The organism is Terribacillus sp. AE2B 122 (assembly GCF_902497585.1).
In the GTDB taxonomy this organism is placed as follows: Bacteria; Bacillota; Bacilli; order Bacillales; family Amphibacillaceae; genus Terribacillus; species Terribacillus saccharophilus_A.
In genome coordinates this window covers 494,228-551,898 of record NZ_LR700943.1, presented here as the reverse complement: position 1 = coordinate 551,898, position 57,671 = coordinate 494,228, and the positions used below count along the sequence as shown (strand labels likewise).

Genomic DNA, 57,671 nt, shown 5'->3' with positions numbered 1-57,671 from the left:
CACTTCACGAATCCGATCGATTTCATCCCCAAAGAACTCAAAGCGGATGCAATGTTCTTCCTTTGATGCCGGAATGACTTCAACTGAGTCCCCGCGAACACGGAAGGTTCCGCGCTGGAAATCAATATCATTCCGTGCGTATTGGATATCAACTAGGTTACGAAGAAGAGCATCTCGATCCTTCTCCATACCGACGCGCACAGACAGCACCTGGCTCTTATATTCCTCCGGGGAACCCAAGCCATAGATACAGGACACACTTGCCACAATCAATACATCATTGCGTTCAAATAGCGCAGATGTAGCGGAGTGGCGCAGCTTATCAATCTCATCATTGATGCTTGCGTCCTTCTCGATGAATGTATCTGTCTGTGGTACGTATGCTTCCGGCTGATAATAATCGTAATAGCTGACGAAATATTCCACTGCATTGTTCGGGAAAAATTCCTTAAACTCACTGTACAGCTGACCAGCCAATGTTTTATTGTGTGCAATGACAAGTGTCGGTTTGTTTATTTCCTTCACCATGTTCGAAATGGTGAACGTCTTACCGGTACCAGTCGCGCCGAGAAGTGTCTGATGACGCTTGTTTTGGTGGATGCCGTCGACTAGGGCGTCAATCGCTCTCGGCTGGTCACCCTGCGGCTCGTATTTGGATACTAACTCAAACGTTTCCTTTTCTTTCAATGCCAAATTCCTCCGTTCTGTATACTAATGTCATCATAGCATAAAATATATAAAAACACGAACAAACATTCGTTTAAAATTCCACATACCTGCTAGTATAGATGTTTACCTAATATACGAAACATAAACAAATAGATAGCAAAAAGCCGCCAAAATTTGACGGCTTTATTATTAGTTAGAAGCTTGGTCGTATTGGTTGACCTCAAATAGATCAATCAAATCGACTTTCGGATTTTTATCCGTGAACCAGCGGAGGGCGAAATCATTCTTGAACAATGCCAAGTACTCCCCTTCGCGATCCTGTGCGAGCAGACTGCGCTCATCAAATAAGCGTTCATCCACTTGCTCGGCCTTTAGCCAGCGAGGGATGCGTTCTCCCATCGATTCCAATACCACTTCTACATTATACTCGTTTTTCATTCGATATTCGAATACTTCGTACTGAAGCTCTCCGACTGCACCTAAGATATAGCTGTTGTCGCGTTTTCCGCGGAACAGCTGGATTGCTCCTTCTTGAACAAGCTGCTCGATACCTTTCTGAAACTGCTTGGCTTTCATAACGTTCTTGGCGGTAACTTTCTTGAACACTTCCGGCGGGAATTGCGGCAGTTCATCGAATTCAAAATTTGCTTTCCCTTCGATGAGTGTGTCCCCAATTCGGTAAATGTTTGGATCATAAATACCAATAATATCTCCAGCATACGCTTCTTCGACCGTATCACGGGAGGATGCGACGAATTGCTGTGACTGGGAAAGTTTGATCGGCTTCGCTGAGCGGGAGAGCTGGACGCTCATACCACGCTCGAATTTACCTGAGCAGACCCGCAGGAATGCAATCCGGTCACGGTGAGCCGGGTTCATGTTCGCCTGAATCTTGAAGATGAATCCGGAGAACTCTTCCTTCTCAGGCGATACGATACCTTCTGTCGTACGACGGCTGCCTGGCGCAGGTGCAAGATTAACAAACGTATCAAAGAATGTCTGTACTCCGAATGGCGCAAGTGCGCTGCCGAAGAAGACAGGCGTCTGCTTACCAGCAAGGACGCGATCCATTGAGAATTGATCGCCAGCCTCTTCTAATAGCTCCAGCTCACCTTTTGTATCTTCAAATGTAGAATCACCCGTTAAATCAGCATACGCTGGATCATCCAGCTGGTCATAAGGAATGAATGTTTCTTCCTCATTTCCGTTAAAGCGGACAAATTGCTTGTTGTATCTATCGAAAATACCTAGGAAACGCTTGCCCATTCCTGCTGGCCAGTTCATTGGATATGTCTCGATATCCAATACACTTTCGATTTCCTCCAAAAGCTCCAGCGGCTCTCGCCCTTCTCGGTCAAGCTTGTTAATGAAAGTAAAGATCGGAATACCGCGCATACGACACACTTTGAATAGTTTCAATGTCTGTGCTTCGATCCCTTTTGTCGCATCGATGATCATGACAACACTATCGACAGCCGTCAGTGTGCGATACGTATCTTCACTGAAATCTTCGTGTCCTGGTGTATCCAGGATATTTACTTGATAATCTTTATAAGGGAAATTCATTACAGACGATGTAACGGAAATTCCGCGCTGCTTTTCGATTTCCATCCAGTCAGATGTAGCGAATTTGCCTGATTTCTTTCCTTTTACCGTACCTGCAGTACGAATCAGATTCCCGAAAACGAGCAATTTCTCAGTCATTGTCGTCTTCCCGGCATCCGGGTGGGAGATGATAGCGAAAGTCTTACGTTTTTGTACTTCTTGTTTTATTTGCATCGGTTCATTACCTACCGTTCTATTATCATTCGTATAGCCTGATTGTCTTTGTGATTGATTTCTTATATCACACTGCGTCAAACCTCATTTCCGCTCTAAAAATCAGTCTTTCTCTACTATACCTAATGTTAGCGCTTTTAGGCAATATCCAACTGACTGGATGTTTTTCATTGACCCGCAGGGAGAAAACGCTTTAATATGATACTAATAAGATTTTCATCAAAACGATCTATTCCGAGGAGAGACATAATATGCTAAAGAAACTATTCGGTAAAAATATTACGGAAGAAAGTTTTGTAAGCCCTGTCAATGGAAGAGTAGTCCCGCTGGAGGAAGTGCCTGATCCAGTGTTTGCCGAGAAGATGATGGGTGATGGTATCGCTATCGAACCATCAGATGAGACAATCGTCAGCCCTATTGATGCAGAAGTTGTCCAGGTGTTCGAAACAAAGCATGCCATCGGCTTGAAAACGCAAATGGGATTGGAACTGCTTCTCCATATCGGTTTGGATACTGTCAATCTGAAGGGAGAAGGCTTCGAGACTTTTGTAAAAGCAGGCGATAAAGTCTCTGCTGGTGATAAACTCGTCACCTTCGAAAAAGCATTCATCGAAGCAAATGCGAAAAGCAGCATCACTCCAGTAATTATCACCAATTATGAAGCAAGCCAATATACATTGGAAGCACTCTATCCGGATCAAGCTATCGCTGGAGAAACGCAGATATTCCAAGTCAAAAAGAAATAAATTGAAATGGCAGCCATGTGCTGCCGTTTTTTATTTTGCCCTGTTAGGGAAGGCTATAGCTATATCTGTTATAATGATAGGATAATGATTTTTTTAGACTGGAGACTGGGCTTTCATGCAATCTTATTTTCTCGACAAACAAGATATCATCAAAGTGACAGGTGATCGATTCTACCGAAGAGGATTGGACTATGTCAATAAAGGGCGCGTACAAGGGCTAAGCTTCACGCCATCCATCAATCAATGGAAGGCTGTTGTTCGTGGCACAGAAAACTATCCTGTACGGATTTTCTTCTTTGAAGATGACGATCTCGATGGTGTCTGCAGCTGCCCTGCCTATCACACCCATTATACGTGCAAGCATATCGCTGCCGTCCTGATCGCAGTCAGCCGGAACCGTTTCGACAGTAACGGGTACACAGTTACGGAAGAAACAGCTGCACCGACAGCAGCTCGTCAAACCGATTTTACTGATCGTCTTGTGCAAGCTTTCGTATCTCCTTCCGAACGCCTGACATCCAAGCCTCCGGAAACATTAAGGCTGGAGTACAAGGTCGAACAGCGCTTTATGCAAACGAACGGCAATACAGTATTTGAGGTCGAACTGAAGGCTGGTACTGCCCGCACCTACATCGTGCGCCTGGCTGAGGACTTTCTTCGAAGTGTACTGCATCAAACCCGCTATCAGCTGACACCGAATTTCGCATTCGATCCTCGTGTACATATTGTTACACCCGAGGACAAAGCTATCCTGGAGCGGTTGCTGGAAGCTTGTGAAAACAGTATGATCCATGATTTCACAGCTTCTTCCCTCCAGTCGGAGAAACGTGCGATCAAGCTAACGCCTTCCTTAGCCAAGAATTTGCTGCCGCAGCTTGCAGATGCAGGAGCCTCGCTCCACTTACTGCATACTGACCCGATGGACACATTCGAAGTAAGCAGTCAGCCAGCACGGCTGGACTTTTATTTGTCTACCGATGAAGACGAAATGCTGCAGCTAGGAGTGCAGGATATCGCGGCTTACGAATATATCAAAAACTATCATTACTTAGTGAAGGATGACACGCTGTATCCTGTACCTCCCGATCAGCGGGAATTGGTAAAAGAACTGTTCACCATTCTTCCCTATCGGCATGATACACCGCAGACCGTATCAGATAAGAACGTCGACCGTTTTGTGTCTCAGGTTGTTGGCAAGCTGGAACAAATCGGCCATGTACATGTCGCTGAAACAGTTCGCAGCAAAATTGAAATGGCTCCTCTTGTCGCAAAAGTCTTCCTGGATGAAACGGACGATGTACTGCATGCCAGCGTATCTTTCCATTATGGGGATCATGTCATCCAGCCAGGACAGCAACAGACAGACATGCCAGTTATCAAGCGCCAACCAGCCAAAGAAGATAGAGTTCTTCAGCAATTGCATGCTGCTGGATTCCGCTTTTCAAAAGGCCGCTTCCATTTGCTTAATGTAGAGTATATGTATCTGTTCCTTCATGAGCATCTGCCAGCTTTACAGGAAACTGCTGAAGTATATATTTCCAATCGAGTGCAAGCCATGCAGGCAGATGATCAGCATGAGGTATCCTCTTCCGTCAGACTGCAGCAGGAAAAGGGAATGCTCGAGATCAGCTTTGACGTTTCTGGTTTATCAGAGGCGCATATTAGTAATGTGCTGCAGGCGATGGTAGAGAAGAAAAGATATTACCGTATCCCTGATGGTGCTTTGCTCGATTTGGAGCAGGAATCCATGGAGGACTTCCAAGACTTTCTGGAACAGATGCAAATTAAAAAGAACCAGCTGAATAATCAGCAAATTTTCGTACCTATTGCCCAAAGCATGCAGGTAGAGGAGTCTCTGCGCGGAGCTGAAATGGAAGCTGCATTCCGCACACTGATTGAGCGGCTTCGCCACCCAGAACAGATTGATTTTGACTTGCCATCCGGACTGCGGGCAACGTTGCGCGATTATCAGCTGACCGGCTTCAAGTGGATGAAGACACTCGCTTATTACGGACTAGGCGGTATTCTAGCCGATGATATGGGTCTCGGGAAAACATTGCAGACGATTTCTTATCTCACGTCCGAACGAGAAGCCAATCCAGCATCACGCCCAGCGTTGATTGTCGTGCCTTCTTCCCTGCTTTACAACTGGCAGAAGGAATTCGAAAAATTCGCTCCAAACATGCGTACACTTGTTATTTCCGGCTCGGCAGCGGAACGTCAGGATCAGCTTTCTCAGCTGGAAGAGCATGATATTATCATTACGTCCTATCCTTTATTGCGGATTGATCATCATGTGTACAGCGGGCAAGTATTCGATAGTCTGATATTGGATGAAGCGCAGGCAATCAAAAACCATGCAACTCAGACCGCCAAAGCAGTCGGACTGATTCAAGCAGGTAAACGATTTGCACTGAGTGGAACCCCAATTGAAAATAGGCTGGAAGAACTATGGTCGATTTTCCATACTATATCACCTGGTCTATTCCGGAGCCGAAAGTCATTCACCGATATGGAACCGGAAAAAATTGCACGAATGACACGTCCATTCATTTTAAGACGAGTAAAAACAGAAGTGCTGCACGAACTTCCAGAAAAGATCGAGACAACGAATTATTCAGATCTTACGCAGGAGCAAAAAGAAGTCTATGTGGCTTATTTAGATCGAATCCGCAGGAAGATTGATCAGACGATTGCTGAAAAAGGCTTCGATCGCGGCAAACTGGAAATACTGGCTGGGCTGACACGATTGCGCCAAATCTGCTGTCACCCATCACTATTCATCGAGAATTACAGTGGCCAATCAGGTAAATTGGAGCAGCTGCTCGAGGTTATCCGAGAGCTGAAACAAAGTAACAAACGATTCTTGATCTTCTCCCAGTTCGCGAGTATGCTCGGAATCATCCAGCAGGCACTGGATGATACGGACGTATTTTATCTAGATGGCAGTACACCTGCCAAAGAAAGAATGCGGATGGCAGAAGCATTCAATGAAGGAGAAAAAGACGGCTTCCTGATCAGCTTGAAGGCTGGAGGAACAGGACTGAATCTGACAGGCGCAGATACAGTCATCCTCTTCGATTTATGGTGGAATCCAGCCGTAGAAGAGCAAGCAGCCGGACGTGCACATCGCATCGGACAAAAAAATGTCGTTCAAGTTATCCGCCTGCTTTCGCGCGGAACAATCGAGGAACGCATCTTTGAATTACAGCAGCGTAAACGAGCGCTTGTTGATCAAATCATCCAGCCTGGTGAAACGATGCTTAACACACTTTCAGAAGAAGAAATACGCAGCCTGCTATCCATGCAGGATGAATAAGAAAGGATCAAGCCAGCTGGCTTGATCCTTTTTTTATAATACAGATTGGATTATTTCATCAAACTTATCACTCACGAGACTTCTATTATTCAAAATCTCTTCTTTCTTGAAAGTAACGCTTCCTCTATGTTCGTCTAAGTTCAAATTTTCCACCAATGAAGAAAACATACCTTTACTTCGCTTATCTATCTCAAAGTAAATTGTCGCCTCATGCTCGTCCTGCAGGATATAAACCTCCAGTTCATCGAGTTTCTTTAAGTATCTTCCATGTGTAGGAATAAATTCGTACTGCTGGATATACGGTCTAGCTATTTTGATTCCGTATGGCGGCTTCTGGTTTTCCATTTGTCTGAATCTGAATCCGATTACCTTTATCGCATCGATGATATTTTCATGTACATCTGTCGGCTCAATCGATATATGGTCTACGTCACTTAAATCAACTGCGTTCTTCACGTCTACATCCGTATCGATCCAGACCGGCGGCACATTTTTGAAGGTCTTAGGATCCTGCATCGTAATTGGTGTATCCAAAGGAATTCGAAAAGCGAACGGAATCTCTTTTCTCTCCCCTTTTGAGATAATAAATGGCTCATTCACTTTATGCGTATACACAACTGCCTGAGACAGACGGTCACTATCTTCATGTCCGTACACCGTCATAAGTTTCAGTTTGATGGAGTCAATCTCTTGATCGGTAACGCCGCCCTTAATCTCAACGACACCATCCAGAATCTCTCCCTGCACGAAATAATTATTCCTGATCTTTGTATCCACCTTAGCAGAACCAATTCCAACGCTAGCAATCAATTTATTAAAAATAGACATACAATCACCTCATATTATTGGTTAGACTGTATACGCATGGTGTGAAAAATAGTTTCACTTAACTTGTGATCCAGTCAGCATCAACGAAAACAGAGTGATCCAGATTTCTACTCTTCGTCGTTGCTTAAAAAAATAAGGAATATTTTACTTTTTATGGTACTATCAATACTAGTACTTCTCACTTAAGACCAGGATAGCTTAATAGAATACTGGACAATTTATAAAAAGAAGGTAACGCAATGGAACTTATAACCGAAAAATTACTGTTTATCGCTTTGTTTATTTTTATCATTCATTCTATAGAGACACTCGCTTATGCTGTAAGATTATCTGGTGCAAGAGTTAAAATGATCGCATCAGCTTTATCACTCTTTAACATAATGGTCATATTCTCAAGAATGGCGAATATGATGCAGCAGCCATTCACAGGCAGTCTGATTGATACGGTAGATTCGGTACCCAAAGAAACTGCATTAGAAATTGCAGAAACGCAATTTCGTATCCTTATAGGTGCATCAACGATCGGAACAGCGTTCGGTATCATTTTACTTCCTACCTTCATTGCACTATTCTCTAGAGCAATCATTCATTTATCGGAGGAAAAAGGCTCTGTTCCATCTTTAATGAAGAGGATTTTTTCATTACAGTACATAAAACGTGGCGTAACGCATTTTAGTCTTCCGAAGTTTTCCTATTTGCGGGAAACGAAAGTAAAGGATATTCCAATAAGACTCTTTTTCGTAAATATGATAATAACCGCAATCTACACTATCGGTGTGTTTGCTGCTTTATACGCATCCTTATTAGCTCCAGAACGAGGGACTACGGCAATCATGGCATCAGGATTGATAAATGGAGTAGCGACCATACTATTGGTTGTCTTTATTGATCCAAAGCTATCTGTCATAGCAGACGATGTCGTGAATGGAAGAGGAAGTTATAATAAATTAAAAAGCATGTCACTAATGATGGTAACGTCCAGGCTGTTGGGAACATTGCTTGCTCAAGTATTCTTTATATGGGGAGCAGAATACATAGCGTGGTTCACAAAATTCATTGCGTAAGTGTTATTCCTTTACCGAGCTTAAAAAAATAAAAGCCCACTTAACTGGAATCAGCTAAGTGGGCTTTTATTTTTAATTAACGGGATTAACTGCTAATAGGCACAGCTTTCTTATGCTGTTCCTGAACAAAAATGATACCAAGCTCATGCGGCTCGCCTTCATACATGGCGCGCTGTTTAATCCGTATTTCACCTTGTTCATCCCGGATTTCCATTTTGCAATATTGACTGTTAGATTGTACTGCTTCATAGAATGCTCGTTCCGTCGCTACACGGACGCCATTCACTTTTTCAATTTGTTCACCCGGCAGCAGACCAAGCCTGTCAGCTGGACTTTCAGGAATGACAGCAAGAACAAACATCCCACTGCTGCTCTCCGTGTAATACATCGCACGTTTGCGATCTTTGTTCCGGAAGGAGAGCGTGATGGCCTCTCTGCCAATAAGTGCGATAATGAAAGCTGCAATCGCGAAGTAATAGGAGTACATACTTGCCAAGCTTACTGCAAGAGTAAGCAGCGCTAGTAGTAAGACCATCTTCCCTTGTTTACGAGCCTCAATGAATGCAGGACGGCCTTTTGCAAAACCATCTACACCAGTCAGCAGCGGAACTAGCAGCAGTCCATAGCTTGATCCGTTCAGATGGAAGAAAGGCCACCATGGAGCGAATGGCTCAATTGCGCCCGCTGGCACTAACAAGAAGAATGGAATGAACAGCAGCTTACGGAAACGGTGTTGACCGATCCAACGACCGCGCGGACCTTTCACCAGCTCTGGTAGCGTATCCTCTTGTTTGGTTGTAAGCAGCAGCACAGCTTCTGCCAGCATAACGATGCTCATAATAATCGCAAAGCTGATCCAATTAAGACCTGACAAGTTATCTGCCCATCCATTCGGCAAATAATCAGCAGCGTATGGCGCTGCGCCCAAAGCTAGCAGAAAACTGAATCCAAATATATAAGCTGATGACAGCCATGTGAAACGGAGCAGCAGCGTCAGCAAAATCGTAACAGCGCTGACTAAGAATACAACAGCGGGCGCAATGACGATTCCCGCTCCTACACTCACAGCAGTAAGCAAAAGTCCGAAAATGAGCGACAGAACCCATGTGCCTGTCCACTCTTTGCCGAAACCAAATACCTTCGTACCAAAGTTGTTCCGCTCTTTTCTGATTCTGCGGTTGGAAACGAACAGAGTCAGCAGCACTGCCCAATAAAGCAGCGGATTTAAAAAGAAGTTTCCGATCCCATAAAGCAGTTCGGTCAACCAATCATTCACCATTATGTGTCTCTCCCTATAAACCAACTCTTATGTATATTGTCTATTCTAACATGATACTCCCTGTTTTCCTATGCCAATAGAAAAAGCCTCCCGTATGAAGGGAGGCTTCGTTTTAATTAGCAAAGAGCTCCTGCAGCGCTTTGTCCATTTGGTTATCATGCTTGCCGTCACGTACCTGCTCGATGATTTTCGTTTGAAGCAAATCTGCTGTTTCTTGATCAACTTCACCTGTGCCTTGCAAATCATTATCCTGCTGGAACTGCTTGACTGCTGTTTCCGTTTTCTCGTTGAAATAACCGTCTTTACGGCTCGGGTCATATCCGAGACCGTCCAGCATGATTTGCAAATTCTTGATCTTGTCATTGTTATCATTGAATGCCAGCTTCTCATTTTCATCCAATTGGATTGGAGAACTATAGAAGTACTCTGGCTGATTAACTTCAACAGTTGGCTTGATACCTTTTTCATGGATCCAATCTCCATTCGGTGTCAGCCATTTGTATAGAGTCAGTTTGAGCATGGACTCATTCTCCAATGGTACGGTTTGCTGTACAGTACCTTTTCCGAACGTCGTTTTCCCAATCAGCTCGTAATCGCCTGCCTGATTCATTGCACCTGCAAGAATTTCGGAAGCGGAAGCACTGCCTTCATCAATCAGGACATTGATTGGATAATCCTTCTTCTCTTTCAATTCGGTATGAAACTCCTGTTTCTCACCGTTCTTATCTTCAATCTGCAAATATGGTTTATCACTTGTCACAAAGTTCTTCAGAATATCTTCTACAGTTGTCAGAATTCCACCTGGATTACCACGGACATCAATGGTCAAACCCTCGATACCTTCTTGCTCAAGCTTATCTAGCGCCGTCTTGAATTCATCAGCTGTGCTCTCGGAGAATGATGTAATTTCTAGGACACCAGCTTTTTTGCCGTCCACTTCTTTTGTATCCGCATAGACAGTTTCAACTGGAATTTCATCCCGGGTTACATCGATCTTCAATTCTTCGGAAACACCTGGTCTCTTGACGGATAATGTAACAGTTGTCCCTTTTTCACCGCGGATTTTATTTACTGCTTCTTGCAGATCCAACCCCTGTAAGGAATCCCCATCCACTTCAAGCACTTGGTCGTTCGGCCGTAAACCGGCATCCTCTGCAGGTGAATCCTTAATTGGTGCAACAATTGTAACCTGTTTTTCCACCATACTCACCTCTGCACCGATACCCTCAAATGAAGATTCCAGCTGCTGATTCAGCTGCGTTGAAGACTCTTCATCTAGGAAGGAGCTGTACGGATCATCCAGTGTTTCCAGCATTCCCTGAATTGCGCCGTCCTGAAGCTGCTGTGCATCTGGTTTGGCCAATGCATTATCCTTAATAAGCTGGTAAGCGTTCTCCACCTCAGTTAGACCACTCGTATCTTCTGAAGCAGATTGGATACCAGTCCCCTTCTTATCTACATATGATGTAAAGGCATAACTTCCCCCTGCCCCAACTACCAATGCCACAATGATTGCTATTATCAACGTCGCTTTTCTAATCTGCACGTTCGCCTCTCATCCTTTCTCCACTTGTCCAATCCGTTAATTCTACTATTATGCTAAACTTCCTCTATCTTATCACTAAAAGAAACAATTGATGTAAAAAAGGCACCTCCATTATTGGAGAATGCCTTTTTTCATTCTGTTATTAGAAATATTTCATCGGGTCTACTGCGTTACTTTTCGCACCGTTCCATTTGCCTTCATGAATTTCGAAATGAAGGTGGGAACCAGTTGATCCACCAGTGTTACCCATTTTCGCAATTTCCTGACCTCTGGAGACTTTCTCTCCTTGAGAAACACCACGGCTGCTCATGTGACCATAAAGTGTTTCATACGTACGGCCATTTATAGAATGCGTAATGATGATAACATTGCCGTAACCATTCATCGTACCGCTGTAAGAAACAACGCCGCTAGCCGCTGCATGTATTGGCGTTCCTGTAGCATTAGCTATATCTTGCCCATAGTGGTTGCCAGTTGATCCGCTTCCGAATGGATCTTGACGGACACCAAAGCCAGAGCTTAAGCGACCCGCTGCCGGCCATGAGAAGATACCAGCTTGTGCTGATTTAGCACTGGATGAGCTGCTGGAGCTCGATGAACTGCTAGAACTGTTGCTGGATTTAGAGCTGGATGAAGAAGATTCTTTTTTGCTTGAGGATGAATCTTCCTGCGCTGCAGCTTTCGCTGCGGCAGCTGCTGCTTTCGCTTCTGCTGCTGCTTTTTCTTGTGCTGCCAAATCAGCTTGTTCAGATTCTGCATCTTCCTGTGCTAAACGAAGTGCTTCCGCTTGGTTAGCTGCTAAATCTTTCTGTTCTTCAGCAGAAAGAATTTGCTCACCCAATCTTTCATATTCATCTTCAAGCTGCTGTTTCAAGTCTTCTTGCTCGCTTGCTTGAGATTTCAAGTCAGATTTGATATCTACCAGTTTATCTTTTTGATCCTGCAGGTTCTGCTTTTCATCTTCGCGCTGCTGCTTTTGATCTTCAAGCTTTTGTTTTGCTTGGATGTAGCCGTTCAGCAGTTCCTTATCAGAATCCATGATTGTAGTTACCGCGTTCAGACGGTTTACCATATCACCAAAGTTTTTGGAGCCCATCAATACTTGCAAGTACTGAACATCTCCGCCGTTTTGCTGAATGCTGACTAGACGGTCAGACAATTTATCTTCACGCTTGTCGATATCATCTTCTGTTTCTACGATTTCACCAGAGATCTTTTGGATCTTCTCGTTTGTTTCGGTGATTTCATCTTCTTTATCATTCAATGCATTTTCATTCTTGTCGATCTGGTTGTTCAAATCATCCAGCTTCGCCAAAAGATTATCCTGTTCAGCCAGGTTATCAGACTGTTCGGACTCTGCATTATTAATTTGACCCTCGAGTTCGCTTTGCTTATTGTTGTTTTCCTCTTGCTTCTTTTGCAGATCATCTATCTCGCTCTGTATATCAGATGAGGATTTCGCGAACGTGTGAATCGGAGTATGTAGGATTGCTCCCGCAGCTAGAACAGCTACAAGAACAGGCTTGATCATCTTCTTCATTCTTCTCTCATTCCCTTTCTTCCTTTAAAGCGTATATGGTAGGTTATTTAGACTTTAAGAAATTTACGGACACTCATGACACTTCCCCAAACACCGATAATCGCGCCGATTGCCAGCAGTATAGCTGCAAGCTGGAAAGCGAATGGTGCATAAGGGAGAATCTCGACGAAACCGATACTGATGTTATCCGTCAAGTTGTTCGACAGGTAGTAGTACCCGCCAAGCACTAGTGCGACTGGAACGATTGCGCCCAATACTCCGAGTAGCAGACCTTCAATAAAGAATGGCCAGCGGATGAAGGAGTTTGTTGCACCAACCAGTTTCATGATGCCGATTTCTCTGCTTCTGGCAATGATTGTTATCTTAATTGTATTTGAAATTAGGAAGATGGCCGTGAACACTAGACCAACGATCAAGACCGCACCGATAATCCGAGCGTACTTGTTTACAGCAAAGAGATTCTCTACCGTTCCTTGTCCGTAATCCACTTTGTCTACTCCATCCAGTTTCGAAATCTCATCTGAAACAGAAGCAATATCATGCGGATCGGACGTCTTAACAATATACGTGTCACTCAATGGGTTGTCTTGTTCAAACAAATCCCATTCTGTTTGTCCCATATCTTCCATGAGCTGGTTTAACTGTTCTTCTTTTGAGGAATATGTTACAGAACCAACCTTATCGATCGATTCGAGCTGATCTTGGATCGATTGTACTTGATCCTCAGCAAGTGTAGGGTCCAAGTAAACGCTCATTTCAACATCTGATTCGATATTGGAAGCGAATTGATTTAAGTTGAATACTACTGCTAGGAAAACACCGACCAAAATCAATGTTACCGTTACCGCCCCAATCGAGGCGATGGTCATCCAGCCGTTACGGAAGATGTTCTTTGATCCTTCACGCAGATGACGTTTCGCGGTATTAAATTTCATACCCGTAGTCACCTCCAGCTTCGTCACGGACAATGCGGCCGTTTTCGATGGCGATGACACGTTTCTTAATCGTATTTACGATTTCTTTACTGTGCGTAGCCATGATGATTGTCGTTCCTTTGTTATTGACATCCTCCAGCACCTTCATGATGCCCCAGGATGTTTCTGGATCCAAGTTACCTGTCGGCTCGTCAGCTATGACGACCTTAGGGTTATTCGCAATTGCCCGGGCAATTGCCACACGCTGCTGTTCCCCGCCGGAAAGCTCATCAGGAAACGATCTAGCTTTATCTTTTATTCCGACAAGATCGAGCACTTCCATTACACGATCTCGGATTACTTTAGGAGTCTCTTCTATTACTTCCAGAGCAAAAGCAACATTTTCATAGATTGTCAGTTTCGGAAGCAATTTGAAATCCTGGTACACAACACCGATTTTCCTTCTAACTTTTGGAATTTGGCGTTCTTTATACGTGCTCAAATCTTTGTTATCTACTTTCACGATACCGGTGCTCGGTTTCTCACCACGGAAGATCATCTTCACGAAGGTCGATTTTCCGGCTCCGCTCGGTCCTACTAAATACACGAATTCCCCACTGTCGATATGCACGTCGACACCATTAAGCGCTGTGACGCCATTGGAATACGTCTTATGCACACCCTTCATATCTATCATGTTTAACTCACCTTTGTTTTTATTCTAATCTGCTAATTTATCAACTAAGTATGTCGAACATTGGCGAAAGCAATCGAAAAAGCTCTCAAACCTGAAACCATTATAACATCTAATTCCTGTTTTTTTAGACATATTAATATTACATTTGTGTTTCAATATATGACAATAGGCTTGGTTTTTGAAATATTTTGCGCAGTATCTTGTCGTAACCACTCGTTACTATGTAGAAAAAATACAACAAAATACCCATACAGCTTGTGTATGGGTATTTGTCATTTTATTATTACTGCTGTTCTTGGAGCCATTCGGCGATTTTTTCCGCCTCTTCACCTTCAGCTTGCCCGGCAGGCATGCCGCCTTTGCCGTTTTCCATGATATCCACTAGTTCTTCCTTTGTATACGTAGAACCAAGATTATCAAGCGGTGGACCGCCATTGCCGCCGCTCAAGTCCTGACCGTGGCACATGGCACAGTTGTTTTCAAACGCTTCTTGCGGTGTTTCAGCCGTATTATCGCTATTACCGCAAGCGGCTAGAAAAAGTATAACGACAAGGCTCGAGCCAGTTAAAGCTAGCTTTTTCAAGAGAATCGCATCCTTTTCTTTTAGATGGAATAACGGTTCAGCTTGTTATGTTACAGGAACATTACGAAATCCCTTAAATTGTGGAACGCAAGTACGCATTGATGAATGGATCCAGCTGTCCGTCCATTACAGCTTGTGTATTTCCGGATTCTTCATTCGTCCGATGATCTTTTACCATGGAATATGGATGGAATACATAGGAACGAATTTGGCTTCCCCAGCCAATTTCTTTTTGTTCGCCGCGAATTTCGTTCAGCTCTTGCTGCTGTTTCTCAATCTCAAGCTGGTACAACTTCGCTTTCAGCATCTTCATCGCGTGCTCGCGGTTTTTAATCTGAGAACGCTCCGATTGACATGTCACGACAGTATTAGTAGGAAGATGCGTAATCCTTACGGCAGAATCCGTCGTATTGACGTGCTGTCCGCCGGCACCGCTGGAACGGTACGTATCGATTTTCAAATCCTCTGTCCGAATGTCTACATCGATATCATCATCGAATTCTGGCATTACATCACAAGAGACGAACGATGTATGACGGCGTCCTGAACTGTCAAATGGGGAAATACGCACAAGACGGTGCACCCCTTTTTCAGCCTTCAAATAACCATATGCATTCAAACCTTTGATCAACAGCGTTACACTTTTCACACCAGCTTCCTCACCAGGAAGGTAATCTAGTGTCTCCACTTTGCAATTATGCTTCTCAGCCCAACGCGTGTACATACGAAGCAGCATACTCGCCCAGTCTTGAGATTCCGTTCCGCCGGCACCTGGGTGCAACTCTAGAATTGCATTGTTTTTATCGTATGGCTCACTTAGAAGCATGAGCAGTTCAAATTCATCAAGTGCTTCACGCATGGAGACGATCTCTTCCTCCAACTCAGCGCGAAGATCCGCGTCGTCTTCTTCTTTCACCAATTCGAAACTAACATCCAAATCTTCATGCTGGGATAATAGCTTTTCATAGCCATCCACTGATTCCTTCAAGCCATTGGATTCATTGATGACTTTCTGAGCTCCTTGCTGATCATCCCAGAATGTAGGCTCAAGCATCCGATCCTCTAACTCAGCAATACGGGCTTTCTTTTGATCTAAGTCAAAGAGACCCCCTAAAGTCAGTTAGTTGTTTTTCCATTCGATCAAGTTCATTTCTGATTTCTGCTAATTCCATTTTCTCTCACCTCATATAAGTCTGTAACAAACACTATTATACTCTATGACCGTGACAGAACCCGCGCAACAACTTGCACGGGTTTGTCAAAATCACTGACCATGACAGTTCTTGTATTTCTTACCGCTGCCGCATGGGCATGGGTCATTCCGTCCTATCGTATCGCCTTTGACGACTGGAGCTTTTTTCTTTTTCTTATCAGCTTGTGTATCATCGCCACTGACAGCTTGGACACCTTTCGCAACTTCTTCACGCTGCAGGTTATCGCGGATTTCTGCTTTCAGAACGTAACGAGTGACTTCTTCCTTAATGGAAGTGATCATCGCTTCGAACATATTGTAGCCTTCCAGCTGGTATTCACGAAGCGGATCGTTCTGACCATACGCGCGCAAGTGGATACCTTGGCGAAGCTGATCCATCTGATCGATATGATCCATCCATTTCGTATCAACCGTACGAAGCAAGATGACTTTTTCGAACTCGCGCATTTGATCCGGAGCCATTTCTTCTTCTTTCTGTTTCAAATGCTCTCCGATTTTCTTAAGCAGCAATTCTTCGATCTCTTCTTCGTCTTTGTTCTTCAGCTCATCGACTGTCAGCTTGTCCTGCGGAAGCAAGTTAGCATGTGCATATTCCACTAATGCATCCAACTCCCAAGTCTCATCTGAATCGTCGGCAGTATGCGCTTGGACAACCATATGGACTGTATCCCGGACCATTTCATCTACTATAGCTTTGAGATCCTCACTATCGATTACCTCAAAGCGCTGTTTGTAAATGATTTCCCGCTGTTCGCGAAGAACATCATCATAAGAAAGAACTGTTTTACGGGAGTCGAAGTTATTACCTTCCACTCGCTTCTGAGCCGATTCCACAGCACGTGATACCATCTTACTCTCGATCGGCGTGCTGTCATCCATACCCAGACGATCCATCATATTGCGCATGTTGTCGGAACCGAAACGGCGCATGAGTTCATCTTCCATAGACAAGTAGAACTGTGTCACACCAGGGTCACCTTGACGTCCCGCACGACCGCGAAGCTGGTTATCAATACGGCGGGATTCATGACGCTCTGTCCCGATAACAGCAAGACCGCCAAGCTCCAATACACCTTCACCTAACTTGATGTCCGTACCACGACCAGCCATGTTCGTTGCGATTGTTACTGCACCTTTTTGACCGGCATCCTCGATGATCTCCGCTTCACGATGGTGGTTCTTCGCATTCAATACATTATGCGGTACACCCGCACGTTTTAACAGCTTGCTGATCAGCTCAGAAGTCTCAACAGCTACTGTACCGACAAGCACAGGCTGACCTGTTTCGTGGCGGGCCTTGATTTCTTCCACAACCGAACGGAACTTGCCTTCCATGGATTTGAAGATGTAATCAGATTTATCCTGACGTGTGATATCTCTGTTCGTAGGAATCTGAAGCACGTCCATATTATAAATATTGCGGAACTCTTCTTCCTCTGTTTTTGCTGTACCAGTCATACCGGCAAGCTTTTTGTACATACGGAAGTAGTTCTGGAAAGTGATCGATGCCAGCGTCATGCTTTCATTCTGGATCTGAAGACCTTCCTTCGCCTCAATTGCTTGGTGAAGACCGTCGCTGTAACGACGTCCCTTCATCAAACGTCCTGTGAAGCTATCAACGATGATGACTTCTTCGTCTTCCACAACATAATCCGTATCACGCTGCATCGTTACATGGGCTTTCAATGCCTGATTGATATGATGCGTGATAGATACATTCTTCAGATCGAATAAGTTTTCCAGGCCGAAGAATTTCTCCGCCTTGTTGATGCCTTCTTCCGTCAGAAGAACAGATTTCGTTTTGACATCGTTCGTATAATCTTCTTCCATCTTTAACACACGCACAAAGGAGTTAGCTTGTGTGTACAGACTTGCTGATTTTGCAGCTGAACCGGAAATGATAAGCGGTGTCCGCGCTTCATCGATCAAAATGGAATCGACCTCATCAATGATAGCAAAATTAAGCGGACGCTGAACCATTTGATTCTTATACAGCACCATGTTATCACGCAAATAGTCAAAGCCAAGCTCGTTATTCGTGCTGTACGTGATATCTGCTGCATAAGCTTCCTGCTTCTGTTCACGTGTCATACCAGCACCGTTCTGTCCGACAGTCAGACCAAGAAATTCGAATAACGGACGGTTATTCTCTGCATCACGACCGGCAAGATAGTCATTGACTGTGACAACATGCACACCTTCGCCAGATAAAGCGTTCAAGTAAGCTGGGAGCGTACTTGCAAGTGTTTTACCTTCCCCTGTTTTCATCTCAGCGATGTTACCGCCATGAATAGCAATACCACCTAGCAACTGGACATGGAAAGGTCGCATGCCAAGTACACGCTCAGCCGCTTCCCTTACAGTTGCAAATGCTTCTGGCAGCAAGTCATCCAAAGACTCTCCATCCTGATAGCGCTTTTTAAATTCATTAGTCTTCTCTTTTAATTGTTCATCTGTATATGCTCGATATTCATCTGCTAATGTTTCTATTTGTTCGGCTGTTTTCTGGGCACGGCTGACTTGCTTTTGCGTACCGTCTCCAAACACCCGTTTAAGTAGTCCACGCATAATAACGCTCCTCTTTTAAATCAAAAAAGTATAGTCCAAAAATAATAATAACACTAGGTTTGGCGGTTTACAAGAAAGGGAAACCAGCTACTTCCAAAAACAAAAAAACAGCGGCGCCCAGTCCCAGGACGCCACTTAACATGGAAGGATTGCCATGTCAGACATTCGCAATATTGTAATCGCTACTCCAGCCGCATGAATGCCACCATCAGTTGGAAAGCGCAGCCCCAAGGGAGGAGGCTGCGATTATCCTGGTGGAGTCTTGCGGGGAAAAGGAGACCGCCCCTCAGAAGACACGCGATCTGGAGGACAGATCCCGCTGCATTTGTTCGATGCACCAGCGTTCGAGCTGCTCTTGCTTCCATTGAAGTTCCGCCAGCCTTCGATTGGTCGCTGCGATGATCTCGAGCAGCTGTGTGATCGTATGCTCATGCTGTGTGAGTTGGGAATGGGAGACTCGGTGGACAGCATAATCTGAATCTCTGATGGTCAGTACCTCCTTTTGTTGTAGCTGACTTATTTATATCATGACGCTTTTGAAAGGAAAAACGACCGTTTTCGTAAAACACCGAAGGACTTTCTCCATAAAATACAAGAATTCGCCATCATCCGACAGCTTTCATCCCGATTTCTACGTGATTTTGAGATATCCCTTATCCGTTTTTGCAAAACGAGCTAAATTACAAAGGGCAGACGCATTTGCGTCTGCCCTGATCTATTTTTCATTAACTAGGCTCAATAAGCCCGTATCTTCCATCTTTACGCTTGTAGACGACATTTGTGTCTCCACTCGCTGAGTTCGTATAAACAAAGAAGTTGTGCCCTAGCATATCCATCTGCAGGATCGCTTCCTCGGAATCCATCGGTTTTAAGTCAAAACGCTTGTTTCGTACAATTTCGTACGGACTCAGATCTTCCTCTTCCTCCGCCGCGACGACAGCACTTGCTGCACTTTCATTCTCCATTGCAGCGAATGCATGCTTCGGTGCATCTCCGCTTTGACGGGAGCGTCGGTTCACTTTCGTCTTATGCTTCTTGACCTGACGTTCCAGCTTCGTTACAACCAGATCAATTGCAGCATATAGATCATCATGACTTTCCTCTGCCCGCAATAGCAAATTCTTCATCGGAATCGTCACTTCAATCTTCGACTCATTGTTATGCACACTCAAGTTTACGTGAACCTCGGAATCTACCGGGGAATCAAAATATCTCTCCAGTTTGCCTACCTTCTTCTCGATGTAGTCCTTGATTGCTTCTGTAGTCTCGACATTCTCGCCACGAATATTGTACTTCATAACAAGTGTCCTCCTTTCATCCTTATGAGGATACTTTCTACATTCCCTTTACAATACCTTCATAAACAAAGAAAAGAGTCAGAAAAATAAGAAGTTTAATCGAATTCTGTCACGATTTGGTCATCAAAACTTTACATTAGAAAAACACCTGAACCAGGATCGGTTCAGGTGCTCCTTATTTCCGTTTATCGAGGAATCTCCCATCAAGTGATTGCATGCTAGCGTATGGGTTTATATATTTCTTACCGGATTGCTTCTGTTTCTTGATGGTACGTATATCAATCTTTAATTGGTCGAATATCCCCTGGACATGCTTGCTGATTCGTTCATTCATTGGCAGAAGCTCTTTGCCCAAAAGATTTTCCTCCGTCGTAAAAGGCGGCTTCAGCTCTTCCATTTGACCGGAGCGGACCTCGAGAAGTGCTGTAAGGGAGTTGACGACTTCTTCCCGATTTTCTGACGTTATTGGCTGACTGACGAGTGAATCCAACTGTGCAGTTGTGTCATATAGAGCCTGTACCCGGTTCATTAAACAGATGCTCCTGTGCCGAATTGCTGCTTGCGCGTCTGTTTGACGACTTCCTTCCATGTGTCACGGAAATCAGTAATAAGATTCAATGCGCTGCTGAGCGCTTGCTGATCATTATGCGTATTTGCTTGTATAAGCTGCTGATTGATGAAATCATACAAAGGCATGATCTCTTTTGTGATTGGCACTTCAGGATCAAGTGTGATCATCAGCTCCCGCACTATGTTCTGTGCTTTTTGAATGTTTGTGTTCTTACTCTCTATATCTTTTTTCTCAATTGCCTGCTGGGCAAATTTGATGAATTTGATACAGCCGTTGTACAGCATGAGCGTCAGCTCACCTGGTGAAGCTGTTTGGACGGAATTTTGCTGATACGCCTGGTAATTTTGTACCGACATGTTTGTATTACTCCTTTAGCGCTTATCCTCCAAAATTGGACGCCAGATAAGCGGATTGTTGGTTCATTTGGCTGATAGCTGTCTCCATGGCAGTGAATTGGCGCCAGTAGCGATCTTCAGTTTGGGTAAGATAGTCTTGGAAGTCGTCGATGCGCTTTTCAACGTCATCCAGCCTTTTACCGATAGTGAACTGATCGTTAGTGTATGTCGATTTACCGGCCTTTTTATAGATATTGTCCATCGTCGAATCTACTGTTTTCTCCAAACGCTGCAAAATTCCTTGGCTCTCTCCTTCTGCACTGTTTGAGAATAACTTGTAAACACCATCTGGACTTTCACGTAAGGCATCTTTTAATTGCTTCTCATCTATCACAAGTTTTCCGTTCTCAAGATAGTCTTTGGAAGTGGTAATCCCTATTTGTGCTAATTGAGTATATTCTCCGCCTGTTTCTACATTACTGTACCAAGCATTCCTCATTGAAAAAAGACCGTTCTGAAGAACTGAATCGCCTTTTAACATCCCACTTTTCGCTTTTTCATCCCAAAGCTTGATTTCATCTTCTGACATTTCTTTCTTCTGATCGTCAGTTAGAGGAGGATAGTCTCTGTATACCTTCTCATCCAGTCGCCCGTTTACTTCTTCTATAATCTCGTTATATTTATCAACAAAATCTTTAATTTTATCGTAAGCAGCATCAACATCGTTATCCACTGAGACTCGTACTGGGCCATTTGTTTTTTCCACAAAGTTGAATGTAACGCCACCTAGTGTATAGCTGTTTTTAGGGGTCTCGACATCTAACACGCCATTATACTTTATTTTTGCATTTTGACCGCCTGACTCTTCCCCCATCTTAAGGAAATCCGAAAAGAAAGCATTATCAGTACCAAAATCAATCTCTGCATTGTCTTTATTAAGATCTCCCGTGTACTTCTTCTCCATAACTACTTTACCAGATTGTGCATCATAAGAAGCACGGACACCTGCATTGGAATTCGTAATATCCTTTAAAATATCATTCAAGCTATCACTACTCGTAAACGTTTTATCGTATTTGATTTCCGTTCCTTCTTGATCGTAAGTTGTAAAAGAAACAGTAAATTGTTCTCCTATAGGTTCATCAGGATTGAAATCATCCCCCCCAACACTACCCGTACTCACATTTATTGCTGCTGTAGCAACCTGTGTAACTTCAATACTATAAGAACCATTTGATGCTGAAGAATCAGCAGTTGCTGTTACAGCACTGCTTGATGAAGTTGTAGTCTTCTGATTATAAGTAGTTGAAAGCTTCATGTTGGTTAGCATATCGTCAAAGCTCTTTAGAGACGTATTCACTTCGCGATATGAGTCCTGCTGCCATGTTAATTTCGTCTGTTCTTGCTGCATCTTATATAATTTTTGTCGCTCAGCATTCATTAATTGTTCAACTAACGAATCCGTATCGATTCCGGAGGCTAGTCCTCCGACACGCATAGAGTTACTGCCTGAAATACTATCTACCATATAATCACCTGCTCCTTATATTTTCTTATCAACGAGAAGTCCCATAAATTCGGCCATTTTTGCGTAACCATCCAAAAGCTTTTTAGGCGGAATTTCTTTTATGACTTCCTGTGTATCGGAATCAACCACTGTAACAAAATATCGATCCAACTCTTCATGGAGTTCGAATTTCATGTTTGTATGGGTTGGTTCCAAAAACTTGTTCATTGTTTCAATCACTTTTTCAATATCTGATTTATCGTAATCGTTATACGATTTGGAACCGCTTGATGCGGACTCCTGCTTATGTATGACTCCGCTCTCTGCGGGGCGATTTTCTCCCGTCGGTGGTATAACATGCTGTGAAGCGGAAGAAGATAATTTGTCTATCATCAAAAAGCCAACTCCTTGCACATGCGTTTCTCTTTATATCGGCAGGATGTGTAAGATGTGAAGAAAAGAAGATAAAAAAAGCACAAAAAACGAGCACAGCAACCTGTGCCCGTTCACATGAAAATTAGTTATAGACAATACCGCCGTCAATCAGAATCGCTTGGCCAGTCATATAGTCAGCGTCTTCGGAAGCAAGATAGGATACAAACTTCGCAACATCTTCTGGTTCCTCACTGCGGCCAAGGGCAATATCATTCGTGAACTTCTCGAATGCCTGGCCTTTTTCTAGTCCCATGTAATCCACCATTTTGTCATCAATACGTTCCCACATGCTAGTGCCGACAACTCCTGGGCAGTAAGCATTAACTGTAATTTTATCCTGTGCCAGTTCCTGAGCAGCAACTTGTGTCAAACCGCGAACTGCAAACTTGGTAGCTGAATATGCACCAAGTAGGCTGAAACCTTTATGACCGGCAATGGAACAGGCATTAATGATTTTCCCGCCACCCTGTTTCTTCATCTGTTCAGCGGCTGCTTGCATACCAAACACTGTACCATTCACGTTAATGCTGAATATTTTATTCAGATCATCTTCGCTCACTTCTAAAATCGGAGCAACTTGATCTACACCTGCATTATTGACGAACACATCGACAGAACCAAATGCTTCTGCTGCCTTCTCCACAAGCAGGAACATATCGTCGCGTTTGCTCACGTTTGCGGGGATACTAATTGCTTCAATACCATTATCTTTTAATTCCTGTGCTGTCTCAGAAGCTTTGTCTTCCTGCAAATCACTGATAACAATGTTAAAACCATCATTCCCAAGCCTAGTTGCTATTGCTTTTCCAATACCTTGTGCAGATCCTGTAATTACAGCCGTTTTCGCCATTTCTATCAGCTCCTTTTCTACTATTCAATAGTCTTTTTCCACTAGTAGAAAAGGATGAAACGTCAAAATGTAAGCAGTTTCAACTTAGTTAATAGAGATGCGGTTACTTGTGCGAATTGCCTGCGTTAAGGTTGCTGTTGTTCTAGCGTTAAAGCTAACGCCTAGCTGGACCGCTGTCTGTGCGATTTCCGGACGCATTCCAGAGATTACCGTTTCTACACCTACTAGTTTTAGTGCATCAACTAGATAGAAGATTTGCTGCGCAACCATTGTATCAATGATAATGACACCCGATAGATCAATGAATAATAAGTCGACATCCTGTTCAGTACATTCACGCAATGTATTCTCCAAAATAAGTTTTGCCCGATTCGTATCAATATCACCAACTAGCGGCAGCAGCGCAGTTGTATCGTTTAGCAGAATAACCGGCGAACTAAGCTCATTGATCATTTCCTGCTGGGCTTGCAGCTTACGATTCGAATAATGGTGCATTTCCTCTGTGAATTTAAGAATAACATCATCAAAAGCTTTAATAATTTCACGGTTCCATAGCTCAAACATATCTTGGTCAATGGTATCTTTATGTAAGTTATAGAATTCACGGATCAAGTCCAAATGCTGACCGCGAGTAACCATGAACTCCCGGATAATCTGATGAGTAGGTGTATTCAAATGGTTCTCGTCACGTGCAGTGGCCACAATCCATTCCTGAAAATCCTTTTCAAAAGCTTCTTTATCCTCTATAAATATCCGGAAGAAATGAAGATGGAATTCGTAGTTTTGTAATTTGAGGTTATGTATGGTTTCTGGATCGTTGGATGCGTAAACGCCTGAACTATTCGTTTTGTCCAGCTGTTCATACCACTTTTCATTTAGGTCTTTTGCTTTTTGTTCTAAAAACAAATACAAGTCTTTATTCCTATGCATTTTACTGCTCCTCCTAGGGATTCAATTAATATCATTATGTATAAATATAAGTAATTTCAGCCTTTTTGTAAATTTTCAAGCGAACTTATGAAAATTATTTATCACTCTTAACTTGGGAGAATTTCCCCACTCTTTACCCACTTTATTTATTTTTGAAACCTCTTTTTCAAAAATAAAAAAACCGTCATTAAAATGACGGTTTTACACAGGTTGAGTATAAGCAGAAATCTTCTCTTGGATAAATTTCCAAACCCTTTCAGACGACTTGCTGTCTTGGAAGTGATGCACTTGATCTCTAACTTGCTTACGTTCAGCGCCATACCAAGAAGGATTTTCTATAAAGGATGCCAAAGCATCTTGCAGCGTATCCTGTGTCGTCACCTTAGGACCAGGCGTCCAGTTTGTGTACGAATCGAGTATAAATCCACGATTTTGTTGATACGATTGTAAATCTACTGGCGAAAAGATAATTGGCTTGTCTAACAGTAAATAATCAAAATAAATGGAGGAATAATCCGTAATTAGCATATCCGCTAGCGGCATGATCTCATATAAATCCATTCCATAACGAGTCAACATCTCATCCGTTAGCAAATGTACACGTGTCTGCATCTCGAAATGATTTAGAAACAGTTTCTCCTCAGCCGGATGCAGCTTCACAATAAGCTCAAGGTTTTCTTTCTCCAGAAAATCATAAAATTGATCATTATCGAAACTTTCCATTCCGAAAAGGTTTTCCCGATTTAAATTTGTATCCGCTCGATCATTATGAGCTAACTGCCGATACGTTGGCATAAAGAAAATCATCCGGCTTTCACTTGCGTCAATATCAAACTCTTCTTTAAGGAAGTACGTGTCAGGCCGTTTCAATAAAAGATCGTTACGTGGCGCCCCTGTCAGCAAGATACGTTCTGGATCTAACTTGAAACATCTTGTCATAAGTTTGGTGAAGTACGGTGAATATGAACAGATATAATTAATACTGCTCCAACGGTCAGCTAGTACATGTTTATTTTGCTCATTTTTATCTTCAAATCCCATCGCTTTAAGCGGAAAACCATGCCATGTATCAATAATCAGCTGGTTAGGATTATAAAGCCTTTTATTGTGCTTAATGTTTGCTTCTGTGATTATTAGAACATCTGCTGATGCAACTTTATCTAGAAAATCTTGTGTCTCCTGTTGTAGCAAAAGCTCGACATCAAACACCTTAGAAATATCCTTAGGGATATTTTTATTAAGCGCATAAGTATTCGAACCACTACTATTGCGGGCTATTAGCGCTAATCGCTTTCTCCCTTCACCTTTTGCTGGAAGCTGTGAAAGATACTCCAGAGATAAGGCCGTCTCATGATTCAGTTTATCAATCTTCCAAGATCCAGATCGATTAACTAGTTCCATACGGCAAAGTATTTTCTCCTGAGAATCAGTTCCCTCACCTTGTCTAATAAGAAGGAAACGTACAGTGGCAACTGAATATCTTACATCCAATGATTCAACTTTCGGATATGCAACCGTTTGTTCCGGCCTGTGAACCGTTTCTGTTCCATGTTCGCTTATATAACGGTGTGTATAATACATAGAAAGATAATCGTAAGTGTCCTCATTTGATTTCACTTTAAGTTCTATACCATGGATTGCAGTCTCCAAAATTTTATTCATTACTTCAAAATACATATATTGTTTATCGTGGATAGCACCTAGATAGGAATGTTCTTTGATTGGGCTTTGAATAACTCTATCAATTTTCTCAACCACTGCCTCAGCAGTAAACTGCGATATAGCTGCCAGACAATCACTTGCTGTAGGAAGGACTCTTTCTCCAGATATAATCTTTCTTATCAGCCTTTCAAGATCTTGATATCCTGTTTCTACTATTACAGCATTACCGGCTTTGAAGACTTCGTAGGGGACTATTGGGATAATGCCGCTAGCTAATAAATGGACAGCCCTATCCCGTATAATTTCATCAGTTCCACAAAGTAAAACTGCTGTTATCGGACCGATTTCGTCGGAAGGCTTCTTCCACTTAATAGCTTGGTGTATTCCAATTTCTTTTGCTATCGAACATACATATTCGATTTCCCCTTCTTCCACCACGACTGTAAGATCAATCTCTTTAGAAATCTTTCGGAAAGCGTGGCACACCTCATTAAAATGGCCGATAGTTGTTAAAAAGCTACCCATCACACAGAAATTCGGTCTATCTGTAGCTCTAGCTGCAGGAATGACTTCTGTTGAGGATAAAAACATCTCACCGACCTGAAAATTTGGTTGCTCATGCAGACTATACCTTGTAACTAAATCCTCGACTTGCCTACTTGTAACGAAGTGAGCATCTGCAAAGTGTAATGCCTCCTCATATCCATATTCATCGGGCACACCCTGAAGCCATGAATAGATATAAGGCATATGACCAGGAACCATAGAAGATGCTGTACGGCATATATAATTTATGATTGGAGAACCAGGAACCAATATAGCATCCGGCTTCCCATGGTTTTGCATGCATTTACGATAGCCCTCAATTAAGGAATTTGTATTCTCATGCTCTAATCCATTCTTTTCACCGTAATAATATACTTCTGAAAGTGCACTTTCCCAATTATTATTGACTGATTTATGAGATTTGAAGTATCTAACCTCGTTCCCTCGGCGTTTCAGATGCAAAATCACACTTGGAAGCATTTTCTCAAATTGTCCACTTCCATCTGCATATATAGATACAATATCAATAATCATGAATTTGGTTCTCCTTCCCCTAAAATAAGAAGACACACCTGTAAGATGAGATACACTCATTCTACAGGTGTGTCTAGAAAAATTCCATTGCGTTACTACATATTAGCTCGATTTATCATTTTAACAAAGAAAAGAATATCAATAATGCCCTGAGATTCTCCCCATTCTCTCATTTTTTCATCTAATATCTTCACTAGCTGAATTCCTTTGGCAGAAAGATTCAAGTATTTTTCTCCACTATCTCTTGCAATAGATTTAGCTTCAGATATATCATGCATACACTGCTTCAGCAATTGGTTTACTTCCATATGTACTGCCCTTTCCAGCAAAGATTCTACTTGAAAAGCAATACTGATTTGTTTATCTGACCGGAAGATTTCATCTATGGGCATATTATGCATTTTCTTTACGACCATTCGATGATATTTTTCTGTTGAAGATCTTAATTCTTCTGCTAGTATTGTCTCACTTTTGGTTCCACGAGTTCCTGAATGAAATCGGTAAAACAGAGTCGGCAACGGTAAATGACCTACATTGCTATGTTTACATGCCCGAGTCCACATATCATAATCTTGTGCTCTTGTCATGGAAATATCCCATTCGCCAGTACGTTCGTATACTTCTTTCTTCACTACAACACTTGGCGTGAACAAATGATTCCATTTTAACTGTTCTAACAACAATTCAGATTGAGGGATTTTTTCTGCCTGCTGCATCCCAGTATATACTTTCCTTCCTTCTTTCTCATGCATAAATATAGCCGATGTATGCACTATATCGATCGATGAATCCCTTTGGAACTCCCTAATTTGAACTTCCAATTTCTTAGGTAAAGCTATATCATCGTCATCAAAAATCCAGATATATTTACCAGTGGCATGCTTTAGTGCCATATTGATGGCTGATGATTTTCCTTCATTTTCTTTTCTGAAGTAGATTACCTGATTATAGTTTGAAAGTAATTCTTTCGTTTTATCAGTAGAACCATCATCTATTACAATGATTTCTTTATTTGGATACGACTGTTGAAGTACACTATCAAGTGATTCTTTCAAGTATTCTGCTCTGTTATAAGTAGGAATAATGATTGTAACCATTTCATCCGTATTTAAGTCTGGTAATGCATGTACAGGCAAAAAATCAGTAATGCGGACCATATTGTGACATTCGTTCTTTTTCTTCACTTCAATAGAACCGAATAACCAAGGGCCCGGCACTTCTTCTATCCAATCAATATTTTCGCCAGTCACTAATTGTACAATTTCTGTCAATATATCCTTTGTGAAGATTCGGACGTGGTCAGGATCCGGTATATTATAACCTTTTGGAACGCTTATAAGTACCTTTCCTCCTGGCCTGCAAACTCGATAAGCTTCTCGAACAAAGGGATACGGATCGGGAACATGTTCCAATACTTCTGCAAGTAAAACTGTATCAAAAGAGTTATCGTCATACGATAGATTTGCACCATCACCTAGAGAAAAATAACAATTGCTCAATTGCAGTTTATGCATATTATATCTTGCAAGTTCAATTGCGACAGGATCTATATCCAAACCGAACAACCTATCAGCATTCATACCAATAACGCCCGATAGATTCCCGTTAGCACAACCTACTTCTAAGACATCTCCCGTGCATAAAGGAGCAGTGACACCAAATCTATTAATTTCATTTTGATTTCTCGAACGACGATAATTTGCCCATTTTTTATGTTCTTTTTGATTATTGAACAGCAATTCTATTATATTGTCATCCATCTGTTCTTGAAGAAATTGACTAAATGTATCCTTACCAACTTTTCCGATATAAAAATTAGATACATCCTCGCTCCCAGTTACAATAGCGAATAAAGCAAGATGGCAAAGAGTAGATTCATTTCCCGGGTTTTCTTTCAGATGCTTAAATAGCACACTGTAGGCATTATTGTAATCTTTATTTTTTAAAAGGCCCAAAGCTGCTTCTAGTTGTTTATCTTGCATTATCACTGACTGACCCTGCCTCTCTTAAACTTCTAGATACATGTTTCTTAACCAAACACTATCTGGATATAAATCCATTCCCATTAAAACTAATTTCTCCATATCTTCATACTCACCCATAACACGAAGGATATTGATTCCAATCTTGAGTGTCTGGAAATCAAACTTATCCTGTTCAAAAGCATAGAAAACGAATAAAAGAGCATCTCCATATTTATCTTTATCGATAAAATAATCAACAATATTATTGATTGCGTTCAGCTCTAAAGAATCAGATACTTTTGCGGCTTCGTACATATCGATTGCTTCTGTGTAATATCCATTAGCGAAAAGAACGTTTCCAACCTTGCTGTTCACTTCTTTATTAGAGGTGCACTCATTATTTACTACCTCAAGTAATCGCTTTACTATACTTCTGTTTTTGTATTTCAAAGCACGATCCAGAAGGCTAAGTAAAATATTTATATCTACAGGGTTTTGGGCTTTTCCCGGTGAACCAAAGATCAAGGATTGAATTCCTACAAGATTAGAACTTTTTACAACAAGGTGCAGCTCGTGCAAAAGTGCATCTTCTTGCCCCCGATTATTCCAGAGCATGATAAGAATATCGGAGGCATCAAGAATCCGATTTCTTACACCATAAAGGATTGCTTCCATCTTAATTCTATTTCTTTCATTAAAAATACAATCCAGCTTAAAACGCAAGAGCTCCGGAAAGTAGGCTTCTTCACGCAGATTACTTTCGTATAGCTTCTCGGCAATTGGAATCTGATTATTCTCAACGAGCCTGATCACAATTTGTTGAAGAACAGTATTACTATAGCTGGACCTGAATACCTTTTCTTCTAGAAAGTTCATTATTTCCTCGTCCGAGTGCTCTTCTTTCAGTAATTTAACAACTTCTACAATCGCATCTACACTGTACTTATTATAGTTAATTGCCTTCGTATAATATTTAATTGCTTCATAAGCATTTAATTCTTGTGAAAATATATAGCCCAGTCTCATGTTCGGGTAATAGGAACGATAATCCGTGCTCTTAACCTGTGCTGTATAGAGATGTGACTTCTCTATGATAGATTGAAAAACTTCCTTCGCATCATCATATCTACCTTGTAACAAATAGATTTGACCTTTTAAATAAATAAAATCGGCGGTATTAGCATAAATTTGACTGGCGTCCCTAATAACCATCAACGCATCATCATAACGCTTTAATTCAATCAAGCATTCAGTCATATTGCAGAGACAAAAAGGAATCCAATCAAGTGCGTGATCTTCCTTTAATTTATAAGCATTGATATAAGCATCTAATGCTTTTTCTGTTTTCCTCTCAATCTTAAGCTCATTTCCAAGGTTAAAGTAATCGAATGCTTTTTTATTTATTAACTCTAGTTCAATCAATTCCTTATTACGGCTGGATTTATCCTTCTCTTTAAAAGTTTTATTTAAGTACCCAGTATGATAAAGAACTAATGGTGAAAGTCCTACCACCAATTCTTGTCCATCCATAAATTTCAACTGTTCATGGATGGTCCGATGAAATTCAATATTTCCATCGTTTTTATACACTCGGGCATGTCGATGCTGCGCAGTATCACCCCATAAATCTCCTGTAAAGTTAAGTATGTTTACAGCTAAGATACTATGCTTTGTTTGAGACAGTTCTTCTCTAGCTTCTTTTAGGTTTTCCTCACTAACGTATTCATCTGCGTCTAACACCAGAATCCATTCACCATTGGCTTTTTCTGCAGCAAAATTACGGGCCGCAGAGAAATCATTTGACCATGTATAATCGTAAATCTTGGCATTAAATTTTCCTGCAATTTCTTTTGTATTATCGGTTGAACCAGTATCAGCTATAATAATTTCATCAACGTGATCTGCAACTGATTGCAGACATCGCTCCAGCACTTTACCTTCGTTTTTTACAATCATACATAGGGATAGAAAAGGGCCCATTGTTTACACCTCGGTTTATTCTATTCAATATAAAGATACTGGCCCAAAGTGACTTTGGACCAGTATCTTTATAGGCGAGACATCTCGCCTATAATGAAATTATTGTAGCAACTGAAGAACACCTTGTGGCTGCTGGTTTGCTTGAGCAAGCATAGACTGTGCAGCTTGGGAAAGGATATTGTTCTTAGTGAAGTTCATCATTTCTTTCGCCATGTCTACGTCACGGATACGAGACTCAGCAGCAGTCAAGTTCTCGGAAGAAGCTTGTAAGTTGTTGATCGTGTGATCTAAACGGTTTTGATATGCACCAAGTTTTGCACGCTCAGAAGATACAGTTTCAATCGCTGTGTTGATTGTAGAAATCGCTGTGTTAGCAGCAGATTGAGAAGAAATATCAATACCACTACTTGTTGTACCGTTAACGCTAAGAGCAGATGCACTCATGTTAGCGATAGTAAGAGCGATGTTTTGATCTTGGTTAGCACCGATATGGAATGTCATCGCAGAAGTAGCTGCATCACCGTTAATCAATTTTTTCGTATTGAATTCTGTGTTTGCAGAGATACGAGTAATCTCTTGGGACAATTGATCTACTTCTTTTTGAAGTTCAGCGCGATCTTCATTAGTGTTTGTGTCGTTGGCAGATTGTGTAGCCAACTCACGCATACGCTGTAGGATAGAGTGAGTTTCGTTCAATGCACCCTCAGCAGTTTGGATCAAAGAGATACCATCTTGTGCATTTTTAGAAGCCATGTCTAGACCACGGATCTGACCACGCATTTTTTCGGAGATTGCAAGACCTGCTGCATCGTCTCCAGCTTTGTTGATTTTAAGACCCGAAGATAGTTTTTCCAAAGATCCCTGTGTTGCTGATTGGTTACTGCTTAGTTTGTTGAAAGTGTTAAGTGCAGCGATGTTATGATTAATTCTCATTTTAAAATTCCTCCCTGAGTGTAAGTACAGCCCACATCCTTGTGGTTTTCACTGGGTGCAGTGGTCGGCCGCCCGCTGCTTTCCTGTGCTGTACTACTTATATCGGAGAATTTCACAACATGTTTAGCTTTTTTCTTCATTATTTTTCAAGAAATTGAGTAAATCGACGGATGTTTCTGCTGCAGCGCTATTTTCTTGCTCTATTGCAAGGTAGACTTCCTTTCTATGTATTCCAATCTCCCTTGGAGCATTAATACCTAGTTTGATTTGTTCACCATCCATACTAAGTATTTTCAGTTCTATGTTATCACCTATTTTAAGAGATTCACCAACTTTTCTCGTCAATACTAGCATCAGTCCACCTTCACTTTCTCGGCTTGCATAGTCGTCCGCGAGGAATACTCATCAGCTAGAATAATTTGTTGTCCAATAAGGGAATCAATGTTAATGATAAGCGGCGCCTGTAAGTTAATCGTGCTGTCCACAAATGGATCACGTAATGTCAATATGGATAAGACTTTCACTTGTTCTGGCCTTGCAATCGATAATTCTTCTTTGACTTGTTCCTCTAGATCAAAAGAATATTCTTTATTAAAATGATAAGGGCTAGCCACTACGAATGCCACGAGCGCTGTTGTTATACTTTGTAAGATCTGAAATACAGGATTATCCGGAAAATCAATCAGTACAAAAGCTTTTTCATCTTGAAATCCCGGCAATCCCTTTTCAAAACGGATAACCTTCTCTTCATCAACTGTCATTCTGCCAAAATATTTTGTTTCAATATTCATTAGTAAACTCCTCATATATTCATATTAAATCCGTTGACTCCATAAAACTTAAGATTCTCAAAGTCTACCTTGAGTGATTGATATTGTGCTATTCCCGTATCCACCTGACCTTTTTGATATTTGATTTGTGGCTTTTGCGGTGTGTTTATTATTTCGGGATGGTTAATCTTCACATTAATGTCTAGCTTAGATGGCTGATAGTCAGTTTTGACAGCAAATTGCGACGGAATCCAACCTAACGCAAAATCTTTCAATTTCCTTTCATCTATCCGTTTCGCTTGCGCCACAATTGGATCTCCACCATTTTCAATCTCCATCATTTCTTTGCCTTCCTGAACCCGGCGCGCTATGCCTTCCAAGTTTGATTTCTTGCCGAGCTCAGCGAAATCCTCAGTCCGCTTAAATACAGATTTCAAGTCCATATCATTCCATGCTTGCGTCTGATCAATTGTCAGCTTAGATGGTGTAGTATGCATTGTGATTTCCGCTTGCGGCTGACGGATAGTTTGCTCTGCTTCTGGCTGTTGGATATTCACTTTCGCACCGGTTGTGTTAATACTGATTTGAGCTAGCTGCGATTGTAATTGTACCTGTGGCATTTGCATAATTATTACTCCTTTCTATACAAAAAGCTCCGCCAACTGGCAGAGCTTTATCTATTTTTATCGTAGGAAGTCCATCAAGGTTGGTTGGATAATACGTGCACCAGCTGACATAGCTGCTCGGTGAACAGCTTCTTGTGATGTTAGATTCATAATGACTTCTTCCATCTCAGCATCTTCATTATTGGACATCAATTCTGTAGCAGAAAGCTCCTGATCACCTAAGCGAGATTCCACAAGATCCATGCGGTTCATCCGAGCACCTATATCTGCTCGTTCATTGACAAGATTATTGATATTCTCATCAATCAGTCCAATGTATTGATCCAAGTCCTCATCAGAGCCATCCGAGCGAAGTGCAGCTGAGAAGTTATTCAAGTCATCGAATAATTTATTTCCGAATACTGCACCGCCATCGACATTGATTTTTACATCAACACCTTTAGACAAAGTCAGATTAACAGCATTAGAATTGAAATCTACAGTAGTGCTACCATCTTCATTAATCGTAACAGGAGCTGTATTAGTAGCCGAGCCATTAAAGATATACTTCTCATTTACTTGTGTATTTGCAATAGTGGCAAGTTGTTCCTTAAGCTGATCAACTTCCTCTGCAATATTTGCACGCTGTCCTTCTTCATACGTACCATTGCTTGCTTGAACAGCCAGTTCACGAATTCGCTGTAGAGCACTTGTAGCATTGCTCATAGCCGAATCGGAGTTATCAATCCAACTCTGCGCCTCAGAAAGATTTCGCTTATATTGCGCAACATCACGTACCTCTGTGCGATAGCTCATACCCTTCGTCGCAACTACCGGATCATCGGAAGGCTTTGTGATTTTCTTTCCAGAAGAAAGCTGTTCGGAATACTTATTCAAGTCACTGTAGCTGTTGCTCAGATTACGCAACATACTGTTTGACATCATACTTTGTGTTATACGCATGTTTCACTTACCTCCCTACTAATCCCATGTTGTTAATGATTGTATCAAGCATTTCGTCTGTGGCTGTCATGCTGCGGGCTGCTGCATTATAGGCGTGCTGGAACTTGATCATGTTGGTCATTTCTTCATCAAGTGAAACACTGGAGACAGATTGACGCTGCAAATCAGCTTGATCAACTAACGAAGTTGAGTTAGTCGCTTGTCTCTTGGCTTCCTGTGCATTTACACCCAATGTACCAATCATGCCTTCATAAAAGCTGCTGACAGAAGTACCGCCCAGTCCATCCAATGGGGAACGCATTGCTTCAGAAAGCTTCTTTGCGTTATCACCATTACCGGAAGTGCCGTCTGCACTTACTGCAATTAGATCAGGATTACCATCAATCTCATCAGACAAACTGATATTTGCAGCAGCACCGTACTCCGACCCACCAGCATCAAAGAAATCGATTCCTGAAACCACGCCACCTTTTGTATAACCAGTTTGCTGCACAGCATTGATGGCCTGTGCAAAGTTAAACGCCATCTTATCAAGGTTCTTCATCATTTCCGGATATGTACCTTTAACAGAACCATCTTCCAAATAACCATAAGAATCTATCAAACCTTTGAGCTCACCTTTGGATGTAAAATCTTCTACAGCAATTTCTGTATCTCCGAATGTGATACTCTCTACAGCTTCCATGCCGTTTTCATCTTGACCATACTGAATGGACAATGGCTGATATGTCTTCGAATCTGGATCAACCAGCACTGCTTGAGCTGCACCTTGATCATCAACCAATGTAATCTTCGCGATACCTTGTGCAGCAGTCGGAGCCAAACCGCCTGAGTCTTGATATTCTACTTTAATGTTGACCATTGATGATAACTCATCAATGAGTACATCTCGTTTATCATACAGATCATTCGTTACCATCCCATGTGGTTCCATCTCTGCAATCTGTTTGTTTAATTCATTGATTTGATTCAAATACGAATTGACGCTCTTTACGGATACATTATCTATCTGATCACGCAAATCGCCTCGGACGTTGGTAAGGCTGCCAGAGATATAATTGAACGTCTCTGCAACAGCCTTACCTTTCTCTAAAGCTACAGAACGGGCTCCAGATTCATCCGGTGTAGCTGAAAGATCTTGGAGAGAGCTCCAGAAATCATCCAAAACAGCAGATAAGCCTGAATCAGACGGCTCATTGATGACGCCTTCCATACGGCTCAAAGCTTCTGATTTCATACTCCAATAAGCAGCCGTTCCAGTCTGCGAGCGATATTGCGCATCCAAATAGCTGTTGCGAATTCGTTCGATCGAACCTGCTTGGACACCTGTTCCCTGCTGTCCGGCTATTTGTGGACGGTTAAGTCCTGCGGCTGGATATGGGGAGATTTGTTCGAAGTTAACACGCTGTCTTGTGTAGCCTTTTGTATTTGCATTCGCAATATTATTGCTTGTCGTATATAACGCCGTCTGCTGCGCAAAGAGCGCAGAGCGGGCGATTTCTAATCCTTGGAATGTTGATCCCATGTATATTCCCCTTTTACCGATAGCTTTTCCGTATCTGTGTTATGCTTTGGAGTCAAATAAGGCGCGATTCTGCGGTCGCTGCTGATCTTGATTAGGTGTACCGTAGTTCAAAGATTGAATGGAGGGAGCAAGCATATCCAGTGAAATCTGCAAGAATTGCATCGACTGCTCCAGCAGCTGCCGATTAAGTGCTTCCTGTTTCTTAAGCTCTGTCACTGTTTCCGTAAGACCAATGAGCTCTTGTTCAAACTGAAAAGCTAACTTCTGATCTGTGATCAGTTCCAAAAGCTCGGAAACACTAGAAGGTACTGAAAGCCCAGAAGCAACAGCATATGCTTCTGTTTGCTTGATTCGCAGTTTCTCGAGCTGTGTTACTGCTTGGACATGCTTCTTCTCGGCAAGCAGCTGCTTCTGCAGACCATCCATATCATTTGATTTTAAATGATCCGTTTTCAGCCGGCTGATTTCCAGAAGACTCCGATGCAATTTATGCAGTTTTTCAATTGTTTCTAATAAAGCTTGTAAAGCCATGGTTGCTCCTCCTTGGTCTTATGACCAAAAATCCATCATTTTCTTAGCGGTTTTCTCTGCATCGACTTTATATTCGCCATTTTGTACTGCGGCTTTTATCTGTTCCACATGGCTCTGACGGCTAGCCTGGATTTTATCGCCTTCCTGAAGGCGTTTCGCCTCCGGAGAGATCTCCAATTTATCCTGGCGCTGACTTGCTTTATGCAAATCAGCTTGCTGCTTGAGCTGTTTTGTGTACGGATTGAAACCGGATTGGTTCGGACCTTGAATTTTCAAAGATCTGCACCCCTTTCCAACTTCTTAACACTCTTACAGATAGTATCGGTCAACATCGGGGAAATGTTAAGCGATTTAACGAATTATTTCGCAGAACGGTCTGCATTGTAATAGACACGCTGCTCTTTAACACCGGCAGCTACCCGTTTATCATCCAATTCGCGGGCAATATCCAAATCTTTTCGCATTTGGTCTTTACAATCTGTGCAAATTTCACCTTCTGTAATCTGATTGGAACAGTTACGGCAGGAATAAGACAGCATCGGGAATTGACTTGGCTGCAGTCGTTTTTCGCGGACAAATTTAATGATCAATGATTCTGGTACGGTTGTTACTTCCGTAATTTGCTGGATGGTTGCTTGGCGATTTTCACGTTTGCGCAGATATTGGTGTACCATTTGATAGGAACGTTCTTCCTCTCGATGACAATTCGGACAAATATCTCGGTAATCTCGTGCGAATACGCTTCCGCAGCGGACGCAATTTGCTAGTTCTAACATAGGCTAACGCCCTCCTCCTAGTATAATAGGTACACTCTTTGGTGACCTGTTTAGTATAATTATAGCATGCTAATGTGACAATCCTGCGGTTTACGCGACATTTGGCATATGGGAAAGTTACCCCCTAATTAACGTACAGGCAGCCACAAAATCGGTACCATTTTCCTGTAAAACCTGAGCAGCATGCCTTAGCGTTGTGCCTGTTGTATAAATATCATCGATTAACACAGCGTATTTGGGCGGCTCTGATAACAAATGAAAAGGATTTTCTGCAGTCAGCCTGTGCAATCGGCTGCGCTTGGATTGCTTCTCTCCGTGCTTTCTTCCTAGTACATCTTTCTGCTTGGCTCGTGTAAAAGCAGCTAATTCTCCAGCTTGGTTGAAGCCTCTATCCGCCTTCCGCTCTGCGCTTAACGGAATAGGAACCACCTCATACTTGGAATCCTGAAAATGCTGATGATAGAGTTTGCGAAATTCTGCTTCGAACACTTTACCAAGCACATAATCGCCGCGGTATTTCCATCGTGCTATATAATCCTGCATAAATGGCTCATAGCTGTACAAAGAAATATTCTTCTCCAGAACAGCTTGGTAGCTCGTCTTCTCCCACTCCAGACAATCCGAACAAATACTAGAACCGGTCTGCTTCATGCAACTTGGGCAACCCGCCTCCTTCAGCCTGTGAAAAGATCCTTCGCAATTCCTACAAAGAAGTGATATTCGCTCCGGCCAGAAGAAAGTGGACCAGCTCGGTCGGGAAGTATACGATTCTCCGCATCCTATACAAAGGCTCATAGACGCTTTGCCCTTCGATTCATGTCTTGAATGGCCCGAACTGCTTTATCCATAGCGTCACTTCTTCCTTCATGGAAAAAGACGACCTCTCCCGTCGGATCGGCCGGACTTCTGCCGGCGCGACCAGCAATCTGCACCAACGCTGCCTCATCAAACACATCATGAGCAGCATCTAAAATAGCCACATCCACAGAAGGAAACGTCACACCCCGCTCAAGAATGGTCGTCGTCAATATAATGGCTATTTCCCGATTTCGGAACGCCTGCACTTTTGCCTCTCTGTCTTTATCGGCAGCATGGACGGTTCTGATTAGTGTTTCAGCTTCTCTTTTTGGCAAGATTTTTTGCGCTGATGGACGCAACACTTCCATCGCTTCATCTTGCAGTGTATCAGCAAGTACCACGGTTGGAAGGAAAACAAGTACCTGTCTAGTCGGATTCCTTCGATTATTAAACCAATGCAGCAGCCCTTTTGGAAAGGTTCCTTTTCGCAATTGCTTATGCATACCAAAGCAGAGCTTTGAAGCAGGTACTGGAAGCGGCTGTCCATGAAACCGTACGGGAACGAAAACATGCGGGAGGGTTTTAGCGGCTATTTGCCGCTTTTCTTTTTGACGCGGTGTGGCGGTGAGGAAGATGGAGGCACATGTCGGTTTCTTAGCTTTTTCCGAGGCGACATGGAGCATCGGGTCTGCATGAAATGGAAAAGCATCAATTTCATCAATAATGAGTACATCAAAAGCATAATAAAATCGCAGCAGCTGATGCGTGGTCGCCAGGATAAGCTGACCGTCACCGGTTTTATCCGGACTGCCGCCGTACAATGCTTGAACAGAGACAGTTGGGAAGGCATGCTGAAATCGCGGCAGCAATTCCCGGACAACATCCGCTCGCGGTGTTGCGAGACAAATTCGTTTACCCTGCTGGAGAGAGGTTGTAATACCCTTGAAGAGCATCTCAGTCTTCCCTGCGCCGCACACGGCATGCACCAGTAGCTTCCCATTCTGCTTCATCGTCTGATCGATTGCATCTGCCGCAATCTGCTGATGTCTGGTAAGTTCTCCTTCCCAGGCACAAGGATTATCATGAATGTGCCAGTCAGGCTCTGGGCCGGCCCATTCATAGAAAGTTTCACAGAAACTTACTCTTCCCATCTGAATGCAGTTTCTGCAATACAGATGCCTACTTCCACAAATCTGACAGTCAATGTTTTGCAAATGAGGCAGTGTTGCATTGCATCGATTGCAATACATGCTGCTTTTTTCTTTTCGGAGTGTTGGAATCTGTTTGAAGTGTTGGTGTTGGAGAGCTTCTCGGAGGACATTCATTGAGAGGGGTATTTCACGGCGCAATAATCGCTTGCCAGCATAGCGTTTTGGATCAAGTTCCATCTACTTGCTCCTTTCTATAAAAAAGGGGGAGAAATTTTCTCCCCTGTTACACTTTGTACCACAAAAGTCCAATTGCACCTTCCCCAAGATGGGTAGCGATAACCGGACCGAAATAAGATACTTCTACTTCTACATTCGGAAATTCAGCCGCCAATTCCCCGCTCAGTGTTTCTGCTTCTTCAGGTCGATTGCCGTGAAGTAAGCATGCTTTCATTTTCGCACCATCTGCTGCTTGTTCCGCTAACAATGCTTTGATACGGCTGATAGCTTTCTTCTTCGTACGAATCTTTTCAAACGGTACTATTCTTTTATCCTCAAAATGGAGAACCGGTTTCACCTGGAGCAAACTGCCGATAATGGCTTGTGCCCCGTTTAAGCGTCCTCCACGCTGCAGATTGGTTAAATCGTCAACGATAAAATATGCAATCATCGTTTCCTTCATTTCATCCATGCGCTTAAGAATTTCTTCCACGCTAGCGCCTTGTTTTACCATACGAGCTGCTTCCAATGCATAGTAGCCTTGAGCCATACAGCTCAGCTCGGAATCATACGCATATACATCAATTCCTTCGACCATATCGTCTGCAGCAACCATAGATTGGTACGTACCGCTGATACCGCTGGAAAGATGCACACTAATGACGGCATCGTAGGATTCACTCAGCTCCTCCAGTTTCTCTATCACTTTGCCGACGACTGGCTGCGACGTCTTAGGCAATGCCTTCTGCTGCTTGACCTTGTCATAAAATTCCGAAGCGGTAATATCCACTTCTTCTTCATAAGTTGCATCGTCGAAAACAACTTGCAACGGGATCATATGTATGTCAAACGCTTCTCGCTGTTCTGGCGTAAGATATGCTGTACTATCTGTCATCACAGCAATTTTCATGCTATCGGTCTCCCTTATGTTATTCTGCTTTCTATCTAACGTTTTCTGTTTTCCATCTAACGTTTTCTGCCTCTATCTTACCCTATGCCTGTCCTTTTTGCATCATTCAATTAGGAATTCCAACTCATGCGAGTAAGTAAAAATATATAGATTACCTGCTTAAATAGCTGATTTGCTTAATCCTTTATGAGAAAAACAAAAAAGCCCGGGCTTTATAGCCCGGACTTTCACCTTACAATACTTCTACCCAACCGTTGCGGATTGCCGTTACAACTGCCTGCGTACGGTCGTTTACATTCATCTTCTGCAAGATATTACTAACGTGGTTCTTAACTGTTTTTTCACTGATATATAATGCTTCCGCTACACCGCGGTTGCTCTTACCGTCAGCAAGCAGCTGCAGTACTTCACATTCTCTGCGTGTAAGCAAGTGCAATGGACGGCGGTGTTCGCCGATTTTGCTCGAGATGGACGAATTGCTTTCCTCTGAAAGGCGTCGATATTCCTTCACAAGATTATGAGTGACTTTCGGATGCAAATAGGATCCGCCTTCACTAACGACCTTGATGGCATCAATTAAAGAATCTGCATCCATTTCTTTCAGCAGGTAACCTTGTGCACCTGTTTTCAATGCATGTGTCACATAGTTTTCATCATCATGGATAGAAAGGATGATAACATTGATATCTGGACGGTGCTTAATCAAGTCCGCTGTTGCTTGTACACCGTTCGTAGTCGGCATATTAATATCCATCAGAACGACGTCAGGATTAAACTTTTCAACAAGATCAAGCGCTTCTGAACCGTCGTCTCCTTCTGCTACGACCTGGAAAGCCGGTTCGAATTCCAGGATACGTTTAACACCCTCTCGAAATAGCTTATGGTCATCAATCAATAATATTCCAGTACTCATGTGTTCGCTCCTCCTACAAGTTCTTGTTATTTTTCATCTTTTGCTGCATGTTTTTAGAAATTATGAGTAAATTGTCAATATGAGTGCGTTAACAAGTCCCGTCTAAGCGGTTGACATTAATGCATGCTCCTAATTATAAGCATAATTACCTGATTATCGCCACTGAAATCCTTCTTTTTATCCCTCTGTAAGCGGTACCTTGATTAGGACTCGGGTCCCTTTTCCAATCTCAGAATGGAAGGCAATGGTACCATCTAACATCTCGACACGCTCACGCATTCCGATGATTCCAAAGGAGTTTTCCTTCTTTACAGTAACATCGAATCCTTTGCCATCGTCAATGATGCTTATAACAACCAATTCCCGCATAACTTCAAGGCGGACCTTGATTGTGCTTGGCTCTGCATGCTTGACTGCATTCTGGACTGCTTCCTGGGTAAGACGGAACAATGCCACCTCATACTTCGGATCCAAACGTTTTTCTGCCTTCAATGCTGTGAAATCAATATGGATATTATTGAATTCTTCAATATTAGCCAAGTACTTCCTAATTGTAGGCAGCAAACCTAGATCATCTAGTGCCATCGGGCGAAGGTCATAGATGATGCGGCGCACTTCGTACAGCGAGCTGCGGACCATCTTGCGCATATTCTGAATTTCAAGCAGCGCTTCCTCTGTACTTCTTTCGCGGAAGGTACGATCAACAAGTTCGGATCTGAGGAGTATATTCGCCAGCATTTGAGCAGGGCCGTCATGCATTTCCCTAGAGAGCCTGCGGCGTTCTTCCTCTTGCGCTTCAATAATTTTCAATCCGAATTCCTGTTTCTCTTTCGCATCGATAATTAGCTGGGAAACTTGTTTAAAATCATCATTCAGATAATTTAGGACGACGCTAATCTTACCTACAAGACCTTCTGCGCGCTTCATTTTCAGTTCCAGCCCCTGCAATCGGCGCTGGATCTCATTACGGCGTTCCCGGAGAAGTTTTTCCTTTTCACGGGACATGCGCAACTCAATCTGAAGCTTATGGGTCTGCTCGTACACTTCCCGGATCTCTTCTTCCGAATAGCGATCAAAATCACGGCTCACATCGGACAAGCGAATCTTGGAATAGCGGACCTTTTGTTCCAGCTGATCACCTTCCTTGATCATATCAGCCACCTTTTCCTTCGTGAGCTGCAGATCAGCGAGAAGCTGCTCATATTCCATGCGTGACTCTTCCCCTATGTAAAAAATCTCATCCTTGCTGTTCTCGACAGCTTCCACCATTTCATTGATGATTCGGTCGAGCGCTTTGTCTTCGATTTTTTTACCCATTTCATTTCTCCAATCTTGTATGCTATATCATTCGAATTACCCAACTGCTTTGTGGGGTTTGCGGGATACTTTTCTATGTAATTCGTCATGTTTTCTGCTATCTTTATATAATGAGTGCTCAAGGAGGTAAAATGCAAGATGCTTACAACTTATTTTACCGTAAAAACGGAAGGTTCACACGAAATTGTCATCCAAAAATCCCGTTTTATCGGTCATGTGAAGCGTGTTGAGACAGAAGAAGAAGCGATCAATTTTGTTCAGAAAATCAAAAAAGAACATAAAGACGCCACCCATAACTGCTCAGCCTATATGATTGGCGAACACGACTTGATTCAAAAAGCCAGTGATGATGGGGAACCGAGCGGTACTGCTGGAGTGCCGATTCTGGAAGTATTGAAAAAGAAGGGCTTGAAGGATACCGCAGTGGTCGTAACAAGGTATTTTGGCGGTATAAAACTTGGAGCAGGCGGTTTGATCCGCGCTTATTCTGGTTCTGCATCGCAATCGATCGACGAAATCGGTGTTGTAAAACGGCAGCTCATGCAGCTGGCTGACATTCATATCGATTATACATTGCTCGGAAAAGTCGAAAATGAACTGCGGCAATCTGCCTATACATTGCGTAATATTGATTATGCTGATCGTGTCGTGCTTCATGCTGCATTCCAATCGGGACAGGAAGAAGAATTCCAAGCATATGTTACAGATATGACGAATGCACAGTCAGAAGTCACCTTTGGCGGCCAAGAATATATAGAAGAAGATGTGTAAAAGTCAAAACGGCTTTTACACATCTTCTTTTTTTCGACAAATTATTCCCCGGGAAATCACTTCCCGGCTTGATAATCTGCTGCCTTCAAGCCACTCAATGCTCCTTGATCCGCAATAATAGTGACATTCGGATGCTCTTTGATTATGGATGCTGGAAATGCTTCGGTTTTATCACCGTATACCAGCCTCTCTAATACAGAAGCTTTTTGTTCACCTGCCACAAGCAGCAGCAGTTCTTTACTTTCCATTATATTCTGGATGCCCATCGTGATAGCATGTGTCGGGACAGCTTCTAAGCTAGGGAAAAAGCGGGCATTCGCATTTCTCGTTGTCTTGTCCAGCTCCACTACATGGGTCCGCTGCTCAAATGGCGTATGTGGTTCATTGAAACCGATATGTCCATTTAAGCCGATACCAATTACTTGTAAATCAATACCGCCAGCTTCCTCGATCAGCTGCTCATAAGCCTTACACGCTTCGTCCATATCATCTGCTTCTCCATCCGGGAGATGCGCTTTTTCTGGGGACAGATCAATATGTTGGAACAGATGCTGCTTCATATAGTACGCATAGCTATTCTCGTCATCGGAATGAAGCCCTACATATTCATCCAGATTGAATGTTTCAGCTTCTGCAAAAGAAATACGTTTTTGATTATACATCTTGATAAGTGCGTCATACATGCCTTCCGGTGTTGAACCGGTCGCTAGTCCCAGCACAGCATTCGGTTTTTTAGAAAGCTTCATGGCAATACGTTCGGCAGCCATTACACTAAGTTCATTATAATCCTTTGCTTTTTCCATTGTCAGCATGATTCTTCCTCCTTCTGATAAGCCAAGTGTCCCTTGCAATAGGTTGCTTGCAATGTCAGCTGGTCATCCAGCAGAACGATATCTGCATCTTTTCCTATAGCCAGTGATCCTTTCCGGTCATATATTCCATACTGCTTGGCCGGATTCTCTGCCGTCATCTTGGCGATATCTGCAATAGACACATCTGCAAATGTCGCCATGTTCCGAACAGCATCCTTCATTTGCAGCATACTTCCAGCAAGCGTCCCATCCGGCAGCAATGCTTTACCATCCTTCACAGTGACAGCCTGCCCGCCAAGGTCATACGTGCCATCTTCCAACCCTTTTCCGCGCAGGGAATCTGTAATCAGAATCAACCTGTCTGGACCGACATTCTGATAAATCAAACGCAGCATCTCAGGCGCTACGTGGATACCATCTGCTATTAGCTCAGACATGAGCATGGGCAATAGAAATCCTGCACCGACAGCCCCCACATCGCGATGATGAATTCCATTCATCTGATTGCACAAATGAGTCAGCTGCGTAATTCCTTGATCAGCTGCATCCTTTATCTGTTCAAAAGAGCTATCTGTATGTCCTGCAGATGCGGTGATCTGTTCCGAAGCAAGCAGCTTCGTCAACTGGTAATCTTCGTCGCATTCAGGTGCTAACGTCACTACTTTTATCTTATTTCCTGATAGCTTCTGCCACTTCTGGAAAAGTTCTGTATCAGGTTGGCGGATATGCGCGATCGGCTGAGCTCCTGCTTTTACAGGATTAACAAACGGACCTTCCAAATGCACACCGATAAGTTCAGCTTCTCCCGCTTGATTTGTAAACAAACGTACTTGTTCCAAAGCTGTCTCAATTGCCTCTGTTTCTTGGGTAATTGTAGTAGCCAGGAAAGTAGTTGTTCCTTCATTCGGCAGCCAAGCAGCCATTTTATGCAGACTTTCCTGCGTCGCATCCATCGTATCTGCTCCTGCTGCCCCATGAATATGTCCATCGATAAAACCGGGCAATGCATATCGATTTTCCCCATCCACTTCCTGACCATACTGCACGGATGGCTCATCTTCTCCTATTTCTACTATTTCCCCATTTCTCATACCGATATAACCCGTCACCAGCTTATCTGGCAGGCAAATTCGGACGTTGCGAAGCAAGATGTCACCCATAGCAAGATTCCTTCTTTCTTTGATAGTACCATTAGCTTAGCACAAGGTATACACATTGTCTAACTATATAGACAATGTGTATACAATAAAAAATCGGTATGCTATACTTAGCGAAATAAAATGACAGAGGAGCACCAGCATGATCGATAAAAATTCACCCATCCCGCTTTATTTTCAGCTGGAGCAGGCGATTCGTGAACGCATCGAATCCGGCAGCTTACCTCCTGGGGAGATGCTGCCGCCTGAAAGGCATTATACCGAGTCATTAGCTATCAGCCGAATGACAGTAAGGCATGCCATGCAGGCACTAATAGAAGATGGGCTGCTAGAAAGAAGAAAAAATAAAGGTCTTTTCGTGAAAGTACGTCCTTATCATCAGTCTTTATCAAAATTGACAAGTTTCAGTGAAGATATGCAAGCTCGCGGACTTTCTTCATCCAGCAGTATATTGGAATGGAAGGAAATAAAATTAAGTAGTATGACTGCAGACAAATTGCAAAAGGAAATCGGTGCAGCCGCAATCCGAATCAAACGTTTACGTTCGGCGAATCAGGAACCGATTGCTGTCGAAATAATAACGTCTCCCTTGGAAATGGCTAAAGATTTGACAGAAAACGACCTAAAGGAGAGCTTCTACGCTTATTTAGAGAAAGAAATGGGGTTTTCACTTCATCGCGCTGAACAGGAAATTGAGGCTGATTTGGCAGACGAAGAGCTAGCTGGATTGCTGAACATAACGCCAGGCGATGCAGTTCTGCGCATCCACCGCTTATCTTATCTCGAGGATGGTCGGCCTTTTGAGTACGTAACGAGCACGTATAGAGCGGACAAATACACGTTCACAAGCAGTTTCTATCGTTAATGGCACACAAAAAGAGCAGCGCCGGTTTCCGGTACACTGCTCTTTTAACTTTGGCTTACTGTACGATATGATTGTAGTTCTTGAATTAGTTTTGTCATCATGTCTTCCGTATTATTGATCTGTTTATTTTCCGTCTGGGAGATCAGCTTTACTAGGATATTCTTATATATTTCCTGCTCTTTCACTATGTCACCTCGTTTGGTAAATCGATACAATACATTATGTACGTAATCTGAATCGCGTGAATCATAGTGAATATACCACATTTTTCGCAAAAGCATGTCTATTTTTGCCAAAAATAAGGATTTCGGAGGATTTATGATCGTTTCCAGTAAATGTGATACAGATTTCTTCCGATAATTACCACTAACAGTCCCACACAAGCACCGATTGTATCAATGACCACATCGCCGATATATGGTGTCCTGCCGGGTGTCAGGCTTTGATGGAATTCATCGAAGCAGGCATATAGGATTGATATTACCAATGCTATACGCAATGATAAGCGGTACTTCAAACCAAATCCCTTATAAAGTGCTGCAAATGCGAGAATCGCCAAGCAGAAATAGACACCAAAATGGGCCGCTTTCCTTATAAAGAATTCCACGACAGAATACACGCCTACCGCCTGGACACTGACCTCCTGCCCATGATAGATAAAATGGATAGGTGAAAGAATTGGTTCAAGCGGACTTAAATCTATGTGGGAAGCAAGCATAGGCTTGATGTCCTGCTCCTGGTAAGGGGTAGCGGAAAATAGGAAGATGATGATGATGCAAGCAAGCGGCAGCATACCATAGACCCATTTTTTCAAACTCATCTTCTCCCCTCCCTTTTTTTGGATAAGCTTCGATTATATCATAACAGCGTATATAAGGGCAGTTTATCCCGTGCTTTGCTTTACTAAACCTTTACAAGAAACAGCTTCCGCGCTGGAAAATTTTTATATATAATATAAGTTAGATAGTATACAAGCCAGCTTGTACATAAAGGAGAACATATGAAACGATTCGCTGTCATATTAGTGGTTGCCGGGCTTTTATTGGTTGGATACGGAGGATTTGAATGGTATACGACCGCAAAGGCACAGAAAGATTCGCTATCCAGTGCAAAATCAATGCTTCATGAAGCTCATGCAGCAGAGAAACTTACACCTGAACAAGCGGAAGAGAAAGCAAGCAGCTTCGAGCCTGGTCAAGGAGATGTGGTTGGTGTGCTGCATGTACCGAAGCTGGATGCAGATTTACCGATCGTCGAAGGGACAGATGCTGATGATCTGGACAAAGGCGTTGGCCATTATAAAGGAACCGCTTACCCGCTCCAAGATGACCAGATTGTCTTATCCGGCCACCGTGATACAGTATTTCGAAATATGGGAGAAGTGAAAGTTGGCGACACCTTTGTCGTTGAAATGCCGTATGGCTCCTTCACCTATAAAGTTGAGAATACGAAAATCGTCGATAAAGATGATTTGACGGTTATCGTCCCAACTGCTCCAGAGGAAGTTTTAACTGTGACAACATGCTACCCGTTTTCTTATGTAGGAGATGCTCCCGAACGCTTTGTCTGGACAGCAGTACCTGTGGAAACAGAATAAACCGAGCAGCCTAGACTGCTCGGTTTTCTATTGAACTTGTTTCCAAATTGATTTGCCAATTTCCAGTGAGGCTGTCGCCGCTGGTGATGGTGCATTGCATACATGCAGCGTGCGTTTTCCTCGGATCAGCTGAAAATCATCCACCAGCCCTCCATCATGCTGCAAGGCTTGCGCCCGGACACCTGCCGGGGCAGCTTCCAGGTCATCCGCTTCAATAGCCGGGATAAGCTCTTGGAGACTTTTGACAAATTGACTCTTAAAGAAAGATCGGAAGTACTCCGCTGCTCCCTGCCGGTAATACTTTCCGGCAAGCTTCCAAAAACCCGGAAAGCGCAGCGTGTCAGCTAGATCTGCCAATGCAACATCCGTCTTTCGGTACGCTTCCCGCTTGAAGCCGAGCACTGCATTCGGTCCAGCTTCTACTCCTCCGCCGATCATCCGCGTAAAATGAACGCCCAGAAAGGGGAAGGATGGATCCGGAACAGGATAAATAAGATGTTTGACATAGTGTTTTGCTTGCGGTTTAAGCTCATAATATTCCCCGCGGAATGGAACGATTTTCGTATCGGTCAAATAGCCAGCCGCTTTTGCAATTCTGTCACTGTAGAGACCAGCACAGTTGATGACATAACTCGCTTGAAGCAAACCGTCTTTTGTGTGTATGACTGCTTGATGCAGCTTCTCCTCAATCTGTACCACTTCTGTGCCCAGCATAATCGTACCGCCCTTGGACTGGATTCGTTCCGCCAGCACATGACATACCTGTTTATAATCTACAATCCCAGCCTGCGGAACCCGGATTGCAGCTAGACCGTTAGTATATGGTTCGATTTGCTGCAGCTGGCTTCTATCAATTTTTTCGATTTCCAGTCCATTCGCCAGTCCCCTGCGATAAAGCTGATCCAATTGTCTTAGCTCATCTTCCTTGGTCGCAACGATTACTTTCCCGCATTGCTCCACTTCGATGCCTGTTTCGCGGCAAAAGGCAAGCATGCTTTCACTTCCACGCTTTGCAAAAGCGGCTTTGAAGCTTCCGGGTTTGTAATAGATGCCCGAATGGATGACGCCGCTGTTATGACCCGTTTGATGCATCGCCAGCTCTGTCTCCTTTTCGAGGATAACAATTTCTTTATCAGGTGCTTCCTGCAGTATCGCATGGGCTGTAGCCAGACCAACAATGCCGCCTCCAACAATAGCTAAGTCATACATCTGTATCGCCCCTTTTTCAGCTGTCAGGGGTAAGCTTCTTCTCGACATTCCGCAGATGAATCAAGCACTGCAGACGTGCAAGCTCTGCTTCCCCTGCCTGGATGGCTTCATAAATCTTCTCATGTTCCTTGTAGATGATTTGCTTATTTCGCAAAAGATCCTGTTTCTCTTCAAAAGACAAAGCCAGTGCTTTCTTATAAACAGTGTCTAGATTGGCAAAGGTCTGGATCATGACCGGATTATGTGTTGCTTTCATAACAGCAAGGTGGAAAGCAAAATCTGCATTGCGTCCTTTATGAGATTCAACGCTGTCAACTTCCACTTCTTTCATTAGTTCAAGCGCAGCGCGCATTTCATCCAATTCCTTCTCCGTCCGGCGTTCTGCCGCCAGCATAGCTGCTTCCGGCTCCAAAATCTTTCGCATTTCGAAAAGATAGCGGAAGCTGGCAAGATTCGATTCATCTACCATCACTTGTTGGAAGAATTCACCATGAAATGCCTGCTCCACGTAAGTGCCGCCGCCTTGTTTCGATGTGACAGCTCCCTGAGCTTTCAGCTCGCTTAATGCTTCCCGAATCGAAGCACGGCTGACACCATATTTTTCACATAGCTTTTTCTCCGTTGGCAGCTTTTGTCCCGGTTTGATATCTCCTTCCACTATTTGTTCCAATATTTCAGCCGCAATTCGATGCGCCATTTTCTCCTTTTTCATGTTGTATGCTTCTTCTCCTTTTTTTGTCTGACAAGTACCAACCTATAAATATTACAAAACATTTTCCTATTCAGGTTGCCATCTTTAAAACTCTTGATATATCTAGGTTTTTTTAGCTCACTTATTATTTTAACATTCCATTTTTATTCATCAAGGATTTTTTGCCTTACAAATTTATCTTGCCAACTCTTATCTTTTATGTTTACAATCACAGTAGCGAAGGGGGTACGTGTATGGAAAACGAAAACAAACCAATGGCGCCCGCCAGTCCTACTCCTCCGAAGACTTTCGGCCAGAAACTCCGCAATGTCGGACCTGGCTTTGTCACCGCAGCAACGGGCGTCGGAACAGGCGATCTTATCGCTGCTCTAGTAGCCGGATCAGGCTTTGGCATGATGCTCGGCTGGGCAATCATATTAGGTTCTATCATCAAATATTTCCTCACCGAAGGGGTCGGCAGATGGCATCTTGCAACTGGCAAGACCATCCTTCAAGGCTGGCACTCACTCGGTAAATGGGCAACCGGCTATTTCGGTGTCTACGCAATCATTTGGGGCGTCCTTTACGGCGCTGCAGCCGGTTCCACGAGCGCATTGATGATGCGTTCGATGTTTCCGATCATGCCGCTTTGGGCATGGGCCATCATCCATCTTCTCGCAGGATTTGCCTTGATTTGGACTGGTAAATACATGCTGTTCGAGAAAGTGATGCTCGTCTTCATCGGCATTATGTTCGTCACTGTAGTAGGTACTGCAGTTATCTTGCTTCCTGATATCGGCAATATCGTACAAGGCATTGTTGTTCCAAAAATGGAAGCTGGAAGTTTCCTACTCGTCATGGGTCTGATAGGCGGCGTCGGAGGAACGATTACGATGGCTTCCTATGGCTATTGGCTGCAGGAGAAGAAATGGAGAGGAAAGGCTTGGGTCTCGATGATGCGCGTCGATAACAGCGTCGCCTACACGATGACGGCAATCTTTACACTTTCCTTGATGGTAATCGGTGCCGAATTTCTGCACAGCTCCAACATCCAGATTGACGGAGAAGCAGGCTTAATCACTCTTTCTGGAATGCTTGGGGAGGAGTTCAATGGAGCTGTTTCCTGGATGTTCATGCTTGGCGCTTGGTCAGCAGCTTTTTCTTCTTTGCTTGGTGTATGGAATGGTGTTCCATATCTGTTTGCGGATTTCATCCGTACCGTACGAAAAAAGGGGCAGTCAGAAGACAAACCTGTCTCTGAAAAAGATCCCGCTTATCGTTTTTATCTTGTTTGGCTTACATTTCCACCGATGCTTTTGTTATTCTTCGGCAAACCGGTAGGACTTGTACTGATTCAAGGAGCGCTCGGAGCATTGCTCATGCCGTTCCTCGCAATTACACTCATATGGCTGCTTAACTCGAAGCGTGTTGAATCGGATTACAGGAATGGCTGGATCACAAACGGCGTATTGGGTATCAGTATTTTGTTATTCGGTGCTTTGATGATCAACGAATTAATCAATTTGTTCTGATATACCCGGGGAGGGCACACAATTGTGTCTTCCTTTTCTTTGTTAGGAAAGTTGACATGATTCTAGTAAGCTATGCTATTATTACACGTACGTATTCATATCTTTACAACAACATGGGGGTACATCATGAAGCGTTTCAAAATCGGACTAGCCTACCAGATTCTTATCGGTCTAGTGCTAGGTATTATTGTTGGTGCAATTTTCTATGGCAGTGACACTGCCGTTAGCGTTTTACAGCCTTTCGGGGATCTATTCTTACGAGCAATCAAGATGATCGTCGTACCAATCGTCATTTCCTCCATCATTGTCGGTGTTGCTGGTGTTGGAGACATTAAACAGGTTGGTAAACTTGGATTCAAGACAATTCTTTACTTCGAAATCGTAACGACGATTGCTTTGATTGTCGGTCTGGCATTCGGTAACATATTCCAGCCCGGTGAAGGCATTGATCGTTCTGCATTAGAGACAACCAGTATTTCACAGTACGAGGAAACTGCTGAAACACAAGAAGATCACTCAGTTGTGGATACATTCCTAGAGATCATCCCAACGAACGTCTTTCAGGCCATGACGGAAGGTGACATGCTCGCCATTGTATTCTTCTCAGTAATTTTCGGTGTCGGAGTAGCTGCCATCGGCCAGCGCGGACAACCTGTCCTTTCTTTCTTCCAAGGTGTCAGTGAGGCAATGTTCTGGGTAACCAACCTTGTGATGAAATTAGCACCTATTGGTGTATTTGGTCTTATTGGAGTAACAGTAGCACAATTTGGTCTACAATCTCTAATTCCGCTTGGTAAACTAGCTATTGTAACTTATGGCAGTATGTTATTCTTTGTCATTGTAGTTTTCGCCATTATCGCGAAGATTTGCGGAGTCAATTTATTCAAGATGCTTCGCATGCTGAAGGATGAATTACTGCTATCCTTCTCCACAGCCAGCTCTGAGACGGTACTTCCTAAGATAATGGAGAAAATGGAGCGATTAGGTGCACCTAAAGCGATCACATCCTTTGTCGTACCGACAGGGTATACGTTCAACCTGGATGGATCGACACTCTATCAGGCTCTGGCAACACTTTTCATTGCTCAGATGTATGGCATAGACATGTCTATTTGGGATCAATTGCTAGTACTAGGTGTCCTGATTGTAACTTCCAAAGGGATTGCAGCTGTACCAGGAGCAAGCTTTGTTGTATTACTTGCGACATTGAGCGCTGTCGGACTTCCAGCAGAAGGACTTGCCTTCATCGCTGGTATCGACCGTATTCTTGATATGGGTCGTACTGCTGTTAACGTTGTGGGTAACTCGTTAGCCGTTATTGTCATCTCAAAATGGGAAGGCAAATTCAAACTAAATAAAGATGTGCTAGAACAGAAAGCAGGCTGAGGAATATCCTCACCTGCTTTTTTTCATAACCATATGACTCTGAATTGCGTTCCACCCTCAATATAGTTTAAAAGCGGTACATCCTCTGGTACAATCTGTCCGATCACATTGACTTTATCGTCTTGAGGCAAGTTTCTCCTGGTAATCTGGATTTCACCTTTGTAACGCATGTACAGATTGTTATCGATAGTTATGCTGCCTTCTTTTCGTTCGATACAGTTGAAGGGTTTTATCTCTGCATTCTGGAACATTCCGCTCATTCTGGATTCCTCTGAGCGGATCACATCCCGTGCCCGATCAGGCCGGTTATGTGTCCCCTTTTCCAGTAAATGATGAGCTTCTGTTAGCTCACCATAATAGTGTGCACGGAGTGTAATTGTATTTGATGCATCCTTAAGTTGCATTAGAGCCTCATCCGTCACGTCTGGATCTCCAATTAGGATTTTGTCCACATTGTACACTTTAAGCTCTTTATACGCAGCAAAGCTTCCATACATACGATGCTGCTCCAATGTTGGCAATCCTTGATGAATCGGTCCCCGTAGATTACGGTCACCTGGTATAAATGCTTGCACCTTCAAGCCATGTGTTTGGAATAGGAGATTTTTCGCTAGAAAATCGCTGCGTGCAAGCCCCGTTTCCGGCCGAGGGTAAAAATTATGCCAAACTTCTGTATGGGTAGTACGCAAACCAGCCTCAATCAGTCGCTCTAGCTGTTCTTCTGTAAGTGTACTTGCATTCAAAGCGACCTTCATCTTTTGCGATAACCGGACAATCACATCATCCTCAATTCCGTAATCAATCCGCAAGCCTGTCAGTCCCCAATCCAACACCGTCTCTGCAGAATTCCAATCCAAATCGAGCTTCTCCATCGAAGCGGTCGAAATATCCGCTATCAATTCCATATCAAGAGCAGAAGCTATCGAACCAAGAAGCTGCAGTTTTGTTCGGTAAGCGGACGCATCTTCCTCCGGGATGTGAAGCGATGTAAACAAACTCCGAAAACCAGCTTCATAAAACCGTCTGATTTTTTCTTCCTCTATACGTTCCTGTAAATACACAGATATCCCTAACATGTTATTCCTCCTATGTACAAAAAAGGCGTCATAAAGACGCCCTGATAATTATATATCCTTTGCCATGTCTTCCTTAAACCCGAAGAAGTAAGTAAACAAGAATCCAGCAATATAAGCCACAAAAATACCAATCAAATATTGCAGGTACTTACCTTCTGCGATGAGCGGCGTTAAAGAAAGTCCGGAAACACCGATAGAAGTCGCGCCTGTTGCAAACAACGCTTGTGTAGCTCCGCCAACAGCGGCACCAAGACATGCTGTTAGGAACGGCCGTCCAAGCGGCAAGGTTACCCCGTATAATAGTGGCTCGCCGATACCAAGGAATCCTGCTGGTAAGGCACCTTTGATAATATTACGCAAACGTTTATTACGTGTTTTGACGAAGACAGCAATTGAAGCTCCAACCTGTCCGCCGCCAGCCATCGCCAGAACAGGAAGCAATGCTGTAAAGCTGAACGTTTGGATAAGCTCCATGTGAATTGGCGTCAATCCATGATGCAGACCCACCATGACGAGTGGCAGGAAAAATCCAGCAAGCAAAGCACCCGCTACGACACCACCGACATCAAGAATGGCGTTGATTCCGGAAGTAATACCATCTGATAGCACACCGGCAACGGGCATAATGACAAGTAAAGAAGCAACACCAACGAACAGAACGGTTAAGATAGGAGTAAAAATAATATCAATACTATTAGGCATGAATTTTCTTACGCGCTTTTCAATGAAACTCATCAGCCAAGCAGCGAAGATGACGCCGAATAATCCGCCCCGGCCAGGAACGAGTGGTTCACCGAATAACGTGATATTTGCCAGCGCCGGATTGAACAGAATCATACCTGCGATAGCACCAAGCACCGGAGAACCGCCGAATTCCTTCGCCGTATTCCAGCCGACTAGAATCGCTAAGAAGCTGAACAAACTGCCCCCGATTAGCTGCAGAATCTGGATGATACCAAGCGTAGGATCTGCACCAGCATTGACTGCGAAGCTGACACCGCCATTGATGATACCGGAAGCAATCAACCCGGGGATAAGCGGAATGAAAATATTGCCGATGCGCTTTAATAGGAACTTGATTGGCGTTTTATTTTTTTCCTTCATGTTCTCCCGTTTTAGCTGGGCTTTTTCCTCAAAGGTTAGATCATCAATTTCGGCTGCTTCTTCCCCGACACCGAGACCGGTGATTCGGCTGATCTCATCGGATACTTTATTAACTGTCCCAGGTCCGACTACAATCTGAATCGTATCATCTGCCACTACACCCATAACGCCATCAATTCGCTTTAGAGCATCAAAGTTCACCTGATTATCGTTTCTTACCCGCAAACGTACTCGTGTCATACAATGCGTCAAAGAAACTACATTCTGCTCTCCGCCAACTTCGCGGAGAATGTCTTCTGCCAATTGCTTCATCTTCGCCATTCTGATTCCTCCCCTTTACGCTTTTATCGCTGAACGGACAAACCCTTCTGCATGTTGAAGCTTCGTTTCTGCCTCCTCTTTAGTAATATCAAGCAGCAGCATGACAATCGCTGTCTTGACCTGACCATCTGCTTGCTTGAAGACTTTCTCTGCTGCATCATAGTTAGCACCAGTTGCTTCCATGATGATGCGCTTGGCACGCTCCTGCAGCTTGTCATTCGTCGGCTTTACATCAACCATTAAATTTTTATATACTTTTCCGACTCCTACCATACTGGCAGTAGATATCATGTTCAGCACCAGCTTCTGTGCTGTTCCGGCTTTCAATCTTGTTGAGCCTGTCAGTATTTCCGGACCTGTTTCTACCTCAATGCTGATCTTCGCATGCTTTGAGATGGCTGCTTCTTTGTTACAAGCAACGCTGACTGTTGCAGCTCCTACGGCTGCAGCATAATCCAGTGCTCCGATCACATATGGTGTTCTGCCGCTTGCAGCAATACCAATTACGGTATCTTTTGCAGTCAGACCGATATCCTGCAGCTCTTTTGCCCCAAGCGCCGGATTATCCTCCGCTCCTTCCTTCGCCTTACGGAAAGCGGACATCCCTCCAGCCAGCAGTCCTTGCACCATATCATGTGGTGTACTAAAAGTTGGCGGACATTCTACTGCATCCAAAATACCAAGTCTGCCGCTTGTGCCTGCCCCCGTATAAATGAGTCTGCCGTCTGCTTGAAAAGTTGCGATTACTTGCTCCACTGCTGCTTCAATTTCCGGCAGTGCTGCCTCCACCGCGTCCGGCACTGTTCGATCTTCCTTGTTCATCAGCTGAAGTACTTCCTTCGTGGTAAGCTGATCCAGCTTCATCGTACTTTCATTGCGCTTTTCTGTCGTCAGTTTATCTAGCATGTAATTCCCTCACTTTTGCTCTGTTTGGAATGCTTGCTGAATTGCCTGCCGTGATTTTTCTAGTGCGTCGATTGTATGCTCATAATTTCTTCCCGCCACTGCTGTGTAAATAATATCCATCAAGTACATTTGAACAATCCGGGAGCTTGTAGCCGCACTTCGGATGCGTGCTTCTTTTGCCACAGTGAACAACTGGATATCAGCGAGCTCCTGCAGTCGGTTAGGACCTAGCTTCGTCATCGCAATCGTCGTTGCTCCAGCTTCCTTTGCCTGCTTTAAGACAGGTAGCAGCTGCTCCGTTTCTCCTGAGTAACTGATAGCAAAAGCAACATCCCCATACATCAGATTCGCCGCCGATGCCAGCTGCTGATGGGCATCACTGTAAGCTGTACACCATTTACCAATCCGACCAAATTTCTGCTCTCCATCCTCCGCAACAAGATAAGAAGCTCCAACTCCATAGAAATCAATCTTTCTTGCCCTGGAAATCATAGAGACCGCCTGCTCAATTGCCACCGCTTCATTAACCTGCATCGTCTGGCTGATTGACTGGGTATGCTTCTCAGCAATTGCTTCCATCAAATGCGCAACCGTATCGTTTGGCTTGATTTCACCAAACGCATTTTTGTTACCGCTTTCATTTTGCAAATCTCCCGCAATCTTCAGCTTCAGTTCCCGGTACCCTGTCACACCGATTGATTTACAAAGACGGATAACGGCCGCCTCACTGGACCCGCTTTTTCCTGCCAGCTCCTGCACTGAAAGCTGTACCACCTCAGCTGGATGGGCAAGTATGTAGTTGGCTGCATTTCTTTCAGAGGGCTTAATCAAAGGTAAGCTTTCTCGAAGCAGTGTTAAACCGCCCTTCACTGTCAGGATCACCTGCTTTCACTCTAAAATTTTAATTCATATTTAGATTATATTACTAAAATAAAATTTCATGAAGTGTTTTGTGAGAATTATTTACAGATTTTTTCCTGGAAGTCGTTTAGCAAATTTTAAAGAGAGATCAGTTCGCGAATATGTATTCAATATCATTATGTAAAAAGTGATTCCAAGGGAAGAAATTGATATTTAGTTGAATAAAGTAGGTCTCTTCCTGGTTAATCATGTTTTCTAATTGAAATGCTTGTATGCGTTCTTCATTATTTGATTCTCTCCAAATCAATTCTTGTTTACCTTTTAAGGTTATTGTCCTACTAATCTCCCTATTGTGAATATTTATCACAACGTCACCGTTACTCTTCTCTCTAATGCTGTCAAAGTACACCGAACCAACATACGTTTTTCCTCTATTAAATGAAACCAGTAAGAATAAGATAACTATTAAAGAAATAAAAAAAATAACTTTCTTTTTGTTTATATACAACACGACCTTTCAGCATATTTTATTGTTTAATTATTCAATTCTTATTACACTAAACAACAATGAGCCCTACTATAACTCATCCTAAAAGAAAAAACTGATCAAGAATTAAT

At 43.1% G+C, this 57,671-nt stretch carries 52 protein-coding genes (1 of these 52 cut by a window edge); 8 read left to right on the top strand and 44 right to left on the bottom strand.

Features of this window, described 5'->3' with window-relative positions; translation table 11 throughout:
* Window positions 1-687, bottom strand: the start of a protein-coding gene (uvrB, locus tag AE2B122_RS07915) for an excinuclease ABC subunit UvrB (protein ID WP_095218506.1). Its footprint begins 1,302 nt before the window's first position; the window shows 687 of its 1,989 coding nt (coding positions 1-687); it begins with the start codon at window positions 685-687; its stop codon lies off the left edge, out of view.
* Window positions 688-858: 171 nt separating this feature from the next.
* Window positions 859-2,448 (bottom strand): peptide chain release factor 3, encoded by a 1,590-nt coding sequence (locus AE2B122_RS07910; RefSeq protein WP_095218507.1) that lies wholly within the window; start codon window positions 2,446-2,448, stop codon window positions 859-861.
* Between the two features lie 251 nt (window positions 2,449-2,699).
* Here AE2B122_RS07910 and AE2B122_RS07905 point away from each other — a divergent pair, with 251 nt between their 5' ends.
* Window positions 2,700-3,194: a PTS glucose transporter subunit IIA gene (locus tag AE2B122_RS07905; protein WP_095268483.1), complete on the top strand. Its 495-nt coding sequence runs from the start codon at window positions 2,700-2,702 to the stop codon at window positions 3,192-3,194.
* Window positions 3,195-3,309: 115 nt separating this feature from the next.
* Window positions 3,310-6,513 (top strand): DEAD/DEAH box helicase, encoded by a 3,204-nt coding sequence (locus tag AE2B122_RS07900; protein WP_175073668.1) that lies wholly within the window; start codon window positions 3,310-3,312, stop codon window positions 6,511-6,513.
* A gap of 33 nt (window positions 6,514-6,546) precedes the next feature.
* Here the strand turns inward: AE2B122_RS07900 and AE2B122_RS07895 are convergent, their stop codons facing one another.
* Window positions 6,547-7,341 carry a sporulation protein gene (locus AE2B122_RS07895; RefSeq protein ID WP_175073667.1) on the bottom strand — a complete coding sequence of 265 codons (795 nt, stop codon included), beginning with the start codon at window positions 7,339-7,341 and terminating at the stop codon, window positions 6,547-6,549.
* 239 nt (window positions 7,342-7,580) lie between these two features.
* Here AE2B122_RS07895 and AE2B122_RS07890 point away from each other — a divergent pair, with 239 nt between their 5' ends.
* Window positions 7,581-8,405, top strand: coding sequence for a lipid II flippase Amj family protein (locus tag AE2B122_RS07890; RefSeq protein ID WP_175073665.1), 825 nt, complete (start codon window positions 7,581-7,583; stop codon window positions 8,403-8,405).
* 85 nt (window positions 8,406-8,490) lie between these two features.
* Here the strand turns inward: AE2B122_RS07890 and AE2B122_RS07885 are convergent, their stop codons facing one another.
* From AE2B122_RS07885 to AE2B122_RS07730, 32 genes are all read right to left on the bottom strand, one after another.
* Entirely contained in the window at window positions 8,491-9,684 is a 1,194-nt protein-coding gene (locus tag AE2B122_RS07885) for a PDZ domain-containing protein (RefSeq protein ID WP_175073663.1), read from the bottom strand.
* A 112-nt stretch (window positions 9,685-9,796) separates the two neighbouring features.
* A complete protein-coding gene (locus tag AE2B122_RS07880; RefSeq protein WP_254593454.1) occupies window positions 9,797-11,230 on the bottom strand; it encodes a S41 family peptidase in 1,434 nt (477 codons plus the stop codon).
* Window positions 11,231-11,372: 142 nt separating this feature from the next.
* Window positions 11,373-12,770, bottom strand: a complete 1,398-nt coding sequence (locus AE2B122_RS07875; RefSeq protein ID WP_175073661.1) for a murein hydrolase activator EnvC — start codon at window positions 12,768-12,770, stop codon at window positions 11,373-11,375.
* Between the two features lie 47 nt (window positions 12,771-12,817).
* Window positions 12,818-13,705, bottom strand: coding sequence for a permease-like cell division protein FtsX (gene ftsX, locus AE2B122_RS07870; RefSeq protein WP_095218514.1), 888 nt, complete (start codon window positions 13,703-13,705; stop codon window positions 12,818-12,820).
* Window positions 13,695-14,381, bottom strand: coding sequence for a cell division ATP-binding protein FtsE (gene ftsE / locus AE2B122_RS07865; RefSeq protein WP_095218515.1), 687 nt, complete (start codon window positions 14,379-14,381; stop codon window positions 13,695-13,697). The genes ftsX and ftsE overlap by 11 nt, the downstream gene beginning before the upstream one ends.
* A gap of 283 nt (window positions 14,382-14,664) precedes the next feature.
* Window positions 14,665-14,964 (bottom strand): cytochrome c, encoded by a 300-nt coding sequence (locus AE2B122_RS19155; protein ID WP_254593453.1) that lies wholly within the window; start codon window positions 14,962-14,964, stop codon window positions 14,665-14,667.
* Window positions 14,965-15,037: 73 nt separating this feature from the next.
* A protein-coding gene (gene prfB / locus AE2B122_RS07855; RefSeq protein WP_099046372.1) for a peptide chain release factor 2 occupies window positions 15,038-16,136 on the bottom strand; the annotation gives its coding sequence in 2 pieces (ribosomal slippage) (window positions 15,038-16,072 and window positions 16,074-16,136; 1,098 coding nt in all).
* 92 nt (window positions 16,137-16,228) lie between these two features.
* Window positions 16,229-18,745, bottom strand: a complete 2,517-nt coding sequence (gene secA / locus AE2B122_RS07850) for a preprotein translocase subunit SecA (protein WP_095268477.1) — start codon at window positions 18,743-18,745, stop codon at window positions 16,229-16,231.
* Between the two features lie 725 nt (window positions 18,746-19,470).
* Window positions 19,471-20,043 carry a ribosome hibernation-promoting factor, HPF/YfiA family gene (hpf, locus tag AE2B122_RS07845; RefSeq protein WP_175073660.1) on the bottom strand — a complete coding sequence of 191 codons (573 nt, stop codon included), beginning with the start codon at window positions 20,041-20,043 and terminating at the stop codon, window positions 19,471-19,473.
* Between the two features lie 175 nt (window positions 20,044-20,218).
* Entirely contained in the window at window positions 20,219-20,572 is a 354-nt protein-coding gene (locus AE2B122_RS07840; protein WP_175073658.1) for a flagellar protein FliT, read from the bottom strand.
* Complete coding sequence (fliS, locus tag AE2B122_RS07835) at window positions 20,572-20,970, bottom strand: flagellar export chaperone FliS (RefSeq protein ID WP_095268475.1); 399 nt, start codon at window positions 20,968-20,970, stop codon at window positions 20,572-20,574. Before fliS ends, AE2B122_RS07840 begins: the two co-directional genes overlap by 1 nt.
* A 22-nt stretch (window positions 20,971-20,992) precedes the next feature.
* A complete protein-coding gene (locus tag AE2B122_RS07830) occupies window positions 20,993-22,477 on the bottom strand; it encodes a flagellar hook-associated protein 2 (protein ID WP_254593452.1) in 1,485 nt (494 codons plus the stop codon).
* A gap of 15 nt (window positions 22,478-22,492) precedes the next feature.
* Entirely contained in the window at window positions 22,493-22,849 is a 357-nt protein-coding gene (gene flaG / locus AE2B122_RS07825; RefSeq protein WP_175073656.1) for a flagellar protein FlaG, read from the bottom strand.
* 124 nt (window positions 22,850-22,973) lie between these two features.
* Complete coding sequence (locus AE2B122_RS07820; protein WP_175073654.1) at window positions 22,974-23,741, bottom strand: acetoin reductase; 768 nt, start codon at window positions 23,739-23,741, stop codon at window positions 22,974-22,976.
* Window positions 23,742-23,825: 84 nt separating this feature from the next.
* Window positions 23,826-24,671, bottom strand: a complete 846-nt coding sequence (locus AE2B122_RS07815) for an STAS domain-containing protein (RefSeq protein WP_095268472.1) — start codon at window positions 24,669-24,671, stop codon at window positions 23,826-23,828.
* 201 nt (window positions 24,672-24,872) lie between these two features.
* A complete protein-coding gene (locus AE2B122_RS07810; RefSeq protein WP_175073652.1) occupies window positions 24,873-27,413 on the bottom strand; it encodes a CDP-glycerol glycerophosphotransferase family protein in 2,541 nt (846 codons plus the stop codon).
* Window positions 27,414-27,508: 95 nt separating this feature from the next.
* A complete protein-coding gene (locus tag AE2B122_RS07805) occupies window positions 27,509-29,395 on the bottom strand; it encodes a glycosyltransferase (RefSeq protein ID WP_175073650.1) in 1,887 nt (628 codons plus the stop codon).
* A gap of 24 nt (window positions 29,396-29,419) precedes the next feature.
* Entirely contained in the window at window positions 29,420-31,357 is a 1,938-nt protein-coding gene (locus AE2B122_RS07800) for a glycosyltransferase (protein WP_175073648.1), read from the bottom strand.
* A gap of 99 nt (window positions 31,358-31,456) precedes the next feature.
* On the bottom strand, window positions 31,457-32,290 hold the full coding sequence (hag, locus tag AE2B122_RS07795; RefSeq protein ID WP_175073646.1) for a flagellin Hag: 834 nt from the start codon (window positions 32,288-32,290) through the stop codon (window positions 31,457-31,459).
* Window positions 32,291-32,413: 123 nt separating this feature from the next.
* On the bottom strand, window positions 32,414-32,644 hold the full coding sequence (gene csrA, locus AE2B122_RS07790; RefSeq protein ID WP_175073645.1) for a carbon storage regulator CsrA: 231 nt from the start codon (window positions 32,642-32,644) through the stop codon (window positions 32,414-32,416).
* Window positions 32,644-33,081 (bottom strand): flagellar assembly protein FliW, encoded by a 438-nt coding sequence (gene fliW, locus AE2B122_RS07785; RefSeq protein ID WP_175073643.1) that lies wholly within the window; start codon window positions 33,079-33,081, stop codon window positions 32,644-32,646. Before fliW ends, csrA begins: the two co-directional genes overlap by 1 nt.
* 11 nt (window positions 33,082-33,092) lie before the next feature.
* Entirely contained in the window at window positions 33,093-33,686 is a 594-nt protein-coding gene (locus AE2B122_RS07780; protein WP_175073641.1) for a DUF6470 family protein, read from the bottom strand.
* 57 nt (window positions 33,687-33,743) lie between these two features.
* A complete protein-coding gene (gene flgL / locus AE2B122_RS07775) occupies window positions 33,744-34,628 on the bottom strand; it encodes a flagellar hook-associated protein FlgL (protein WP_175073640.1) in 885 nt (294 codons plus the stop codon).
* A gap of 7 nt (window positions 34,629-34,635) precedes the next feature.
* On the bottom strand, window positions 34,636-36,153 hold the full coding sequence (gene flgK / locus AE2B122_RS07770) for a flagellar hook-associated protein FlgK (RefSeq protein WP_095268465.1): 1,518 nt from the start codon (window positions 36,151-36,153) through the stop codon (window positions 34,636-34,638).
* A gap of 39 nt (window positions 36,154-36,192) precedes the next feature.
* A complete protein-coding gene (locus AE2B122_RS07765; protein ID WP_175073637.1) occupies window positions 36,193-36,684 on the bottom strand; it encodes a flagellar protein FlgN in 492 nt (163 codons plus the stop codon).
* An 18-nt stretch (window positions 36,685-36,702) separates the two neighbouring features.
* Entirely contained in the window at window positions 36,703-36,960 is a 258-nt protein-coding gene (gene flgM, locus AE2B122_RS07760) for a flagellar biosynthesis anti-sigma factor FlgM (protein ID WP_095268463.1), read from the bottom strand.
* Between the two features lie 83 nt (window positions 36,961-37,043).
* Entirely contained in the window at window positions 37,044-37,460 is a 417-nt protein-coding gene (locus tag AE2B122_RS07755) for a TIGR03826 family flagellar region protein (protein ID WP_095218531.1), read from the bottom strand.
* Between the two features lie 117 nt (window positions 37,461-37,577).
* On the bottom strand, window positions 37,578-38,111 hold the full coding sequence (locus tag AE2B122_RS07750; RefSeq protein ID WP_175073635.1) for a ComF family protein: 534 nt from the start codon (window positions 38,109-38,111) through the stop codon (window positions 37,578-37,580).
* A 140-nt stretch (window positions 38,112-38,251) separates the two neighbouring features.
* The gene (locus AE2B122_RS07745; RefSeq protein WP_175073633.1) at window positions 38,252-39,646 is read right to left on the bottom strand and encodes a DEAD/DEAH box helicase; all 1,395 of its coding nucleotides are present in this window, start codon (window positions 39,644-39,646) and stop codon (window positions 38,252-38,254) included.
* A gap of 46 nt (window positions 39,647-39,692) precedes the next feature.
* Window positions 39,693-40,535 carry a DegV family protein gene (locus AE2B122_RS07740; protein WP_175073631.1) on the bottom strand — a complete coding sequence of 281 codons (843 nt, stop codon included), beginning with the start codon at window positions 40,533-40,535 and terminating at the stop codon, window positions 39,693-39,695.
* 232 nt (window positions 40,536-40,767) lie between these two features.
* Window positions 40,768-41,448, bottom strand: coding sequence for a response regulator transcription factor (locus tag AE2B122_RS07735; protein ID WP_095218550.1), 681 nt, complete (start codon window positions 41,446-41,448; stop codon window positions 40,768-40,770).
* A gap of 177 nt (window positions 41,449-41,625) precedes the next feature.
* On the bottom strand, window positions 41,626-42,765 hold the full coding sequence (locus AE2B122_RS07730; RefSeq protein WP_175073629.1) for a sensor histidine kinase: 1,140 nt from the start codon (window positions 42,763-42,765) through the stop codon (window positions 41,626-41,628).
* Window positions 42,766-42,903: 138 nt separating this feature from the next.
* Here AE2B122_RS07730 and AE2B122_RS07725 point away from each other — a divergent pair, with 138 nt between their 5' ends.
* Window positions 42,904-43,536, top strand: coding sequence for a YigZ family protein (locus tag AE2B122_RS07725; protein ID WP_095218552.1), 633 nt, complete (start codon window positions 42,904-42,906; stop codon window positions 43,534-43,536).
* 56 nt (window positions 43,537-43,592) lie between these two features.
* Here AE2B122_RS07725 and nagB read toward each other — a convergent pair whose 3' ends face one another.
* Together nagB and nagA are read right to left on the bottom strand one after the other, a co-directional pair.
* The gene (gene nagB / locus AE2B122_RS07720; RefSeq protein WP_254593451.1) at window positions 43,593-44,348 is read right to left on the bottom strand and encodes a glucosamine-6-phosphate deaminase; all 756 of its coding nucleotides are present in this window, start codon (window positions 44,346-44,348) and stop codon (window positions 43,593-43,595) included.
* The gene (gene nagA, locus AE2B122_RS07715; protein ID WP_175073627.1) at window positions 44,342-45,508 is read right to left on the bottom strand and encodes an N-acetylglucosamine-6-phosphate deacetylase; all 1,167 of its coding nucleotides are present in this window, start codon (window positions 45,506-45,508) and stop codon (window positions 44,342-44,344) included. Before nagA ends, nagB begins: the two co-directional genes overlap by 7 nt.
* A 139-nt stretch (window positions 45,509-45,647) precedes the next feature.
* Between nagA and AE2B122_RS07710 the strand changes: the two genes are divergently transcribed.
* Window positions 45,648-46,370, top strand: coding sequence for a GntR family transcriptional regulator (locus AE2B122_RS07710; RefSeq protein WP_175073626.1), 723 nt, complete (start codon window positions 45,648-45,650; stop codon window positions 46,368-46,370).
* 316 nt (window positions 46,371-46,686) lie between these two features.
* On the opposite strand, the gene AE2B122_RS07705 is transcribed toward AE2B122_RS07710, so the two are convergent.
* Window positions 46,687-47,190, bottom strand: a complete 504-nt coding sequence (locus AE2B122_RS07705) for a VanZ family protein (RefSeq protein ID WP_254593449.1) — start codon at window positions 47,188-47,190, stop codon at window positions 46,687-46,689.
* 180 nt (window positions 47,191-47,370) lie between these two features.
* Between AE2B122_RS07705 and AE2B122_RS07700 the strand changes: the two genes are divergently transcribed.
* Complete coding sequence (locus AE2B122_RS07700; RefSeq protein WP_095218556.1) at window positions 47,371-47,967, top strand: class D sortase; 597 nt, start codon at window positions 47,371-47,373, stop codon at window positions 47,965-47,967.
* A gap of 27 nt (window positions 47,968-47,994) precedes the next feature.
* Here the strand turns inward: AE2B122_RS07700 and lhgO are convergent, their stop codons facing one another.
* Window positions 47,995-49,176 carry an L-2-hydroxyglutarate oxidase gene (gene lhgO, locus AE2B122_RS07695; protein ID WP_175073624.1) on the bottom strand — a complete coding sequence of 394 codons (1,182 nt, stop codon included), beginning with the start codon at window positions 49,174-49,176 and terminating at the stop codon, window positions 47,995-47,997.
* 16 nt (window positions 49,177-49,192) lie between these two features.
* Window positions 49,193-49,888, bottom strand: coding sequence for a FadR/GntR family transcriptional regulator (locus AE2B122_RS07690; RefSeq protein ID WP_095268454.1), 696 nt, complete (start codon window positions 49,886-49,888; stop codon window positions 49,193-49,195).
* A 233-nt stretch (window positions 49,889-50,121) separates the two neighbouring features.
* On the opposite strand from AE2B122_RS07690, the gene AE2B122_RS07685 reads away from it, so the two are divergent.
* Both AE2B122_RS07685 and AE2B122_RS07680 read left to right on the top strand, forming a co-directional pair.
* On the top strand, window positions 50,122-51,399 hold the full coding sequence (locus AE2B122_RS07685) for an Nramp family divalent metal transporter (protein WP_254593448.1): 1,278 nt from the start codon (window positions 50,122-50,124) through the stop codon (window positions 51,397-51,399).
* A gap of 126 nt (window positions 51,400-51,525) precedes the next feature.
* Complete coding sequence (locus AE2B122_RS07680) at window positions 51,526-52,785, top strand: cation:dicarboxylate symporter family transporter (RefSeq protein ID WP_095218559.1); 1,260 nt, start codon at window positions 51,526-51,528, stop codon at window positions 52,783-52,785.
* Window positions 52,786-52,808: 23 nt separating this feature from the next.
* Here AE2B122_RS07680 and AE2B122_RS07675 read toward each other — a convergent pair whose 3' ends face one another.
* From AE2B122_RS07675 to AE2B122_RS07660, 4 genes are read right to left on the bottom strand one after another with little or no spacing between them, the layout of a single operon-like run.
* Window positions 52,809-53,861, bottom strand: a complete 1,053-nt coding sequence (locus AE2B122_RS07675; protein WP_175073622.1) for a DUF871 domain-containing protein — start codon at window positions 53,859-53,861, stop codon at window positions 52,809-52,811.
* Window positions 53,862-53,909: 48 nt separating this feature from the next.
* Window positions 53,910-55,286, bottom strand: coding sequence for a PTS transporter subunit EIIC (locus AE2B122_RS07670; protein WP_175073620.1), 1,377 nt, complete (start codon window positions 55,284-55,286; stop codon window positions 53,910-53,912).
* A 15-nt stretch (window positions 55,287-55,301) separates the two neighbouring features.
* Window positions 55,302-56,192, bottom strand: a complete 891-nt coding sequence (gene murQ, locus AE2B122_RS07665; protein ID WP_175073619.1) for an N-acetylmuramic acid 6-phosphate etherase — start codon at window positions 56,190-56,192, stop codon at window positions 55,302-55,304.
* A 9-nt stretch (window positions 56,193-56,201) separates the two neighbouring features.
* Window positions 56,202-57,062 (bottom strand): MurR/RpiR family transcriptional regulator, encoded by an 861-nt coding sequence (locus AE2B122_RS07660; RefSeq protein WP_175073617.1) that lies wholly within the window; start codon window positions 57,060-57,062, stop codon window positions 56,202-56,204.
* Window positions 57,063-57,671 lie beyond the last annotated feature (609 nt).

What these genes read in the sequence shown, in the direction of transcription:
- AE2B122_RS07910 (WP_095218507.1), bottom strand. Translation starts at nt 2,448, where the DNA reads ATGCAAATAAAACAAGAAGTACAAAAACGTAAGACTTTCGCTATCATC.
- AE2B122_RS07905 (WP_095268483.1), top strand. Translation starts at nt 2,700, where the DNA reads ATGCTAAAGAAACTATTCGGTAAAAATATTACGGAAGAAAGTTTTGTA.
- AE2B122_RS07900 (WP_175073668.1), top strand. Translation starts at nt 3,310, where the DNA reads ATGCAATCTTATTTTCTCGACAAACAAGATATCATCAAAGTGACAGGT.
- AE2B122_RS07895 (WP_175073667.1), bottom strand. Translation starts at nt 7,341, where the DNA reads ATGTCTATTTTTAATAAATTGATTGCTAGCGTTGGAATTGGTTCTGCT.
- AE2B122_RS07890 (WP_175073665.1), top strand. Translation starts at nt 7,581, where the DNA reads ATGGAACTTATAACCGAAAAATTACTGTTTATCGCTTTGTTTATTTTT.
- AE2B122_RS07885 (WP_175073663.1), bottom strand. Translation starts at nt 9,684, where the DNA reads ATGGTGAATGATTGGTTGACCGAACTGCTTTATGGGATCGGAAACTTC.
- AE2B122_RS07875 (WP_175073661.1), bottom strand. Translation starts at nt 12,770, where the DNA reads ATGAAGAAGATGATCAAGCCTGTTCTTGTAGCTGTTCTAGCTGCGGGA.
- ftsX (WP_095218514.1), bottom strand. Translation starts at nt 13,705, where the DNA reads ATGAAATTTAATACCGCGAAACGTCATCTGCGTGAAGGATCAAAGAAC.
- ftsE (WP_095218515.1), bottom strand. Translation starts at nt 14,381, where the DNA reads ATGATAGATATGAAGGGTGTGCATAAGACGTATTCCAATGGCGTCACA.
- secA (WP_095268477.1), bottom strand. Translation starts at nt 18,745, where the DNA reads ATGCGTGGACTACTTAAACGGGTGTTTGGAGACGGTACGCAAAAGCAA.
- hpf (WP_175073660.1), bottom strand. Translation starts at nt 20,043, where the DNA reads ATGAAGTACAATATTCGTGGCGAGAATGTCGAGACTACAGAAGCAATC.
- AE2B122_RS07840 (WP_175073658.1), bottom strand. Translation starts at nt 20,572, where the DNA reads ATGAACCGGGTACAGGCTCTATATGACACAACTGCACAGTTGGATTCA.
- fliS (WP_095268475.1), bottom strand. Translation starts at nt 20,970, where the DNA reads ATGTCGGTACAAAATTACCAGGCGTATCAGCAAAATTCCGTCCAAACA.
- AE2B122_RS07830 (WP_254593452.1), bottom strand. Translation starts at nt 22,477, where the DNA reads ATGGTAGATAGTATTTCAGGCAGTAACTCTATGCGTGTCGGAGGACTA.
- flaG (WP_175073656.1), bottom strand. Translation starts at nt 22,849, where the DNA reads ATGATAGACAAATTATCTTCTTCCGCTTCACAGCATGTTATACCACCG.
- AE2B122_RS07820 (WP_175073654.1), bottom strand. Translation starts at nt 23,741, where the DNA reads ATGGCGAAAACGGCTGTAATTACAGGATCTGCACAAGGTATTGGAAAA.
- AE2B122_RS07815 (WP_095268472.1), bottom strand. Translation starts at nt 24,671, where the DNA reads ATGCATAGGAATAAAGACTTGTATTTGTTTTTAGAACAAAAAGCAAAA.
- AE2B122_RS07810 (WP_175073652.1), bottom strand. Translation starts at nt 27,413, where the DNA reads ATGATTATTGATATTGTATCTATATATGCAGATGGAAGTGGACAATTT.
- AE2B122_RS07805 (WP_175073650.1), bottom strand. Translation starts at nt 29,395, where the DNA reads ATGCAAGATAAACAACTAGAAGCAGCTTTGGGCCTTTTAAAAAATAAA.
- AE2B122_RS07800 (WP_175073648.1), bottom strand. Translation starts at nt 31,357, where the DNA reads ATGGGCCCTTTTCTATCCCTATGTATGATTGTAAAAAACGAAGGTAAA.
- hag (WP_175073646.1), bottom strand. Translation starts at nt 32,290, where the DNA reads ATGAGAATTAATCATAACATCGCTGCACTTAACACTTTCAACAAACTA.
- csrA (WP_175073645.1), bottom strand. Translation starts at nt 32,644, where the DNA reads ATGCTAGTATTGACGAGAAAAGTTGGTGAATCTCTTAAAATAGGTGAT.
- fliW (WP_175073643.1), bottom strand. Translation starts at nt 33,081, where the DNA reads ATGAATATTGAAACAAAATATTTTGGCAGAATGACAGTTGATGAAGAG.
- AE2B122_RS07780 (WP_175073641.1), bottom strand. Translation starts at nt 33,686, where the DNA reads ATGCAAATGCCACAGGTACAATTACAATCGCAGCTAGCTCAAATCAGT.
- flgL (WP_175073640.1), bottom strand. Translation starts at nt 34,628, where the DNA reads ATGCGTATAACACAAAGTATGATGTCAAACAGTATGTTGCGTAATCTG.
- flgK (WP_095268465.1), bottom strand. Translation starts at nt 36,153, where the DNA reads ATGGGATCAACATTCCAAGGATTAGAAATCGCCCGCTCTGCGCTCTTT.
- AE2B122_RS07765 (WP_175073637.1), bottom strand. Translation starts at nt 36,684, where the DNA reads ATGGCTTTACAAGCTTTATTAGAAACAATTGAAAAACTGCATAAATTG.
- AE2B122_RS07755 (WP_095218531.1), bottom strand. Translation starts at nt 37,460, where the DNA reads ATGTTAGAACTAGCAAATTGCGTCCGCTGCGGAAGCGTATTCGCACGA.
- AE2B122_RS07750 (WP_175073635.1), bottom strand. Translation starts at nt 38,111, where the DNA reads ATGAAGCAGACCGGTTCTAGTATTTGTTCGGATTGTCTGGAGTGGGAG.
- AE2B122_RS07745 (WP_175073633.1), bottom strand. Translation starts at nt 39,646, where the DNA reads ATGGAACTTGATCCAAAACGCTATGCTGGCAAGCGATTATTGCGCCGT.
- AE2B122_RS07740 (WP_175073631.1), bottom strand. Translation starts at nt 40,535, where the DNA reads ATGAAAATTGCTGTGATGACAGATAGTACAGCATATCTTACGCCAGAA.
- AE2B122_RS07735 (WP_095218550.1), bottom strand. Translation starts at nt 41,448, where the DNA reads ATGAGTACTGGAATATTATTGATTGATGACCATAAGCTATTTCGAGAG.
- AE2B122_RS07730 (WP_175073629.1), bottom strand. Translation starts at nt 42,765, where the DNA reads ATGGGTAAAAAAATCGAAGACAAAGCGCTCGACCGAATCATCAATGAA.
- AE2B122_RS07725 (WP_095218552.1), top strand. Translation starts at nt 42,904, where the DNA reads ATGCTTACAACTTATTTTACCGTAAAAACGGAAGGTTCACACGAAATT.
- nagB (WP_254593451.1), bottom strand. Translation starts at nt 44,348, where the DNA reads ATGCTGACAATGGAAAAAGCAAAGGATTATAATGAACTTAGTGTAATG.
- nagA (WP_175073627.1), bottom strand. Translation starts at nt 45,508, where the DNA reads ATGGGTGACATCTTGCTTCGCAACGTCCGAATTTGCCTGCCAGATAAG.
- AE2B122_RS07710 (WP_175073626.1), top strand. Translation starts at nt 45,648, where the DNA reads ATGATCGATAAAAATTCACCCATCCCGCTTTATTTTCAGCTGGAGCAG.
- AE2B122_RS07705 (WP_254593449.1), bottom strand. Translation starts at nt 47,190, where the DNA reads ATGAGTTTGAAAAAATGGGTCTATGGTATGCTGCCGCTTGCTTGCATC.
- AE2B122_RS07700 (WP_095218556.1), top strand. Translation starts at nt 47,371, where the DNA reads ATGAAACGATTCGCTGTCATATTAGTGGTTGCCGGGCTTTTATTGGTT.
- lhgO (WP_175073624.1), bottom strand. Translation starts at nt 49,176, where the DNA reads ATGTATGACTTAGCTATTGTTGGAGGCGGCATTGTTGGTCTGGCTACA.
- AE2B122_RS07690 (WP_095268454.1), bottom strand. Translation starts at nt 49,888, where the DNA reads ATGAAAAAGGAGAAAATGGCGCATCGAATTGCGGCTGAAATATTGGAA.
- AE2B122_RS07685 (WP_254593448.1), top strand. Translation starts at nt 50,122, where the DNA reads ATGGAAAACGAAAACAAACCAATGGCGCCCGCCAGTCCTACTCCTCCG.
- AE2B122_RS07680 (WP_095218559.1), top strand. Translation starts at nt 51,526, where the DNA reads ATGAAGCGTTTCAAAATCGGACTAGCCTACCAGATTCTTATCGGTCTA.
- AE2B122_RS07675 (WP_175073622.1), bottom strand. Translation starts at nt 53,861, where the DNA reads ATGTTAGGGATATCTGTGTATTTACAGGAACGTATAGAGGAAGAAAAA.
- AE2B122_RS07670 (WP_175073620.1), bottom strand. Translation starts at nt 55,286, where the DNA reads ATGGCGAAGATGAAGCAATTGGCAGAAGACATTCTCCGCGAAGTTGGC.
- murQ (WP_175073619.1), bottom strand. Translation starts at nt 56,192, where the DNA reads ATGCTAGATAAACTGACGACAGAAAAGCGCAATGAAAGTACGATGAAG.